We start from the raw sequence: 57,671 nt of genomic DNA, 5'->3' as shown, positions 1-57,671 counted from the left end.
GTCAAATAAAACAAATTGGGGTTATAATTCCTAATATTTTAGGATGAAGGAATAAAAAGATTAACAAAAAAAGAATTTAGAATGAGTTTGGTTCTTTCAAATCAATTAATTTTTGGATAGATTTCCAATTTCAGCTTGTTGTTTTTATGTTTGTATTGATTTAGAATTTAAAAAGCCCCTCAAGCATTTCGATAAACGAATGTAAAGGGGCTATTTATTATTTGGGCTTAAGTGCTCACTGATTACTGAACACTGCAAACTGAAGACTATTCCTCTTCCTTCTGTCCCATCATCATTAAGTATGCTTTCAAGAATTCATCAATCTCACCATTCATGACGCCGTCGACATTACTCGTTTCATAACCGGTGCGAACATCTTTGACTAACTTATAGGGCTGCATCACATAATTCCTGATTTGTGAACCCCATTCTATTTTCATTTTCCCAGCTTCGATATCAGCGCGCTGTGCCTGTTTCTTTTTTAACTCAATTTCATATAATTGAGATCGTAACATTTGCATAGCACGTTGTCTGTTATCTTGTTGCGATCGTGTTTCGGAACATTGTATTTGAATTCCGGTTGGTTTATGAAACAATTGTACTTTAGTTTCCACTTTATTTACATTTTGTCCTCCCGCACCGCTGGATCGCGAAGTTGTAATTTCAATATCAGCAGGATTAATATCAATTTCGATACTATCATCTACAAGCGGATAAACATAAACGGAAGCAAACGAAGTGTGACGCTTGGCATTACTGTCAAAAGGGGATATCCGAACCAATCTGTGTACGCCGTTTTCTCCTTTTAAATAGCCAAAAGAATAATCGCCTTCAAATTCGAGTGTTACGGTTTTAATACCCGCTGATTCTCCTTTTTGGAAATTCAGTTCTTTTATTTTATAACCGTATTTTTCGCCCCACATCATGTACATACGCATCAGCATTTCGGCCCAATCGCAACTTTCAGTTCCACCGGCACCAGCGGTTATTTGTACGACAGCACTCAAAGTATCGCCTTCATCCGAAAGCATATTTTTGAATTCGATAGCTTCAATATGATTTACTGTAGTCGAATATTGCTCGTCTAATTCTTCAGCTGTAAGTTCTCCTTCTTTATAAAAATCATAGGCCAGTTGCAACTCGTCAGTCATTTCGACTGCTTTGTTATAATCTTCAATCCACTTTTTTTTATTTCTAAGATTTTTTACAATGACTTCAGCTTCTTTTGCATTGTTCCAAAAGTCGGGTGCAAAAGTTTTCTCTTCTTCGTTTGAAATTTCAATTAGTTTGGCATCAACGTCAAAGATACCTCCTCAACGCACCAAGGCGCTCTACAATACCCTTTATTTGTTCGGTAGTTGTCATAAATTATATTAATTTAAATTGGTCTGTTTTCAAATATTTATAAAAAATACCGTTATATCATTCATTTAGTTTAGTTTTAACTGAACTAGTTTGAATTAACAAACGGTATTATGTAATTTTGTGGCACAAAAATAGAAAAATTTTACGAAGGGACAATTCGCGAATTGTCCGTACTGAAAATAAAAATATATATGGAAATAAATTTAGTTAGCGATACGATAACCAAACCTTCTCGCGAAATGTTAGTGCATATGTTGAATGCTAAAGTGGGGGATGACGTTTACAAACAAGACCCAACTGTTATTGAACTTGAAGCTAAAGTTGCCGAAATGTTCGGGATGGAAGCAGGGCTTTTTTTTCCATCAGGAACTATGGCAAACCAAACGGCGATAAAATTACATACACAACCAGGCGAACAATTAATTGCCGATAAATATGCGCATGTGTATCATTATGAAGGCGGAGGCGTTTCTTTTAACAGCGGCGTTTCTTGTTGCTTATTAAATGGAAATCGCGGAATGATAACTGCTGAACAAGTGGCTGGAGCAATTAATGATCCTGAGTTTTATCACAGTCCTTTAACGAGTTTGGTTTGTGTAGAAAATACTACTAACAAAGGTGGTGGAGCTTGTTATGAATTGGAAGATTTAAAAAAAATAAAACAGGTTTGCGATGCCAATAATTTGAAATTTCACTTGGACGGAGCCCGAATCTGGAATGCATTGGTAGCCAAAAAGCAAGATCCAAAAGCGTTTGGGAAACTATTCGATACTATTTCTGTTTGTTTGTCTAAAGGATTGGGAGCGCCAATTGGTTCGGTTTTATTAGCTGATAAAGCTACTATTCACCGTGCATTGCGAATCCGAAAAATATTGGGTGGCGGAATGCGTCAGGTAGGATATTTGGCGGCAGCCGGAATTTACGCTTTAGATAATAATATGGAACGTCTTGCCGAGGACCATCGAAGAGCTAAAGAAATTGGCGAAGTATTAAAAAAGGCAAGTTGGGTCGCTTCAGTAGAGCCTGTTGAGACTAATATCTTGATTTTTTCATTAGTTCCAAATTGCATTGAAAAGAATTTAATAGAGCTGTTAAAACAAAAAAATATTTCAATCAGTTCTATGGGACATGGAAAATTGAGGATAGTAACGCACCTTGATTATAGAGAAGTGATGCATACTTATGTTCTAGAAACACTACAAAAATTAGTATAGTAGTTTGAAAGATTTGTTTCAAGTGTAAGGTTTAAAGTTTTTGACAATGCTAAAAACTTTAAACCTTACACTTGAAATTTTTTTATTTAAAAAGATTGTCCATTCCTGGAATCATTGGCATATCCATTTTTGCAACAGCATCAAGTTCCGCTTCATTTACTTTAGTTGCATTTTCAATCGCTTTATTTATAGTTAGAATTAAATAATCTTCTAATTGCTCCTTGTCTTCTAATAAAGAATCGTCAATTGTGATTGATTTTATTTTTCTATTGGCTGTTAAAGTAACTTTCAATAAACCATCAGTACTTTGTTCATCTATAAGGACTGTGTCTAAACGTTTTTTTGTGTCTTCTATTTTTTGTTGGGTTTCTTTAAGTTTTCCCATCATTCCCATTAAATCCATTTTGTGCTATTTTAAATTATTGAATTACGAAATTACTACATTCGATGTAATAAGCAATGTTAAATTAGATGAAAAATCGAATCGTTTTAAAATGTCTTTATGCTATTTTTGTAGCTTCACTTATTAAAATAAACGCGCAAACAATGCCAGAAAATATACAACCACCAGTTGCTAAAATAATTCCGAAAACTTTAGAGAACTTAGGGGATACAAGAATTGATAATTATTTTTGGTTGAACGATAGAGAAAACCCGGAAGTTATTGATTACCTGAATAAAGAGAATGAGTATTATCATAAAATGACTGCTCATGCCAAAGATTTCCAAAAAGAATTATTTGAAGAAATGAAAGGCAGAATCAAGGAAGATGATGAATCGGTTCCTTATTTATACAACGGATATTACTACATCACCCGTTTTGAAACTGGAAAGGATTATCCTATTTATTCCCGAAAAAAGGAAAGCCTTTCGGCAAAAGAAGAAATCATGTTCGATTGTAATGAATTGGCCAAAGGACAATCTTATTTTCAATTAGGTGGTTTGAGTATTAGTCCGGATAATAAATTAGCTGTTTATAGTACGGATACTATTGGAAGAAGAATTTATACTATTCAGGTTAAAAGTTTGGAAACCAATGAAATTTTAGAAGATAAAATAGAAAAGGTTACTGGAACTGCTGTTTGGGCAAATGATAATCATACCATTTTTTATTCTTCGCAGGACGAAGTTACCTTGCGATCCGATAAAATTTTCAAACATAAATTAGGTTCAAAACAAGCGGATGATGTTTTAGTTTATTTTGAAAAAGATGATACTTATAATGTCGAAATTGCAAAATCTAAATCCAGAAAATATCTTGCAATTGAGTCTGGAAGTACACTGACAACAGAATATAGAATTCTAAATGCCGACACTCCAGATGGGAAATTTGAAATTTTTCAAAAAAGAATCAGAGGAGTAGAATATAGTATCAATCACTACAAGGATAGCTTTTATATTTTAACCAATAAGGATAAAGCCGAAAATTTCAAATTGATGAAAACGCTCGAAACCGCAACATCAAAAGAAAATTGGACAGAAGTTATACCGCATAGAGAAGATGTTTTGTTAGAAGACATCGAAATTTTTGCTAATTATTTAGTGGTCGAAGAACGTTCGAATGGTTTGAATAAAATCCGAATCATGCCTTGGAGTGGGGAAGGGGAATACTATTTGCCTTTTGAAAGCGAAACCTATACCGCTTATACCACGACCAATGTAGATTTTGAAACAGAAATTTTGCGTTACGGCTACCAATCCATGACAACTCCCTCTTCGGTTATTGATTTCAATATGACAACCAAAGCAAAGGAAATCAAAAAGGAGCAACAGGTTCTTGGTGGCAAATTTGATAAAAATAATTATAAAGAAGAACGCGTTTGGGCAACTGCCAAAGATGGAGCCAAAATTCCTATTTCTATGGTGTATAGAAAAGAGTTGAAAAAAGACGGGAATAATCCATTGTTGCAATATGCTTATGGTTCTTATGGACATTCTATGGATGTTACTTTTTCATCGACCCGATTAACATTATTAGATAGAGGATTTATATTTGCGATAGCGCATATTCGTGGTGGCGAGGATTTAGGAAGACAATGGTATGAAGACGGAAAATTATTAAAAAAGAAAAATACGTTCACTGATTTTATCGATTGTTCTAAATTTCTGATTGATCAAAAATACACTTCACCAAAACATTTATATGCAGAAGGGGGTTCTGCCGGAGGTTTATTAATGGGAGTTGTGGTGAATTTAGCACCTGAATTGTATCATGGAATAATAGCACAAGTTCCTTTTGTGGATGTAATTACTACGATGCTTGATGATAGTATACCTCTTACAACTGGAGAATATGATGAATGGGGGAATCCAAATAAAAAGAAATATTACCAATACATGTTGTCGTATTCTCCTTACGACAATGTAAAAAAACAAAATTATCCCAATATGTATGTGTCTACGGGTCTTCATGATTCACAGGTACAATATTGGGAACCAGCTAAGTGGGTCGCAAAATTGCGAACAATGAAAATGGATGCGAATGTCTTATTTCTTGATACTAACATGGATGCAGGTCACGGAGGAGCATCTGGGAGGTTTGAAGCTATAAAGGAATTAGCAAAAGAATTTAGTTTTTTATTAGATTTAGAGAAAATTAAAAAGTAATTAGATTTTTTTTGTTAAATTTGCAACGTTCGTGGTTAAATTAAAAATTGCCTGCGACTAACTATTTTTTTATGAAAGAAGAAATAAACGCTTATAATAATGTTTTAGAATTAATAGGTAACACCCCACTTATTAAGCTAAATAAAGTCACCGAAGAGTTAGAAGGTAATTTCTACGCAAAGGTAGAAGCTTTTAATCCAGGACATTCTTCTAAAGATAGAATAGCATTATACATAATCGAAGAAGCTGAAAAAAAAGGATTTTTATCTCCTGGTGATACCATTATTGAAACTACATCCGGGAATACCGGTTTTAGTTTGGCGATGGTAAGTATCATAAAAGGCTATAATTGTATCCTTGCTGTTAGTTCTAAGTCATCCAAAGATAAAATAGATATGTTACGTAGTTTGGGAGCAAAAGTTTATGTTTGTCCCGCACATGTCTCCGCTGATGATGAGCGTTCGTATTATAATGTAGCCAAACGTTTGCACGAAGAAACGAAAGGTTCTGTTTATATCAATCAATATTTCAATCAATTGAATATTGATGCACATTATAAATCTACAGGGCCAGAAATTTGGAAACAAACAAATGGTAAAATCACACACCTTATCGCTTGTAGCGGTACAGGAGGAACTATTTCAGGAACTGCAAAATACTTGAAAGAACAAAATCCTAATATTAGGATTCTCGGAGTAGATGCTTTTGGTTCCGTATTAAAAAAATACCATGAGACCAGGGAATTCGATAACGATGAAATTTATCCTTACAGAATTGAAGGTTTAGGTAAAAACTTAATCCCGTCTGCAACTGATTTTGATCTTATCGATAAGTTCATGAAAGTTACTGATGAAGAAAGTGCGCATTCTGCCAGAGAAATTGTTAAAAAAGAAGGTTTATTTGTAGGATATACTTCCGGAGCAGTAATGCAGGCTATAAAGCAATATGCAGACGAAGGTGAATTTGATAAAAACAGTAATGTAATCGCCATTTTTCCGGATCACGGTTCTCGTTATATGAGTAAAGTATTTAGCGATGACTGGATGAACGAACAAGGTTTCTTTGATAGTATCAACGAAGAAGAAGCTCAGAAAATTGAATTTATAAAATAAGAAGTATTAATTAGTATAAAGTATTAAGATAAAAAACTCCGTCAGTCTAAAAGTTGATGGAGTTTTTCTTTTTAACAGAGTCATTCTGTTTTTTTTTGTCATTCCGACGAAGGAGGAATCTCATCAGGATAGTTCGCTTTGTGTGAGATTCCTCCTTCGTCGGAATGACAAAATACGGGACAAACTCAAAAAAAACTCCAGATTTCTCCGGAGTTTTTCTAGTGTTTTTCTGAATACTGTTCACTGAATACTGTAAACTATTCCTCCATTGTATGATAAACGTTCATTACGTCATCATCTTCTTCAATTTTTTCGATTAGTTTCTCAACATCAGCAGCTTGTGCTTCAGTCAGTTTTTTAGTTATTTGAGGAATTCTTTCAAATCCGGAAGAAAGGATTTCCAATCCTCTATTTTCTAATTCTTTTTGAATCGTTCCAAAACTTCCAAAAGGCGCATAAATTAAAATACCGTCTTCGTCTTCAAAAACTTCTTCCGCGCCGAAATCGATTAATTCTAATTCTAATTCTTCAGGATCAATTCCGTTTGCCGGAATTCTAAAGTTGCACGTATGGTCAAACATAAATTCAACTGAACCTTGCGTTCCCATTGTACCGTTACATTTGTTAAAATAACTTCTGACATTGGCAACAGTTCTGTTATTATTATCAGTTGCTGTTTCAACTAGAATTGCAATTCCATGGGGTGCATATCCTTCAAATAAAACCTCTTTATAGTTGGCGGTGTCTTTATCCGTTGCTTTTTTGATAGCACGTTCTACATTTTCTTTTGGCATATTGACTGCCTTGGAATTCTGAATAACTGCTCTTAATCTGGAGTTGGCATCAGGATTTGGACCACCTTCCTTTACAGCCATTACAATATCTTTACCAATTCTGGTAAATGCTTTGGCCATTGCTGACCAACGTTTCATTTTTCTTCCTTTTCTGAACTCAAACGCTCTTCCCATTGCTAGTTTATTATTTTGAACTGCAAAAATACAGTTATTCCTTATTTTACCAAAATCAAATTAAATTCTTTTATCGAATTAAAAATAAATTGATACTGTTATTTTATTTTAAAGCATTGAAATCCTCAATTATTGTAATGGCCTCATTCAAGTAGTGATTCTTTTTTAATGCATCCAATTGGAATTGATTGTTAATTTTTTCTGAGGGATGAATAGCGAGAAGGAATCGATTTAAATCAGAATTGTAAACATTCAAATCAATACTTCCGGAATCAAAAGAATTAATCTCTTCCCATAAATCACTGACTTTATTTTGTTCCTCAAAAACTGTATCAATTGTCAATGGTATTGCTTTCTTTGGTTGGTTTACCAAATCGTCGATTCTTTTATTAATTGTTTTAATATCATTAAAATAGTCGTCGTTAACAATTCGTAGCCTGCTATTTTCTAATACTTTTTGAATCAAATTATTTTTTGCATAAGGCCTAAATCTAATGAAAGGATTGATGCTGTCATTTTTGAAAGCCGTAGGGAAGTTATTCTCTTTTGGAAATATTGTCTCGTAGATTTCCGGCAGAACTACATTTGGAAAAACGCCCAAACTTTGAAGACTTTTTCCAGTTATTCTGTAAAATTTATTGACAGTTACTTTTACAAAATTCTTATTATCATTTTCTTCTAATGGAACTATGGTTTGCATAGTTGCCTTACCTAAAGTGATGCTGCCAATTAATAACGCCCGATGGTAATCTTGAAGAACCGATGCGAAAAACTCACTCGCTGATGCCGAATTACCATTTATTAGAAGTACAATTGGATCTTTGTAAAGCATTCCTTTATACGGATCATCAATTGTAGTTTGTACTTTTTTATTATCAATTACTACGGATATTGGACCGTCATCAATAAACATTCCGGCTAATTTTATCGCTTCTTCCATGGAACCGCCACCATTATCCACTAAATCAATAACTAATCCTTTGATATTATCTTTTTGTAATTTGATTATTTCTTTGGCAACATCCTGAGCACAGCCTTTGCCATTATTACCTTCAAAATCGGCATAAAAACTGGGGATTTTTATATATCCTATTTTGATGTCTTTCTCTACAATAAAACTGTAAACGGTATTTTCTTCGTCTTTTATGACTTGCTTTTCTACGAGTACTTCAAAGTTTTTTCCGGAATTGCGTTTCAGCGTTAGTACAATGTTTTTATTGGCTTCTGAGAGAATCATATTCGAAATTGCCTCCAGTGAAGCACATGAAACCAGTAAAGTTTCCTTTAGGTTTGAAATCGAAATAATTTGATCTCCTTTTTTTATTTTTCCAGTAAGAAATGCGGGTCCATTAGGGTCTAATTCATCTACAATAATTTCGCTTTTTTTATTTAAACTTACATTTAGTCCTAATGATAAATGTTCTTTGGATAATGAGGCTACAAAACTTGACTTGGAATCATCGCTAAAATAAGAAGTGTGTGGGTCAAAGTAACTACAAAAATGATTGTAAAGACTTTCTTGTAAGCCAGATTCATTTTGCAAAATGCTATTTATTCTGCAAAGTTCATTTTGAATAATTGTATTTTTAGAATGCATTGCCAATGCATTAAAATTGGCTTTAATAGAATCCAGATTTTTGCTTGTCTGGGCTATATCATCCAGAATTCCATATTTAATTTTTTTTCTCCAAACTTTCTCAACTTGGTTGTCTAATAAATAGATTGGGAATGCTTTTTTATAAAACCGAATCGTGTCTTTCAATTCATAGTCAACAGTTCCTTTATCAATCTTTTCCAAAAGGTCCATATTTCTTAAAAGATCTTTTTTGTAAACAGTCGAAATCTCGGTTAGAAAAGCACAGTCTTTATCTTTGATAAGATTGTCAATATTCAAGCGATATTTTTGCGAAAGAATATCGTATTCTGATTTTAGAAAAACAGTTCTCGAAGGATCAAGTTCTTCAATAAAGGAATCAAAAACAAAAACCGATAAACTGTCGTCTACCGGTTTTGGATTAATATGTTCGCGCTGAATTAACGCATTTATTTTAGAAAGTATTTCACAAGTTTTGGCATCATTTTGACCAAATAGTGAAAATGTAGTCAAGAATAATACGAGTGAAATTTTCTTCATTTATTTTTATTTCTTGTAAAAAGGCAATTTTACCACTTTGGCAGGAACATCATTTTTTCTAATTCTAATAAATATGTCGCTGTCCAAAGCACTGTTTTCAACGGTTACATAACCCAAACCAATTCCTTTATTGATTGATGGCGACATTGTTCCTGAAGTAACGATTCCAATTACATTTCCTGAAGTATCAACGATTTCATAATCATGTCTTGGAACGGCACGTTCCTGCATTTCAAAAGCCACTAATTTTTTAGAAACTCCCGCTTCTTTTTGTTTTTTCAGATTTTCTGAATTGGTAAAGTCTTTTGTGAATTTAGTAATCCAACCCAAACCAGCTTCAAGTGGAGAAGTGGTATCGTTGATGTCATTTCCGTATAAACAAAATCCCATTTCCAATCGTAAGGTATCACGAGCAGCAAGACCAATTGGTTTAATTCCAAAAGGAGTACCAGCTTCAAAAACTTTATTCCAAATTTGTTCTACTTCTGAATTTTTACAATAAATTTCAAATCCTCCAGAACCAGTGTAACCTGTTGCCGAAATAATTACGTTGTCAATTCCTGCAAAATCACCAACTTCAAAATGGTAGTAAGGAATTGCCGATAAATCTATTGAAGACAATGATTGCATGGCTTCAACAGCTTTTGGGCCTTGAATTGCCAATAACGAATAATCATCAGATAAATTTCTCATTTCTACACCCAAATCGTTATGTGCAGCAATCCAATCCCAATCTTTATCAATATTCGAAGCATTTACGACTAATAAATACTGCTCCTCTTTCATTTTGTAAACGATCAAATCATCTACAATTCCGCCGTCATTGTTAGGCAAACAAGAATATTGTGCTCTTCCAATAGTCAAAGTAGACGCATCATTAGAAGTTACTTTTTGTATTAAAGCCAACGCATTTGGTCCGGTAAGTAAGAATTCACCCATATGAGAAACATCAAAAACACCTACGGCATTTCGAACCGTTTCATGTTCAGCATTCACACCTTCATATAAAATAGGCATATTGTATCCGGCAAACGGAAGCATTTTTGCTCCCAAACTCTCGTGTATGTGCGTAAGCGCAGTATTTTTCATTGTTATTTTGTATAGAATTTCAAGTGGCTAATTTATTGATTTTATTTCGGGTGACAAAGACGTAAAGAAGCAAAGTTTAAAGTTTCAAACGTTTTCGAAATAACAGGCTGAACAATTTCAAAAAAATAATTTTCAGTATTTAATCCAATGAAGTTATGAAGCTATTTCCTGCTATTCATTACAATCTTTTCCTTTTTAATGTTTAATTTTACAATCAATTTATTTGAAGTCTCTAACTTGCGAGAGCAAAAAAACAAGTATCATGAAAAAAAGTAGATTAGTTATTATAGCACTGTTTTTTGTTGCCATTTTCTATGGTCAAAATCAAACGGTTATTGACAAATGGAAAACCATCGATGATGAAACTGGAAAAGCCAAATCAATAGTGGAAATCTATGAGGAATCTGGGAAAATTTATGGTAAAGTAATTGAGATTCTGGAAGAAGAACATAAAAAAAAAGTTTGTAGCAATTGTTCAGGTGAGGATAGAAACAAACCTATTCTTGGAATGATAGTCATAAAAGGATTAACAAAAGATGGGAACGTATATACTAAAGGCAAAATTTTAGATCCTAAAAACGGGAAACTTTATAAATGTTATATTACATTAGAATCAAAAGACAAACTTAAAGTTCGTGGTTTTATTGGAATTTCATTGTTTGGGCGAACACAATATTGGTACAGAGTAAAAAGTTGATTTTAAATGGAATGAATCTAATGCCTGTCCAATAATAACAAATAGCTAAAAATCTAAAAATGCATTTCGTCGAAGTAATTTTACCTCTTTCTCTTGCCAAAACCTTTACCTATAGCGTTTCTGAAGCTGAATTTCATTATATCAAGAAAGGAATGCGTGTGGCGGTACCTTTTGGTAAAAGTAAAATTTATACGGCGCTAGTTATAGAAATTCATCAAAATAAACCCACTTTATACGAAGCCAAAGAAATTCACCAAATTCTGGATGAAAACCCCATTGTTACTGAAATCCAAATTACACACTGGCAATGGATAGCGTCTTATTATATGTGTGCTATTGGGGATGTGTATCGTAGCGCTATACCAAGCGCACTTTTGCTGGAAAGCGAAACCGTAATTTCTCAAAAACAAGATTTGTTTGTGGATCAAAGTTTCCTTTCGGATGATGAATTTTTGGTTTACGAAGCTTTACAGCAGCAAAGTTCCTTGAAAGTGCAGGATATTATATCAATTTTAAACAAAAAAAATATTTTTCCTGTAATTCAAAAACTGATTGACAAAAATATAGTAGTGCTTCAGGAAGAAATTGCAGAAAGTTATAAACCTAAGTTGGTTCGTTATGTGCGTTTGCATTCTAAATATGATTCGAATGCTGGTTTGGGCGAATTGTTGGAAACCTTGAAAAATGCCAACAAACAAAAGGAAATTGTACTGAGTTATTTTCAATTGAGCGCTACCGAAAAGACCCGAGGCGAAGCCGAACGGAGCGGAGCTAAACCCATAACGGTTAAAAAACTTGTCGAGGCGGCTCATTCATCTTCGGCAATTATAAAGGCATTAATAGAAAAAGAAATATTTGAGGATTATTTTCTTCAGGAAGACAGAGTAAATTTCAATGGAAAAATAAGAGAAGAAGAACTTCAATTAAGTCAGGCACAGCAAACTGCTTTTGAAGAAATTAAAACTAGTTTTACTCAAAAAGAAGTCTGTTTGTTGCATGGAGTAACTTCCAGTGGAAAAACGGAGATTTATATTAAGCTCATCGAAGAATATATTGATTCTGGAAAACAAGTATTGTATTTATTGCCCGAAATTGCTTTGACAACGCAATTAGTAGGAAGATTGAGAACTTATTTTGGAAATAAAGTAGCTGTTTTTCATTCGAAATATAATAATAATGAACGTATCGAGGTTTGGAATCAAGTTTTGGTAAATTCGGAGAAAGCACAAGTAGTACTAGGAGCGAGGTCAGCTTTGTTTTTACCTTTTCATAATCTGGGATTTGTAATTGTAGATGAGGAACACGAACAAACTTTCAAACAAGTAGATCCTGCACCACGTTATCATGCGCGTGATGCTGCGGTAGTTTTGGCTAATTCGCATAAAGCAAAAGTTTTATTAGGTTCGGCAACACCAAGTATAGAAACCTATTTTAATGCAACATCGGAAAAATATGGTTTAGTAGAAATTTCGAAACGATTTGGAAACGTAATGATGCCAAATATTGAATTGGTGGATTTGAAAGATAAATACTTTCGGAAAAGAATGACGGGACATTTCAGTGATGTTTTAATTGAAGAAATCAATACCGCATTATCATTAGGTGAGCAAGTGATTTTGTTTCAAAACAGAAGAGGTTATTCTCCAATAATAGAATGTATTACTTGTGGTCATGTGCCACAATGCCAACAATGCGATGTGAGTTTGACGTATCACAAGCATAAAAACCAGTTGCGTTGTCATTATTGCGGGTATACAACGGCAAAACCTACCCATTGTCATTCGTGTTCTAGTGTTGATTTGACTACAAAAGGCTTTGGAACCGAACAAATAGAACAAGAATTGATTTCTATTTTTCCAAATTCAAAAACAGGAAGAATGGATCAGGATACCACGCGTGGTAAATTTGGTTTTGAGAAAATTATCGATAGTTTTAAGAATAGAGAAATTGATATTTTAGTTGGAACGCAAATGCTAGCTAAAGGATTGGATTTTGATAATGTGACTTTGGTAGGAATCATGAATGCGGATAACATGTTGTATCATCCTGATTTTAGAGCATTCGAGAGAAGTTTTCAAATGATGACTCAAGTAGCAGGTCGAGCAGGACGTTCGGAGAAACAAGGAAAAGTTATTATTCAAACGTATAATCCTAATCATAATACGATACAGCAGGTAACAAATAATGATTATCTGGGAATGTATAAGGAGCAATTGTATGACAGGCAAATTTATAAATATCCGCCTTATTTCAGAATCATAAAACTGACATTAAAACAGCGTGATTTCGATAAACTAAAAGAAGGCACCATGTGGCTGTATCAAGTAATGAGTCAAAATCTTAATATGCCGGTATTAGGTCCTGAGGAACCAGCTATAAATAGAATTAGGAATGAATACATACGAACGATTATAATTAAAATTCCACAAAACACGTCTATAGTAAACACAAAAAAAACTATCCAAAAGATATTGAATAGTTTTGAGGCTGTTGCTCAATACAGAGCTATAAAAGTTACGCTAAACGTCGATTTTTATTAAAAGTAATTTTATGCAAATGATAGGGCTTTAACTAAATCTTCTTTTTTGTTTCTGCTCAAAGGTATTTTTGTAATTCCAATTTCGGCAAACTTACTGTTGAAACGTTCTACTTTGTCGATATTTATGATGTAGGACTTATGAACTCTGATGAATTTTTCTTTAGACAAATCATTTTCAAAAGATTTCATCGTAGAAAGCACTAAGTTACTATCTTCTTCGGTAACAACTCTAACGTAGTCACCAAAAGCTTCAATCCATTTAATTTTAGAAGTGAAAATTTTTAATTTTTTCAGATTACTCTTAATGAAAATATGTTCACCTTCTTCTTCTTTATTTTCTTTTTTAAGAGAATATAAATCGATTGCTCTTCTAACCGATGCATTGAAACGATCTATAGCAATAGGTTTTTGCAGATAGTCGGTAGCATCATAATCAAATGCTTTCATGGCATATTCGGCTTTAGAGGTAATGAAAATAATTTGTGGTTTTATTTTTAAACCATCTAAAAAGTCAAAACCGCTAATTACAGGCATTTCAATATCTAGAAATATTAAATCTACATTATGTACAGACATGCAACTCCTAGCTTCAATTGCATTAGAAAAATCTCCAATTAAATGTAGATTTGGATGATTATTCACTAACTTTGCGATGATCATCCTTTGAATGGAACTATCATCAACTACTACACAATTAAGTTTCATAATTTTCGTATTTTAAGATTTGGAGTAGTAAATTTAATAATCATTTATTGAAAAAACTAATCTTTATCGGTTTTTTTTACCATACAACGAATAAAGTAAAATCATCATTGTTTATTTAAAATAATTGATTACTTTTGCACCCAAATTAACAAATAAATAAAATATTTATGAATCATTATGAAACTGTTTTCATTTTAAATCCCGTTTTATCTGAAGTTCAGGTAAAGGAAACAGTAAGCAAATTTGAAGATTTTCTTACTAGTAGAGGAGCAGAGATGGTATCGAAAGAAGACTGGGGCCTTAAAAAAATGGCTTACGAAATTCAAAACAAAAAAAGTGGTTTTTACCATTTGTTCGAATTCAAAGTAGCAGGAGAAGTTCTAATTGCTTTTGAAACCGAATTTAGACGTGACGAAAGAGTAATGCGTTTCTTAACTGTAAGTTTAGACAAACACGCTATTTCTTGGGCTGAAAGAAGAAGAACTAAATTAAAATCTACAAAAGCTTAATTATCATGGCAACATTACAACAATCGGCTTCAGGAAAAAAAGACGGAGATATCAGATATCTTACGCCTTTGAACATAGAAACAAACAAAACTAAAAAGTACTGTCGTTTCAAAAAATCAGGTATCAAATATATTGATTATAAAGATGCTGATTTCTTATTGAAATTTGTAAACGAACAAGGGAAAATTCTTCCTCGTCGTTTAACAGGAACTTCATTGAAATACCAAAGAAAAGTGTCTGTTGCTGTAAAAAGAGCACGTCACTTAGCATTAATGCCATATGTGGCTGATTTACTAAAATAATAAAGAAGCGAAATTATGGAACTTATACTTAAAAAAGACGTACAAAATTTAGGCTTTAAAGATGATGTTGTATCTGTGAAAAATGGTTACGGTCGTAACTTTTTAATCCCACAAGGACACGCACATTTGGCAACTTCTTCTGCAAAGAAAGTGTTAGCTGAAAACCTAAAACAAAGAGCTCATAAAGAAGAAAAAGTAGTAAACGATGCTAAAGCATTGGCTGAAACTTTAAAAGCTATCGAAATTAAAATTTTCGCAAAAGCAGGTGGTGAAAAATTATTCGGTTCAATCACGAATATTGATATCGCTGAAGCATTAGCAAAAGGCGGTCAAGTAATTGACAGAAAATTTATTACTAGTGGAATCGTTAAACGTACAGGAAAATATGCTGCTAGCGTTAGATTACACAGAGATGTAGTTATTGAATTACCTTATGAAATTGTTGCTGAAAAATAACATTTGGCTAACATTTTGTTAATAAAATAAAAAAATCGCTCTTAGGAGTGATTTTTTTTTGGCTAATTTTGCCCAAAATAACTAACATTCAAATAAATGAAAAAAATTATTATTTTATTGTTTTTTGTATTTGGTCTTCACTCGATGATAGGTCAAACTACAACATCTAGTATTAAGGGAATAGTGAAAAGTTCTAGTAATGAGTTGCTTCCAGGAACAACGATACTTGCTATTCATACTCCTTCAGGAACTAAGTATTCTGCAGTATCGAATGCTGATGGAAGATTCAATATGTTGAATATGAGAATTGGAGGGCCATATAAAATTGTGGTAACTTTTATTGGATTTCAAACTGAAGAATTTAACGATGTTTACCTTGATTTAGGTAAAGTCTTTAGTTTAGATGTTGTTTTGAAAGATGAAAGTCAAAAGCTAGAAGAAGTAAAAGTTGTTGGGGCTAAAAATAAAGTTTTTCAAAGTGGAAGAACTGGCGCTGAGACTACTATAGGTAGAAGAGAATTGGCAGTATTGCCATCAATCTCAAGATCAGCTGAAGATTTTACGCGTTTAGAGCCTTCAGCAAGTGGCGGTTCTTTTGGCGGTAGAAATGACCAGTATAACAGTTATTCCTTGAATGGAGCTGTTTTCAATAATCCTTTCGGATTAGATGCGGCAACTCCTGGTGGGCAAACAGGTTCTCAGCCAATATCACTAGATGCCATCGATCAAATTCAGGTAGCCACGGCTCCTTATGATGTGACTTTGTCTGGTTTTACAGGTGCTTCTGTAAATGCAGTTACAAAATCAGGTACAAATGAATTTCATGGTACTGCTTATGCTTTTTACAGAAACCAAGATTTAACGGGTAGTAAAGTGCATGGAGAGAAGATATTTGTTCCTTCTTTAGAACAAACTCAAGCGGGTTTGAGTATTGGAGGTCCAATTATTAAAAACAAATTATTTTTCTTTGCTAATTATGAAATTGATAAAAGAAGCGATTTAGGTTCAAATGTTGTTGCTAATGATGGAAATGCTACAACTGGCGTAAATGAATCCAGAGTTTTAGCCACTGATTTGATGCATGTGTCTACTGAATTAGGAAAGTTAGGTTACGATACAGGAGCTTACCAAGGATTTACTCATAATTCAGATTCAAATAAAGGAATTATAAAATTTGACTGGAACATTAATGATAATCATAAATTGGCTTTTATTTATAATTTCTTGGATGCATCCAAAGATAAACCTGCACATCCTACAGCAATTCTTCGTAGAGGACCTGATGTGAATACAATGCAATTTGAAAAGTCAGGTTATCAGATCAATAATCAAATTAACTCTTTCTTAGTGGAGTTGAACTCTAAATTTAGCGAGGTAGTTACTAATAAATTGCAAGCAGGTTATACGCATTTTAATGATTTTAGAAAACCTTTTTCTGCACCGGCACCGGTTATTAGTATAACTAAAGACGGTTCTCCTTATATAATTGCAGGGCATGAGCCATTTTCAATCAATAATAAATTAGACCAAAAAGTAATTCAAGTTACAGATAATTTAAATATTGTAAGAGGAAATCATACTTATACAGCAGGTTTCTCATTCGAAAAATTCATTTTCAAAAACTCATTCAATCTTAAGGGATATGGTTTTGATGTTTTTGGAAGTACAGATATGGCTGGTTTTGATGCTAATATTGCAAATGGATATTATGCTTCTGCGATTGCAGCTGCTCAAACAACATTTGATACAAAAAATGCACTTCAGGATGGAACAAATGGAGGTTGGAATTTAGCTGAAACTACTGTAGGTCAATTAGCATTTTATGTTCAGGATGAATGGAATATCAATGATAATTTCAAATTGATATATGGATTAAGAGCTGATAAGCCATTGTATTTTAATACCTCAGATTTAATACAGAAATTTATTGATACTGATAATTCAGAAGGATATGTTCCAACTATCAATTATTATAATCCAAAAGACGGAAGCACAGTAAATTTTGATTCTACAAAACTACCTGGAAATGCATTGTTATGGTCTCCTAGAGTAGGTTTCAATTGGGATGTAAATGGAAATAAAGTAACACAATTGCGTGGTGGAACTGGTATTTTTACTGGAAAACTACCATTTGTATGGATTGGTAACCAAGTAGGTGGTACGGATCCATTTTTCTATGAAGTTGTTAATAATGATTTTAAATTTCCTCAAGTTTGGAGAACTAGTTTAGGTATCGACCATAAATTTGAAAACAATTATATTCTTACAGTTGATATGTCTTATAATAAAGATATAAATGCTGTCCATGTTCAGGATTGGGGATTAAAAACACCTACAAGTCAATTAAATAGTGTAGATAATAGACCAATTTATGGATCTAACGATTATGGTACTTGGAATGAATATGGTTTTCCTGCAAGAGCTCATGCTTATGTATTGACTAATTCAAAAAAAGGAAGTGCATTTAACACTTCTGTTAAAGTGCAAAAAACATTTGACAATGGATTGTTTGCTAGTTTAGCCTATAACTATTTGAAATCTAAAGATGTGAATTCTATAGAAGCTGAAATTACTGGTGATGCCTTTAATTTTAACCCAGCTTTAGGGAATGTAAATAATGACGTGCTTTCTAATTCTAAATATGGAGATACACACCGTTTTATTGGTGTGGGTTCTAAAAAATGGAAATATGGTAATGACAAATGGGCAACCACTATTTCTACATTCTTTGAATACGCTCAAGGAGGTCGTTTCAATTATACTTACGGAGGTGATATTAATAATGATGGTGCGTCTGGGAATGATTTAATTTACATCCCAACTACAGCAGAAATTAGCACTATGATTTTTTCTGGCGTAGGACAAGGCGCGGCATTTGATAATTACATCAAACAAGATGATTATTTGAATGAAAGAAGAGGTCAGTATGCAGAACGTTATGGTGCTTTATCTCCTTGGAGAGGTAAGTGGGATCTTAAATTAATCCAAGATTACAATTTTAAAATTTCTTCAGCTTCAGAAAAGAAAAATACAATTCAATTCAGTGTTGATGTTTTGAATATAGGAAATTTATTGAACTCAGATTGGGGATTAATCCAACAACCAATCAGTGTACAACCAATAGGTGTTAGCGTTAATACTGCAAACATTCCTACTTATACGTTTAATGGAACGCAAACTAAAACCTTCAGTTATGATGCTAGTTTAGCTTCAAGATGGCAAGCGCAATTTGGGATTAGATATATTTTCTAAAAAGATAAAAAATATATTAAATTTGCCCTCTCGTTTGAGAGGGCTTTTTTTGCTTTAAAACGTCAAAGGGCAGTTGAAAAACAAAAGTTAAATACTAAAATAGAATAATGAAATATTCAAGATTAACAAAAGAACAATTTGAAGAATTGAATCAGGAATTCAGTACATTTTTAGCTACACAAGCAATTGATAAAGCGGAGTGGGATAAAATAAAAGCGGAAAAACCTGAAGTAGCAGAACAAGAACTAGATGTTTTTTCTGATTTGATTTGGGAAGGGGTTCTTTCAAAAGCAACTTATTTAGAGCATTTTTCCAAAAATCATATTTTCCTTTTTCATTGTTTTGATACCCATGTTCAATCAATTGTTTTGAAATCATTAGTTCCTGAAACTGATTTCCTGACCAAAGAAGGATTGCAATGGCTTAGTGATAACATGTTTACCGATACAATTGAAATGAAAGTAGGGAAAAAAGAGTTTACCGAAGAGCGTAACACCTCAATTTTCGCATTAGTACAACAAGGTTCTTTTTTAAGTGATGGCCTTTTATACCAACAAATAAATACAATTATAGAGTCATAATTGTATTGCAGTTTCTTTTAATTTGGTTATTTTAGTACACTTTTTCAAAAACTAAAATAGCCAATTTTTATTTTCTATGGACATTCAAAATACGATTCAAACTTTAAGAGAGGAATTAAATCAACACAATTACAATTATTATGTGTTGGATAAACCAATAATTTCTGATTATGAATTTGATTTGAAATTAAAACAACTTCAAGACTTAGAAAATAAATTTCCAGAATACTTTGATGAAAATTCACCTACGCAACGAGTAGGAGGTACGATTACAAAAAACTTCCAAACTGTTCCTCACGTACATCGAATGTATTCTCTTGATAATTCCTATTCCAAAGAAGAATTAATAGATTGGGAAAAGCGTCTTCAAAAAGTTTTAGGAAATGTTCCATTAGAATATACTTGTGAGTTAAAATATGATGGTGCATCAATCAGTATTACCTACGAAAACGGAAAATTAAAACGAGCGATAACTCGTGGCGATGGTTTTCAAGGAGATGATGTGACTAATAATATCAAAACTATAAAATCAATTCCGTTAAAGTTAAAAGGAAATTTTCCCGATAAATTTGATGTGCGTGGTGAAATTATTTTACCTTTTGCCGGTTTCGAAAAAATGAATCAGGATTTAATCGAAATTGGTGAATTACCATATTCAAATCCTAGAAATACAGCTTCTGGAAGTTTGAAATTGCAAGACAGTGCCGAAGTTGCAAAAAGGCCACTAGATTGTTTGTTGTATTTTTTAATTGGAAATAATCTGCCTTTCAAATCTCAATTTGAAGGATTAGAAACGGCTAGACAATGGGGATTTAAAGCGCCTAAAGAAGCAAAACTAGCTCATAATTTGGAAGAAGTTTTTCAATACATCGATTATTGGGACACTCATAGGCATAATCTTCCTTACGAAACGGATGGTGTAGTGGTAAAAGTAAATTCTTTTCACTATCAGGATGAATTGGGTTTTACAGCCAAATCTCCGCGTTGGGCAATTGCCTATAAATTCAAATCAGAACAGGTTTCAACAAAATTAAACTCCATTTCCTATCAGGTGGGAAGAACGGGTGCGATTACTCCGGTGGCAAATTTAGAGCCGGTGCAATTGGCGGGAACCATAGTGAAACGTGCTTCTTTACACAATGCTGATCAAATTGAGAAACTGGATATTCGTGTAGGAGATACCGTTTTTGTAGAAAAAGGAGGGGAGATAATCCCTAAGATTATTGCCGTTGATTTGAGCAAACGTCCAGAAAATACAGAACCAACAAAATACATCACCCATTGTCCGGAATGCAATACTGAGTTAGTGCGAAGTGAAGGCGAAGCAAATCACTATTGTCCGAATTTTTATGGTTGTCCTCCACAGATTATCGGAAGGATTCAGCATTATATTTCTCGAAAAGCGATGGATATTGAAGGTCTTGGTGGAGAAACTGTAGCGTTACTTTTCAATAATGGATTGGTTCATAATTATGCCGATTTATATGAATTGACCGTAGAGCAAATTCTTCCTTTGGAAAGAATGGCTCAAAAATCTGCTGAAAATTTGGTGAAAGGGGTAGAAAATTCAAAAAATATTCCTTTCGAACGCGTTTTGTTCGCCATTGGAATCCGATATGTGGGAGAAACTGTAGCTAAGAAATTAGCGAAGCATTATAAAAACATTGACGCATTGAGTCAGGCGACATTGATGGATTTGATTTTGGTGGATGAAATTGGAGACCGAATTGCACAAAGTGTGATTGACTTTTTCGAAAATCAAGAAAATAGAATGATTATTGAAAGATTAAAAAAACATGGCGTACAATTTGAAATTATTGAAAAAATAAACCCAAATGCCACCGATAAACTTTCTGGAAAAACTTTTGTAGTTTCGGGTGTTTTTGAGAAATTTTCTAGAGACGATTTGAAAAAAGCTATTGAAGACAACGGGGGGAAAGTGGGAAGTTCTATTTCTGCCAAAACAGATTATGTTGTTGCCGGAGATAATATGGGACCAGCCAAACTAGAAAAAGCCAATAAACTAAATATCCCGATAATTTCTGAAGATGATTTTATGAAACTGACAAATGAAAGCTAATACACCTTCTCTTATACTTTATTTTTCCGCCTGCATATTGACTATTTTATTTAATTTGCTAGGGCAGGAATCATTAGTGCTCTATGCAAAGTCTATGGTGGTACCCTCAATTTTTATTTATTATTTTACGACCAATAATTATAAAATTGATTTAGTAAAAGCTGGTATTTTTCTGTTTTCTTTTATAGGGGATGTTTTTATTTTGATGGATTATAATGATTCAGAAACTGGTTCAGTATTGAGTTTTTTGATTGTTTATTTACTATTGGCCATTCCTCTTATTAGTGGCTTAAAAAAAATAAAGTTTGATAAAATAGATATTTTATCATTGCTGATTGTAATAATTGTGATGGTTGTTTTATCGACTACAATTTTGAGTTTGCAATTGGAGAAAATGAAAACAGATTTTTCAATTATTATAATTTATAGTATTGTATTAAGCATGTTGATTTGTATATCTGTTGTAAATTACGTTGCAAAAGGCACTTTTGCTTTTCTAAATTTACTGCTGATGTCCGTTTGTTTATTGCTTTCTGATATTTTTTATGTGCTGAATGGATTTTATTTATCACTTTCCGTTTTTAGTCTGATCGAAATGACCTGTCAGGTGTTTTCTTATTTTTTCATGGTCAATTACTTTATTGCTAACGATAAATGGGTCAATAAATTAAACAATAATTGATGTTCCATGTGAAGCATTCTGTTTATTGTTATCCAAATAAAAATCAATTCTACCTAAATTAATTCCGTAACAACCTACTTGATTCACCAAAACTTCTTTGCCAACAAGATTTTTTATAACGGTAGGTTTATCAAGAAAAGTATGTGTATGACCGCCTATTATTAAGTCAATATCTTGGGTCAGTTCCACTAGTTTTAAATCACAAATCTTATTCGGTTCGTCTTTGTATTTATACCCTAAATGTGACAAGCAAATCACTAAATCACACTGCTGTTCTTTTTTTAAAACCCGAACCATATCTTGCGCCGCCTCAACAGGATTATTGTAAACAGTCTCTTTGTACATCGCTTTATCCACCAATCCATCGAGTTCAATCCCAAGACCAAAAACACCAACTTTAATGCCGTTTTTATTAAATATTTTATACGGTTTTACAAAACCATCCATCACTGTGTTTTTAAAATCATAGTTTGCTGATAAGAATTCAAATTTCGCATGAGGCATTTGCGCATACAAACCTTCAACACCATTATCAAAATCATGATTCCCTATTGTGGAGGCATCATAGTGCATCATGCTCATCAATTTGAATTCTAATGCTCCGCCATAATAATTAATATGACTATCCGTAATGCGGACTAAAATCATTTCGAATACAATTTTCGTCGTTTGTACATTTATAAAGCATAAATATTAGCCCACAGATTGTACAGATTATACCGATTTACACGGATTTTTTTACTCGGTGAATCAAACAGTTATTTAAATCTGTGCAAAATCCGTTCAATCCGTGTTATCTGTGTGCCATATTTTATCCTTTGGAACATATTGCGGACTGTCATAATAATTAAAATACGGCGTTCCCTGAAAAATATCACCGGCATCAAGCAGTAATACATTTAAATTTTCTTTTCTGATTGATTCTATAAGAGCCGCTCTTCGTACAACGCCGCCCATATTAGGATTTCTAGGATGATCAGCTGGAAAAGGATCAATATAACTATGTACATCATTCGTATGTAGAATCGTCAAGTGTTTTACCTCCGGAGATGTAAAGCTGGTTAATGGCAATCCTAAACTCAATAAAGCGGTACTTGCAGCGGTTTTTTCAATAAAATCTCTTCTTTTCATTTTAATTTTTTTTGGAGCTGTTTACTTCGTCAGTTCGCTTCGCTCGTGTCCTGCTGTCCGCTATATCTTTATGTTTTTAAAAGAAAAACATAAAGAATGTCGCTTCCATCAGGGCTAGGGTTGTATATTTATGAAACTATTTTCTAGTTATTTAAAACGGAACACTTATTTTCTATTCAACAGTAATTCTGATATCATTTACAACAGGAATTGTATCGACTTCTTTAAAATAATCAATTAGAATATTTCGTAATTTATAATCTAAAACATATTTCTGAACGCCTTTTTTAAAGAAATTCATATTGTCACCACCATTGGATAAATAATCATTGGTACCCACATAATAAATTTTGTCTTTTTCAATTGGCTTTCCTTGAACTAAGATGTTCTTGGCTGCATTATTTTTGTCAATTGTAAAGGTTATACCGGATAAAGGATGTGGTTTTTTTTCAGCAATAAAATAATCAACTAATTCAAAAACTTGTTCTCCTTGTTAAAGCAATAACAACCATACTGTTTTCAAAAGGCATAATTTCAAAAGCAGTTCTGCTCGTAACATTTCCTTTTGGAAGAATAGAACGGATGCCTCCATGATTCAGTAAACAGATATCGATATTCTTTTTTTCTCTTGCATTAATAATTAAATTGCCTCGCATCAAGGTAACATCGGCAAGTAAATTACCAATAGTAGTCTGCCATTTACCGGAACTTTTATCTAATGTTACCGGACAATACGCCAAAACGCTGTCTAAATCTTTATTAATGTGTTCGCGGTATGGTTTAATAAAATTTTCAATTTGAGGAACTTGGTTTTCTTTTTCAGTAATTGGGATTCTTTTACCTTCTATCTTCGTAACGTAATAATTTTGTTTACTACAGGAAGTGATAAAAATAAATGTTAAGAATATAACAAAAAGTTTTAAAACATCGTTATACTTTTTTAGATTTACCATTTCAAATGCGACTTAATTAATTAATTTTGTAATCAAGTAAAAGTAATATGTTTTTAAATTACATAAAGGATTTTTCTGTAAAAAAAATATTAAAAAACAGCTTGCATAATGTTAAAAGCAGTTCGCTTTCAACTTCGATACAAACTGTTGGGTTACTTATAGACGCCAGTTATTTTTCGAAAAAAGAGACCTTGATTAAGGAGTTAATAGCAAACGGAATTTCAGCAAACAATATTAAAGTTATTGTTTACAAAGACAAATTTAAAAAAAGCGATGCACGTACTCATACTGCTTTTGGAGCAAAACATCTCAATTGGAAAGGGGAGATTACAGATCCACAGGTAAATGATTTTGTTAACGAGAAGTTTGATTTGCTAATTAGTTATTATGATGTTGAAAAAGCAATTTTAATGGTTGTTACCCACAATTCAAAAGCACAATTTAAAGTTGGATTTTCATCAATAGACAAAAGATTAAATCACTTGATGATTAACACCAATACTGAAAATTTTAAAGTTTTCACTCACGAATTATTTAGATATTTAAAAATATTAAACAAATTATAATCCAATATGCAATCATTAATAGGAACAGGTGTTGCCCTTGTAACACCATTTAACGAGGATTTTTCAATTGATACTGAAGCATTAAAAAGAATTGTAAATTTCTCAATTGATAATGGAATTGAATATCTTGTAGTGCTTGGTACAACTGCTGAAAATGCAACATTGTCTCAAGACGAAAAAGAATTAGTTATCAAGACGGTAATAGAAATTAATAATGGAAGATTGCCATTGGTATTAGGCGTTGGCGGTAATAATACAATGAAAGTTGTAGAAGAGCTTAAAACTAGAGATTTATCACAATTTGTGGCTATACTTTCGGTTTCACCTTATTATAATAAACCTACTCAGGAAGGGATTTACCAACACTTTAAAGCTGTTGCTGAAGCCTCTCCGATTCCTGTTATTTTGTATAATGTTCCCGGAAGAACGGCAAGTAATATATTGCCTTCAACTGTTTTGCGTTTAGCAAATGATTTCGAAAATGTGGTTGCTATCAAGGAAGCGGCTGGAGATATTGTTCAAGCGATGCAAATATTGAAAAACAAACCAAAAGATTTTCTTGTGATTTCTGGCGATGATATGATTGCTTTGCCAATGGTTTTGGCAGGTGGATCTGGCGTTATATCCGTAATTGGACAAGGTTTTCCAAAAGAATTTTCTGAAATGATCCGATTGGGTTTAAATAGAAAAGTGGAGGAAGCATTCAAAACGCAATACCTTTTATCGGATGGTATCGATATGATTTTTGAGCAGGGAAATCCTGCAGGAATCAAACAAGTGTTTCTGTCACTGGGAATAGCTGAAAATACAGTTCGTTTACCATTGATAAAAGTAGATGAATCATTGGCTAACAGAATTGGGCAATTTGTTGAAAAAATCAATAAACAAGCGTAAAAAGCAGTGTCTTTTTTTATGCAAAAATATATTTTGCAGTAGCTAAATTAATAACTAAATTTGCCACCGAAACTTCGGTATGATTTTCTGTATATTGAACACAACACAGAAATTGTAAAAAAAAGTAAAAAAATGAAAAAAATAATATCTCTATTGCTTCTCGTTACTCTTTTTTGTTCTTGTAACGAATATCAAAAAGCATTAAAAACCGAAGATATTGCTGTAAAATTTGAAATGGCTACTAAATTGTACGATGCAGGTAAATATTCAAAAGCGATTCGTATTTTTGAACAAATTGCTCCGGCGTACAGAGGGAAACCTCAAGCGGAAAAATTGTTTTACATGTTTGCACAGTCCTATTACAAAACCAAGCAATATTATTTAGCTGGGTATCAATTTGAAAGTTTTGTTTCGGGTTATCCAAAAAGCGAGAAAATTCAAGAAGCAGCTTATTTAGGTGCAAAAAGCTATTCCATGTTATCACCGGTTTACAGCTTAGATCAGGCAGATACAGTGAAAGCGATAGATAAATTACAGACATTTATTGATACTTATCCTAACTCGGAATATTTGACAGAAGCAAATGTAACTGTAAAAGCGCTAAGTGAAAAAATAGAGAAAAAGGTATATGAAAATGCAAAAGGATATAATACTATTTCAGATTTTAAATCAGCGATAGTTGCTTTTGATAATTTTATAGCTGATTATCCTGGAACAACATTCAAGGAAGATGCGTTGTTTTATAAATATGATTCGGCTTATCAACTGGCAATCAATAGTGTTCCTGCAAAAATGCAAGAACGATTAAATGTTGCAGTAGTGGCACATTCAAATTTGATTAAATTTGATGCTAATACCAAATACAAAAAGAAAGCAGACGAAATGTTCGCTAGAATTGAAAAAGATTTACAAAAATTTACTAAATAAATAAAGTCATGGATTTAAAAAAGACGAATGCTCCGGTAAATACAATAACGTACAACAAGAATGTTATTGAGGAACCTACTGGGAACGTGTATGAAGCGATAACCATTATGGCTAAAAGAGCAAACCAAATCAATTCTGAAATCAAAAAAGAATTGACTGAGAAATTGGAAGAATTTGCTACATATAATGACAGTCTTGAAGAAGTTTTTGAAAATAAAGAACAAATTGAGGTTTCAAAATTTTACGAAAAATTGCCTAAGCCTCATGCTTTAGCAGTTCAAGAATGGTTAGATGGTAAAATTTACCACAGAGATTCAAATAAGTAATAGTAGTAATGTCAGTTTTAATCGGTAAGAAAATTTTACTAGGTATTTCTGGTGGAATTGCAGCCTATAAAACAGCTTCATTAGTACGACTTTTCATAAAAGCAGGTGCACATGTCCAAGTGATAATGACACCTGCTTCTAAGGATTTTATAACTCCATTAACGTTATCTACGTTATCTAAAAATCCTGTATATTCCAGCTTTTACAATCAGGACGACAACCTGGGCGAACTGGCGAAGCAAAACGAAAGATGGAATAATCATGTTGAATTAGCACTTTGGGCTGATGTAATGGTTATTGCTCCTGCTACTGCTAATACCTTGTCAAAAATGGCAAATGGTACTTGTGATAATCTTTTGATTGCAGCATATTTATCGGCAAAATGTCCAGTTTATTATGCGCCTGCAATGGATTTGGATATGTACAAACATCCCTCCACCATTGCTAATTTTTTCTCTCTGACTCAATTTGGTGACACCATAATTCCTGCTGAAAGTGGAGAATTGGCAAGTGGACTTTCAGGAGAAGGAAGAATGGCCGAACCCGAACACATTGTTGCCTTTATAGAAGCTGATTTAGAAAGCAGATTGCCATTAAAAGGAAGAAAAATATTAATTACTGCCGGTCCCACATACGAAGCGATAGATCCTGTACGTTTTATAGGAAATCATTCTTCGGGAAAAATGGGTTTTGATATTGCCTCAAGTGCTGCAAATCTGGGTGCTTCAGTACTATTAGTTACTGGTCCTACACATTGTAAAGCAACCCATCCATTGATAAGAGTGATTCCTGTGGTTTCTGCTCAGGAAATGTATGATGCCTGTCATCTTTATTATGCTGATGTAGATGTTGCAATTGCAGCTGCTGCAGTTGCGGATTATAAGCCTAAGAATGTAGCTTCGCAAAAGATAAAAAAGAATGCTGATGATTTCACTATTGAACTGGAGAAAACAAAAGATATTCTGGCTTCTTTAGGTCAAAGTAAAAAAAATCAGTTTTTAATTGGTTTTGCTTTGGAAACAGAAAATGAAATTGAAAATGCTAAGTTGAAAATTCAGAAAAAAAACTTAGATTTGATAGTTCTAAATTCTTTGCAGGATAAAGGAGCTGGTTTTGGAAAGGCAACAAATAAAGTTACTTTTATAGATAAGTTTTTTACTATCGAAGCCATGGAATTGAAATCGAAAGAAGCAGTTGCCGATGATATTCTAAATAAAGTAATTGCGCACTTTTATGAAATGAGCTAGCGGATTGCAATTCAAACGGCAATGATGATGTGTGATTTACAGATGACCCATAAGAAACAATAGAGGCTACAGATGAATAAAATAATTACTTTTCTTTTACTACTGACTTTTGGGCTTACGCAAGCGCAACAGTTAAATTGTACTGTGACAGTAAATGCACAAAAATTAAGTAATGCAAATCAGCAAGTTTTCAAGACCCTGGAAACATCGATAAGTGAATTTGTAAACAAAACGGATTGGACAGGGCAGACTTTCAAGCAAAACGAAAAGATTAATTGCTCGATGTACATTACCGTTTCATCGAATAGCGCAGACCAATTTACAGCCACTATTCAGGTACAATCATCAAGACCAGTTTTTAATTCCTCCTATGCATCTCCTGTATTAAATTATAATGACAAAGACTTTAGTTTTAGATATACTGAGTTTGAAAATTTAATTTTTAATCCAACTACTTTCGATTCTAATTTAGTTTCGGTAATAGCGTTTTACAGTTATGTGATTTTAGGAATGGATTCGGATACTTTTGTTTTGGAATCTGGAAATCCAAATTTTGAAATAGCCCAAAATATTTCCAATGTTGCGCAACAAGGAGGTTCAAAAGGATGGGGGCAAACGGATGGAAATCAAAATCGATATTTTTTGATAAACGATATTTTATCCCCGGCATTTAAACAAGTCAGACAAACCATGTATGACTATCATACCGGATTAGACCTGATGAGTCAGGATTTAAAAGCCTCTAAAGAAAAAATAAAAGGGTCGTTAATTAATCTGGCAAAATTAAATGCTTCAAGACCTAATGCCTTTTTAACGCGTGTTTTTTTTGATGCCAAATCAGATGAAATAGTTTCTATATTTTCTGGCGGACCAAGTATCACTATATCAGATTTAGTCGATAATCTGAATAAAATTTCTCCTTTGAATTCAAGTAAATGGGTGCTGATAAAATATTAATTGGGCTTCAATTTTTAGTTTAATCCTTAGCTCCTCATCACAAAACAATATATAAATGATAACGTCACTTTCGATAAAAAACTATGCTTTAATAGAAAAATTGACTATCGATTTTTCAAAAGGTTTTTCAACAATTACAGGAGAAACAGGTGCTGGTAAATCAATAATTTTAGGAGCATTAGGACTGGTTTTAGGAAAAAGAGCGGACTTAACTTCTTTAAAGAATAAAGAAGAAAAGTGTATTATTGAAGCTCATTTTGAAATTTCAAAGTATAATTTGTTACCATTTTTTGATGCCAATGATTTGGATTATGAAAATGAAACTATAATTAGACGTGAAATCCTCCCTTCAGGGAAATCAAGAGCTTTTATCAATGACAGTCCTGTAAATCTTCAGGAACTTCAGGAATTGAGTCTGTTCTTAATTGATATTCATTCGCAACAGCAAACCCAAGAACTTTCGGATGAAAACGTTCAATTCGATATTATAGATGCCATTGCCAATAATAAAGAGACGATTCTGGATTACCAATCGCTTTTGAAAAGTTATAAATCGGATAAATCCAAATTGAATTCGTTACTGAAAAGACAAAGTGAATCTAAGAAAGAACAGGAATACAATACTTTTTTATTGGATGAATTAGTTGCGGCTCAATTAAAATCAGGTGAGCAAGAAACTCTTGAAGCTGATTTTGAGAAGTTGAACAATGTGGAGATTATTAAAGAATCGATCGATAAAGGGTTGGCTATTGCCAATGAAGAACAGATAGGAGTCTTGAATAATTTGAAAGAAATTAAAATTTCATTACAAAAAATCGCTCCTTTTTCAGCTGAATATCATTCTTTATTGGAAAGAATTACAAGCGTAACGATTGAGTTTGATGATATTTCGGATGAGATGAATCGCTGTTCAGAAAAACTAGTTAATGATCCGGAGCAATTGGATTTAATTAGTCAAAAGTTGCAGGTTATTTTTAATTTGCAAAAGAAGCATCAGGTTACTACGGTGGATGAATTACTTGAAATCCAAGCTAACTTAGAAAATTCAGTTTTAGAATTAGGAAATATAGAAGAAGAAGTCCTAACATTGACGCATTCGATCGAACAAAAAACAATTACGTTAGATGGAATGTCGGCTATAATTCATAATAATAGATTCCAATCTATTCCGGTTTTATCTCAAAAGTTGATTGCGATTTTAGAAACTTTGGGAATGCCTAATGTCCGTTTCAAAATTGACATTAATGCTACCGAAACGTATTTTCAAAATGGGAAAGATGAACTTCAGTTTTTATTTTCTGCCAATAAAGGAACTGATTTTGGCTTATTGAAAAAAGTGGCTTCCGGTGGAGAAATGTCCAGAATTATGCTGGCTGTTAAGGCAATATTAGCACAATATTCAAAATTACCAACACTAATTTTTGATGAAATTGACACCGGTGTTTCCGGAGAGATTGCAATCAGAATGGGAGAAATCATGAAAGAAATGAGTCAGGAGATGCAAATTTTTGCCATCACCCATTTACCTCAAATCGCTGCAAAAGGAAATGCACATTTCAAAGTATTTAAATCAACTGTTGGTGAGGATACGCAATCTGAATTAAAGTTATTAAACGAGGAAGATCGAGTAGTGGAAATTGCACAAATGTTATCAGGAACTATCGTTTCTGAATCAGCCTTAAATCACGCAAAAGCCTTGTTGAACTAATATTTTGCTTTATATTTGCTCCCTTTTAGGAAGTATTTTGCGAAAGCTTAAAAACAATTATACAAAAAATTAAATTAAAGAATAACCAAATATGATTATAGAACCTAGAATGAGAGGATTTATTTGTACGACATCTCACCCAAAAGGATGCGAACAAAATGTTAAAAATCAGATAGAATATATAAAATCAAAAGGAAATATTAATGGGGCTAAAAAAGTCTTAGTAATTGGAGCTTCAACTGGTTTTGGGTTGGCTTCCAGAATTACAAGTGCTTTTGGTTCTGATGCAGCAACGATTGGTGTGTTTTTTGAAAAAGCACCTTCTGAAGGAAAAACGGCTTCACCAGGTTGGTATAATTCTGCAGCTTTCGAAAATGAAGCTCATAAAGCAGGTTTGTATGCTAAAAGTATCAATGGAGATGCATTTTCTAATGAAATAAAAAAACAAACATTAGATCTTATCAAAGCTGATTTAGGCCAAGTGGATTTAGTTATTTATAGTTTAGCTTCTCCTGTTCGTGTTCATCCGGTTACGGGTGTTATGCATCGTTCTGTTTTGAAACCAATTGGAAGTACTTTTACGAACAAAACTGTTGATTTCCATTCTGGTAAAGTTTCCGAAATTTCTATTGAACCATGTAGTGGTGATGATATTGAAAATACAATTGCTGTAATGGGTGGTGAAGATTGGGGTATGTGGATTGACGCTTTAAAAGCAGAAAATTTATTGGCACCTGGAGCTACTACTGTTGCTTATTCTTATATTGGACCATCATTGACTGAGGCAGTTTATAGAAAAGGAACAATAGGTCGTGCCAAAGATCATCTTGAAGCAACTGCATTTGCGATCACTGACGGTTTAGCTGACATTGGTGGAAAAGCATTTGTTTCTGTAAATAAAGCATTGGTAACTCAAGCAAGTTCTGCGATTCCTGTTATTCCATTGTATATTTCTTTATTGTACAGAATAATGAAAGAAGAAGGAATTCATGAAGGTTGTATTGAGCAAATTCAACGTTTATACCAAGAAAGATTATATACCGGAAATGAAGTTCCTGTAGATGAAAAAGGAAGAATTCGTATCGACGATTTAGAAATGCGTCCTGATGTTCAAGAAAAAGTAGCTAAATTGTGGATTGAGGCTGTTACTGAAAACTTATCTGAAATAGGTGATTTAGAAGGATACAGAAAAGATTTTCACAATCTATTTGGCTTTGAAGTAGGTGGAGTAGATTATAAAGAAGATACAAACGAAGTGGTAAACATCGAAAGTATTGGGTAATCCTAATTTACTAAATTAAATATTTAGTTTCCGTAATGCATCTTAATTTCACAATGGTTTTATTCATTTCGAAATTAAGGTGCATTATTTTTTTATAAAAAACAGACTTAAATTAATTGTATTATGTATAACTTACTAAAAGGAAAAAGAGGAATTATTTTTGGAGCATTGGATGAAAATTCTATTGCTTGGAAAACAGCTGAACGTGTTCATGAAGAAGGTGGGACTTTCGTGTTGTCTAATGCTCCGGCTTCAATACGAATGGGAACCATTGATTTGCTTGCGCAAAAAACAGGTTCTCAAATTATACCTGCTGATGCAACTTCCGTAGCTGATTTAGAAAATTTGGTGGATCAAGCTATGGAAATACTTGGAGGTAAAATTGATTTTGTTTTGCACTCTATCGGAATGTCTGTAAATGTTAGAAAAGGAAATCATTATACCAATCAAAATTACGATTATACTGAGAAAGGCTGGAATGTATCGGCGGTTTCCTTTCATAAAGTAATGCAGGTTTTGTACAAAAAAGATGCCATGAACGAGTGGGGAAGTATTGTTGCTTTATCTTATATGGCGGCGCAACGTGTGTTTCCTGATTATAATGATATGGCAGATAATAAAGCATATTTGGAATCTATAGCCCGTAGTTTTGGTTATTTCTTTGGAAGAGATAAAAAAGTAAGAGTTAATACCATTTCGCAATCTCCGACAGTCACAACTGCGGGTCAAGGCGTAAAAGGTTTTGGAGGTTTTATAAATTTTGCCGAAAAAATGTCGCCTTTGGGAAATGCATCTGCCTTAGATTGTGCTAATTATACGATAACACTGTTTTCTGATTTGACCAGAAAAGTAACCTTGCAAAATTTATTACACGATGGTGGATTCTCAAATATGGGAGTAAGTCAGGAGGTAATGGAAATGTTTGAATAAAAAACAAAAGTATTTATATAACCATCAATTAATAGTTGATGGTTTTTTTATGGATAAAGATTATATTTGTTAAAATTCTTGGAGTCTAAAAATACACCTTTTAATACCACATTCAAATTTATGTTATTTTCCCTAATTATTCCAGTTTACAATCGTCCAGAAGAAGTTGACGAGCTTTTAGAAAGTTTGTCACAATCGGATTATAATCAAGAGTTTGAAGTTGTAATAGTTGAAGATGGATCTTCATTACCCTGTGAAGAGGTGGTACATAAATATGATGATAAATTAAAGATATCCTATTATTACAAGGAAAATTCTGGTCCCGGAGATTCCAGGAATTACGGGATGAAAAAAGCAAAAGGAGATTACTTTATTATTTTTGACTCCGATTGTATTATTCCAAAGGAGTATTTAACAGAAGTTGACAAAGCTTTAAAACAAAATTATGTAGATTGTTTTGGTGGTCCTGATAAAGCTTTAGATAGTTTTTCGGATATACAAAAAGCAATCAATTTTGCAATGACTTCTTTTCTTACCACTGGCGGAATTAGAGGCGGTTCAGAAAAAATTGATAAGTTTCAGCCTAGAAGTTTTAATATGGGATTGTCTCGTAAAGCTTTTGAAGCGTCCAAAGGTTTTGGTAATATTCATCCTGGGGAAGATCCAGATTTATCGATTCGTTTATGGAATTTAGGCTTTGAGACTAAACTTTTTCCTAAAGCATTTGTATATCACAAGAGAAGAATTGATTGGGATAAGTTTTCGATTCAGGTGAATAAGTTTGGTAAAGCGAGACCCATTCTTAACAGTTGGTATCCACAATACAATAAACTTACTTTTTTCTTTCCTTCTGTTTTTATAATAGGATTTTTTACATCCTTACTATTATTGGTTTTCAATTTTGATCAGCTGCTTCAGTTGTATTTTGTTTATTTTTTGGTATTATTTTTGGTGTCTACTTATCAGAACAAGAGTGTTAAAATTGGGTATTTATCATTAATAGCCGTTTGGAAACAATTTTATGGTTACGGAATAGGATTTTTAGAATCATTTATAAAAATCATCATTCTGAAGCAAAAACCTCAAGAGGCTTTTCCCGAGTTATTTTTCAAAAATTAGTATGACAAAAATAATTGGTTTAACAGGCGGGATCGGAAGTGGAAAAACAACCATTGCAAATTATTTTCAATCATTTGGTATTCCTGTTTACATCGCAGATGACGAAGCCAGAAAAATTATGCAATCTTCAGAAATTATAGATGCAATTAAAAAGGTATTTGGAAATTCTGTTTTTGAAAATGATGTATTGAGTAGGGAAAAACTGGCTGAGATCGTATTCAATGGCCCTGAAAAATTAGAAGAACTAAATAAAATTATTCACCCTGCCGTAAAAAGACATTTTGATCAATGGCTTTTGCAACATGCAGCAGCACCATATATTATTTATGAAGCTGCCATTTTATTTGAAAGCGGAAATTATAAAAGGTGTGATTTAATTATAACTGTCACAGCACCAGTAGAATCAAGAATTCAAAGGGTTTTAGAAAGAGATAAGACTACACGCGAACTTGTTTTAAAACGAATAAACGCACAATGGACTGATGAACAACGCATCTCAAAAAGCGATTTTGTCATAGAAAATACTTCAATTGAAGCGGCAAAATTAGAAGTTGTTAAAATTCTTAAAATTTTAAAGATTAAACAAAACGAGTCTTAGATGTTAATGTTTGGTTAATGTATTATTTAATATATTGTTAAAATACTAATTTTGTCTCGATGAATAAACTTTTTTTTAGATTGCTCGTATTGTTGATGAGTTTGTCCCTGATAGGAATAATTCTTGTTCAGGTATATTGGTTTAATACCTCATTTAAAAACAATGATGAACAATTCAAATTTCATGTCAAGCAGGTTATTGGCAATGTAGCCGATAAATTGCAACAACAGGAAGCATACAGTTTTTATGATAAATACAATCATTATAAAGACAGTACTGGTAAGATTCCAAAAAAGAATGATTTATTAGAATTTTATTACGTTCAAAAGAATCCCAGAACGAATAAAACCATAATATATTCAAATAGTATCATATCTGAAGATTACAATATATCTTCAACGTTCTTTGATAAAAAATTTGACAATGAAAGGTTTAAGAGTTTTAATTCTAAACGCGTTACCGAAGTTTATAACAATAACAATATAGATAATTCAGGTGTTCAACAAAGTTTAATACCAGATGTTAGGATTGAAAAATCCGGAAATTTAGATGTTTTAGATAATGCGCAATTTGAAATTTTCTTTAAAGATATTGCATCCGCAATGCCTCTTGAAGAAAGAGTTTCAAAAGAATTATTACGTAAATTGATAAAAAAAGAACTAGAGGAATATGGTGTAAATACAAAATTTGAATTTGGCATATACAGCAATAATTTGGCTACTAAAATAAAATCGGATGATTTTAAATATGATAAAGAAGCCACGTATTCGATTCCAATATTTAATGATAATGAAGGAAATAGTAAATACCAATTATTGGTTACTTTTCCTCATAAAAAGAAATTCTTGTTATCTGAACTCGTTAGTATAACCGTACTTTCGATCATATTTACGCTTATTATTATTATTGCTTATTCAAGTGCATTGAACCAATTGATTCGTCAACGTCACATATCAGAAATAAAAACAGATTTCATCAACAATATGACGCATGAGTTTAAAACTCCTATAGCAACTATTAATTTGGCTTTGGACGCAATAAAGAATCCAAAAATAATTGATGATAAGGAAAAGGTTTTTAGATACCTTCAAATGATTAGAGATGAAAATAAACGAATGCACGCGCAAGTTGAAAATGTTTTAAGAATCTCTAAACTGGAGAAAAAAGAATTAGACATTAATAAAGATTCTAATAACATTCACGATGTTATTAATGATGCTATCGAGCATGTGAATTTGATTTTAGAAGACAGAGAAGGAACAATTACAAGTCATTTTGACGCCAATAGAACTACTGTATTAATAAATGATGTGCATTTTACGAATGTGCTTGTTAATATTTTAGAAAATGCAATAAAATATTCCCCAAATGTTCCGGAGATTGATGTTTTTACCGAAAATGTTAAAGACATGGTTATTATTAAAGTAAAGGATAATGGTCTAGGAATGAGTAAAGTGGCTCAAAAAAGAATTTTTGAAAAATTTTATAGAGAACATACAGGAGATATACATAATGTTAAAGGCCACGGACTAGGTTTAGCGTATGTAAAAAGAATAGTTGAAGACCATAACGGTCAAGTTTATGTAGAAAGTGAAAAGGGAAAAGGCAGTACCTTCATAATAAAATTACCATTAATAAATTAGAACATGGAAAATGTAAATAAAAAAATACTTTTAGTTGAAGATGACCTTAATTTTGGTGCAGTACTAAAAGATTATTTAATGCTAAATGATTTTGATGTCACTTTAGCGAAAAATGGGATGGAAGGATTTGAAAAGTTCAAAAAAGATACTTATGATTTATGTATTCTGGATGTAATGATGCCATATAAAGATGGTTATACACTGGCTAAAGAAATCAGAGAAAAGAATAATGAAGTGCCAATTATTTTCTTGACAGCAAAATCGATGAAAGAAGATGTGTTGAAAGGATATAAAGCAGGTGCTGATGATTATCTGAACAAGCCTTTTGATTCAGAAGTATTGTTGATGAAAATCAAAGCCATTATTCAAAGAAAATCTTCTGATATAAAAGCAGAGCAAGTACAATTTGAATTTAATATTGGTAAATTCCATTTGAATTCTAAACTTCGTTTTCTAACATATGATAATGAAGAACCAATAAAATTGTCTCCAAAAGAGAATGAATTATTGAAAATGTTGATTCTTCACGAAAATGATTTAATGCCAAGAGAATTGGCCTTGACAAAAATATGGAGAGATGATAACTACTTTACTTCGAGAAGTATGGATGTGTATATCGCTAAGCTGAGAAAATATTTGAAACTGGATGAAGATGTTGAAATCTTAAACATTCACGGCGAAGGTTTTAGATTAGTTGTAAAAAATAAAGTAGCATAAAAAAGAGCTTCCTTTGGCTACCGTCTGGACACAAATATTCAGACGAAATTTTAGCCACGAATTTCACTAATTTACTCGAATTAATTGAGTAAATTAGTGAAATTCGTGGCTGTCTTTTTTATAATATCATAAAATCGGTGTAAATCTTTTCAATCTGTGTTATCTGTGTCCTTTTTAAACTTGTGTCCAGACGATAGCTTCCTTTGGTCGCTTTTTTTCTTTGGGAAATGTGGGTTTTTATTTCAAAATGCTTTTCACTTCAAATGAAATTCTGAACACCAAATAAAAATATTAACTTAGTGAAGTAATCAGGGTTATTCGTATCGGTTAACATCATCCATAATTTGAAGATAATTATTTATTTCCAATTCAATTGTAAAGCGAAGCTGGTTTTATCCTCTTTTGTAATACTAAATATAGTTTCACTTTCAGAAATATTTTCATGAATGATTACTTTATCTTTTAAAGACAATTCTTTAAGGAAATTCATTTCAAAACTTTTAACTGCTTGATTCAGAATTAATTTTTCGTCAACCAAATCCAAACACCATTCCAGGTATTTTACATTATTGACATGATTTACAATATCTAAATCCGACAAGAACACGTTTTTTTCAAAAACTATCTCTTTTTCATGATTGAAATTAATCTTAGAAAATCCTTCCTGAGTAGCTCTTTTTTCTGGATATAATTCAAAATGTTCAAACGGTAAAGCGAATCCTTCCGGTCTGCGGGTTTTCGTGTTGAAAACGGCCCAAAAAGTCTCAGAACCTACAAATTTTTCTCCATTCACATGCATTTCTAAAGCACGTACCGAACGGGAATTTTCTAGCGAATTGATCCACGTTTTCACGGTTACAATATCTCCCCATTTTGGTAATTTAGTAATTTCAACACGCATTCTGCTCAAAACCCAAGCCTGATTGAATTCCTGCATATCCAAAAAACTAATCCCGCCAATTTCCGAATGTGCCGCTGCTGTTAACTGCAAAATATTACACAAGTCAGTGTATTTTAAAAATCCATTTGGTGCGCATTGAGTAAAATTGATTTCCCAGTCTTTGCTTAAAATGGAAGTGAAATTTGGAGCTATTGGCATATAAATAATTATGAATTACGAATTTGTATTCTTAGATTTAGGATTTATTTTAAAATGAGGATAAAACAATTTAAAGTTTATTATTATAAAAATGAATAGAATTACACCCAAAAAGACAAAGCTTTTAGTATCTAAATTTTTAAAATTTGGTTGTTCAATTTTAATTTGCAAAGCTATTGAATATGGAATTATCAAATATAAAGTAAAAATTAAAAATAAAACTTTACCAATTAGTTTTAGTGCTTTCATACCGATATGTCCTCTATGTGAATTATAATTTTTGGAAAACAGTCTAAAATTGTTTCCTAGTTTTTGTTAGCTTTTATTTTTTTTGATGTAATCTACAATAACTTCATAAGGAGTTTCAAAATCAAACCATTTTGTGTTTTCATTTCTCTTAAACCAAGTCAACTGTCGTTTAGAAAATCTTCGTGTGTTTTTCTTTATTTCTTCAATGGCGAATTCTAATGAAATTTCTCTGTCAAAATAACTAAATAATTCTCTATAACCCACGGTTTGTAAAGCATTCAATTCCTTGTTTGGAAATAATTTTTTCGCTTCAGCCAATAAACCTTCGTTCATCATGATGTCAACACGTTGATTGATACGGTTGTAAATTATCTTTCTGTCAGCTTCGAGACCTATTAAAATAGGAGTGAAGTTTCGAGTGTTTTGTTTCTGGTTTAAAAAAGAAGAATACGGTTTTCCTGAACCCAAACATACTTCCACAAAACGCATCATTCGTTGTGGGTTTTGCAAAGTTTGAGGATTTTCGATTGACAAGCTTTTATAATAATCGGAATCTAGTGTTTCTAGTTTTTGTTGTAAATATCCAATCCCTAATTTTTCATAATTAGCTGTTATTTCTGAGCGGACTGCCGAGTCGATTTCAGGAAATTCATCAAAACCTTTTAAGATAGCATCGACATATAAACCAGAACCACCAACCAGAATCGCATAATCATTGGTCAAAAATAATTCATTGAGTTTGGCAATGGCTTCCTTCTCAAAATCACCAACGGTATAATTCTCGAATATGGATTTATTTTGGATGAAATGATGGGGTGCTGTTTCTAATTCTGCTTTGCTTGGCACAGCAGTTCCAATGGTCATTTCCTTAAAAAATTGTCGGCTGTCACAGGAAATAATGTCACATTTAAAATAATTAGCTAATACAATACTCAAGGAAGTTTTTCCTATAGCCGTAGGTCCGATAATAGTTATTAGGTATTTCATGTTTTTTAGCCCAGGTGGAAACGAAAACCCCGGAGTTATGAAAGTTCTTTTTTCGTGGTGTAAAAGAGCGACCAAAGGAAGCTCCTTTTATGCCTTAGAAAAACAACTTGAATAACGAGGAGTTGCAGTGTACAACTGGAATTAGCTTTAAATTAATAGATTATAAATCTGCACCACAATGATAGCAGTATTTTGCGTTATATTTATGTCCTTCGGTTCCACAACTAGGACATGGGTTGATTTTATCAGCTCTATTTTTTTTACGATTGTTGTTAGCAAATTCAGCGGTGACAATTCCCGTAGGTACTGCAATAATGCCGTAACCCATTATCATTACTGCCGAGGCGATGGCTTGTCCCAGTGGAGTTATGGGTGAAATATCTCCGTATCCTACCGTTGTCAGCGTTACAATTGTCCAGTAAATACTGATAGGAATGCTGGTAAAACCACCCTCTTCTCCTTCAACGATATACATTACGGAGCCTATTATTATGCTGCTGATTAACATGAAATATATGAAAATAAGTATTTTCCCTCGACTGGCAATCAAGGCTTCTTTTAAATGAATGGATTGGCTAGAAAATTTCGGATGTTTTAAAATCTTAAATAACCGCAATAATCTAAGGGCTCGAATGACCGTTAAAACACTTGCTCCTACAAAAAAGAATGATAAATACATTGGTAAAATAGCTATCAAATCAATTATCCCGTAGAAACTGAAAATATATTTTATGGGTTTTTTTATGGAAATAATTCTAAGAATGTATTCTAAAGTAAAGAAAATCGTAATAATCCATTCCAATACAATAAGTTCATTGTGGTACTTTGTATCAAAACCTTTGACCGTTTCGAGCATAACTATGATGACACTCAACACAATAATTCCTAAAAGAATGAGGTCAAATAATCGTCCGGAAGCCGTATTTGTTCCGTAGATTACGACATTGGTTTTTTGTCTAAAACTGTCGAATTTTGATTTTATTCTTTGCATATTTGTTTAGGGACTAATAGAATGCGATTAAAATCTTATAATTTTTAGTGTTTTGCTTTTTCGAACATGGCCTTGAATAATATTACGTATATCGCAATTGTTTTGCATCGGTATTATAATATTTTTAAGGATTTCGATGTTGTTGATTTGATAATTTAAATCATAAAAAGCATATCCTTTATAAATTCCATTTTCTATCAAAACCGCACTGCGTTCGTTGATGGTTCTTCCTCTGTCTATAAGCACCATGTTTTGATTTTCGAAACTGTTTTTGTCTATAAAACCCTGAACTCTTGCGTTGTATTCTTCAGCAGAAATCTCTCCTATACAAGCACCGTCACACTCTTTTATATTGTATTGAAAACAATTTGTTTTTGAAACATACAAACCAGTTAACTTTTGACACAAATTATAATGGGAAGTAATTCTGAACAACGCATTTTTTCCTTCTTGCAGGGAAGTGAATGAGGTGATTTCTTTTTTTCTGCCATCCGCTTTCTGAAGTTTCAAATTAAGATATCCCTTTTCATCTTTTTCGGCATATAAAGCCAATTGGAAAATGCTTTTTCTTTGCGTCCGATTATGGATTGGTTTGTTGACTTTTATTTCTTCACTTTCTTTCAATAAAGCAATTAATTCGCTTCCGGTTTCATCATACGTTACTGTGAAAACTTCGGCTTGAATTTTTTTGCATTTAGCAGAAGTTCCCGTAAAATGTTGGTTGATACGTTTTTTGATGTTTCGGCTTTTGCCAATATAAATTAGATTCCCCTTTTCATTGTGAATGTAGTACGTACCAGTTTTGGCTGGTAAACTTGCGACAATATCTAATAATTTTGGAGCAATTCCTTTTTCGATTTCTAGCTTAATGAAATCTTTTACAATTTCTTTTTCTAAATCTTTCTCCAAAAGCATTTTGAATAATTTTACCGTTGCCATTGCATCGCCACTGGCTCTATGTCTGTCAGCCATTGGTATTCCAAGGGCACGAACCAGTTTTCCTAAACTATAGGATTGTTGTTCCGGGATTAATTTTTTGGATAATTCAACAGTACAAAGTGTTCTGGCTTCAAAATCATATCCTAATCGTCTGAATTCGGTTCTTAAGATTCTGTAATCAAAGGAAGCATTATGAGCGACAATGACACAATCATTAGTCATTTCGATAATGCGTTTCGCAACTTCAAAAAACTTGGGAGCAGAACGCAACATGGCATTATTAATCCCAGTCAGTTTCACTACAAAAGGCTGAATTGGAATTTCAGGATTAACCAAACTGATGAATTGATCTACAACCTCATGACCATCAAATTTATAGATGGCGATTTCGGTGATTCCTTCTTCGTTGAATTGTCCTCCAGTGGTTTCTATGTCGAGTATTGCGTACATTTTCAATATCAAATTCAAAAATCAATATCAATTACAATTTTAAAAAACGAATTACAATTTTATCATTTTAAAAATTGAAAATTGTAATTGCTATTGCCATTGAAAAAATTATTTTTTGTTAATTATCATTTTTGAAGCTATTGCGATAAGTTCTTCAACTTCTGTCAAAAGCCATTTTCTTTCTTCTAAATCTCCTGCTTTAATATAATCAAGAACTTTTAATGAATTTCTGGACTCTTTCAATTCTTTAACAGACAATGAAACTTTGAAAATGAAATCTTTACTAGTTATTGTACCTTGAGCTTCTCCGTAATTAAGAGCCGAACTGCCAGAGGATCAAATCAGTTGATTTTTATAATAATCGAGTTCAAATGTTTTTTCTAATTTTCTGACAAAGAAAATACTTTCACCAGCAAAACGAACCAAACGATCTTCAAAATTGTAAATTTTATCAAAATTAGGTTCGTTAACGTCCATCTTTGTTTCATTTTTTTATTGAAATTGCCATTGAATTTATCTTCCTCCAAAGATACTACTTCCTATTCGAACCATTGTGCTTCCACACTCAATTGCGAGTTGATAGTCGCCAGACATTCCCATTGATAACGTAGAGACGCACTGCAGTGCGTCTTTACTTGATGCATCTTTACGTAATCCATCAAAAATCGATTTCAAATGAGTGAATTCTTTTCTAATTTGGTCTTTATTATCCGTAAAAGTAGCCATTCCCATTAATCCAACGATTCGAATGTTTTTCATTTCCTGAAATTCATTTGAAGAAAGGAGAGAAGTGAGTTCTTCCTCGTCGAGACCAAATTTAGTTTCTTCTTCTGCTATATGTATTTGTAATAAACAATCGATAACTCTATTGTTTTTTTGTGCCTGTTTATTGATTTCTTGTAATAATTTCAAACTATCCACTCCATGAATCAAGCTCACAAATTGTGCCATAAATTTGACTTTATTTGTCTGGACGTGACCGATCATATGCCATTGAATGTCTTTGGGCATTTGTTCCCATTTCTCCGCCATTTCCTGAATTTTGTTTTCTCCAAAAATACGTTGACCGGCTTCATATGCTTCCATTAAATCAGCAACGGGTTTGGTTTTTGAAACCGCAACGAGGGTTACGTGTTCTGGTAAAGTAGATTTTATCGAAAGTAAATTTTTAGCTATTGACATTTTTTTAATCTTTTAATTTATTTTTTAAAATATGAAATCAAAGTTCATAAATTACTAAACCACTTCTGAACTTTGGTTCGATATAAGTACTTTTTGGAGGCATAATTAAATTGGCATCAGCCAAAGCTTTGATTTCTCCAATATTTGAAGGGAATAATATGAAGCCTATTTCAAATTCTCCTTGGTCAATTTTATGTTTTACTTCTAATACGGATTGTTTTCCGGACACGTATTCAATGCGTTCGTCATTGCGTAAATCTTTGATGGCGAGTAGCGGCAAGAGTACTTTTTTATAAAGAATTTGCGTGTCTAAACTATCTAAGGCTGTATTGAAAAAAGCATTTTCTTTACGTAAAATTAAGCTATAAAATTCATTGTCAAGATACATTCCGAACTGATGTTTTTCAGCAGGTTTAAATGGCTGTTGGTGTTTATTTTCAATAATAAAATTCTTATTCAATTCTTTGATGAAATCCTCTTTTGAATAACCATTTAAATCTTTTATTAAACGATTGAATTCGTATATTTTGACGTTATTTTCGGAAATTAAATAACTTAATATATAATCTTTTGCAGCGTTTTCTGGATTTTCATTTTCCTCAGACAATAATTTTAAAGCTTCAGTGCGATGGTGACCATCTGCGATATAAAGACTTTCTGTTTTTGCAAATATATTCTGTAGCCAATCTATTTCTAAAGAATCTTCAATCTTCCACAAGTAATGTATTTCTTTTTCGGTAGTCGAAAATTCAAAATCGGCTAATTTTTGAGTACAATTAAAAATCCAATTTTCTATTGTTTTATTGTCGGGATACGTCATCAAAACTGGTTCTGTATTGAACTCTGAATATTTCATATAGTCTTTAAGCAATTTGACTCTAAAAGCTAAAATGTCTTCGTGTTTTTTTATGATATTGTTGCGATAGTCCTCTACACTTGTCCCAACAATAAGTCCTGTAAAAGAATGGGTTTTGGTTATAATTTTATGAATATAAATAGCAGGTTTTTTATCTTTGACTAAAATAATCTCATTTTTGAATTCCTGATATTTTTGATGTACCTGTCGGTATCTTTTTTCAAAAGAAACGGTTTCCTGATTGGTATAAGCAGGTTTTAGAATATGTAAAAAGGATAATGGATTAAAATCCAATTGCGCAGCCAGTTCAGCCGCTGAATATTCATCGTATGAACGACAAGTTACAAGACATACCTTATCACGAGTGGGACGAACTGCTTTGAAAGGAACTATTTTGGCCATAATTATGTCAAAAGTCAAAAGTCTTAAAGTCGAATGTCTAAAGAAACTCACTTTAAGACTTTCGACTTTTAAACATTTAGACTATATAAATTGTTTAGCAATCTTCTCCGCTTTTTTGCTTTCAGAATAATCGTAGAAACCTTCTCCGGTTTTCACTCCCATTTTTCCGGCACGAACCATGTTTACCAATAGTGGGCAAGGGGCATATTTTGGGTTTTTGAATCCCTCGTACATTACATTTAAAATAGCTAAACAGACATCCAATCCAATAAAATCGGCTAGTTGTAAAGGTCCCATAGGGTGTCCCATTCCTAGTTTCATAACGGTGTCAATTTCATAAACACCAGCTACTTTGTTGTATAGCGTTTCGATAGCTTCATTAATCATTGGCATCAAAATTCTATTGGCAACAAAACCAGGATAGTCGTTTACTTCAACAGGCGTTTTTCCTAGTTTTTCGGATAAATCCATAATGATTTTAGTTACTTCATCACTTGTATTGTAACCACGAATGATTTCTACTAATTTCATAATAGGCACCGGATTCATAAAGTGCATCCCAATAACGCGCTCCGGATGTGCTACAACGGCTCCAATTTGTGTGATGGAAATGGAAGAAGTATTGGTTGCCAAAATCGTATTGTGAGAACAAGCTTCGTTTAATTGCTTGAAAATATTCAGTTTTAATTCAACATTTTCCGTAGCTGCTTCAATCACTAAATCAACGCCTACAACGCCATCTTTGATATCTGTGTAAGTAATTATATTAGTAATTGTTTTTACAACATCTTCTTGTGTGATGGTTCCTTTTGTGAGCATTCGGTCTAAATTGGCAGCAATTGTTGCCATTCCTTTATCCAAAGATTGCTCTGAAACATCAATTAATTTTACGGTAAAACCACTTTGGGCAAAAGTATGGGCAATTCCGTTACCCATTGTTCCTGCTCCGATTACAGCTATTGTTTTCATTTATATTTTGGTTTAAAGTTTAAAGTTCAAGATTTAAAGTTACCTTAGAGAAACTTTAAATCTTGAACTTTAAACTAATTTTATTTATTTTTTAAAACAATCAATAATTTGGTAAGCTACTCTTAGAGCTTCTGTTGCTTGCTCTAATGTTACAACAGGAATAGTGTCATTGTTGATTGCATCAGCAAATGATTCTAATTCGTCAAGAATAGCGTTGTTTTGTTCCACATCAGGATTTGAAAAATAGATTTGTTTTTTTACACCTTCCGCATTTTGTAAAATGATATCAAAATCACCAGGAACTTCCGGAGCATCTTTCATCTTTACCACTTCACATTTCTTTTCAAGGAAATCAACTGATATGTAGGCATCTTTTTGGAAGAAACGGGATTTACGCATGTTCTTCATCGAAATTCTGCTCGCAGTTAAATTAGCAACACAACCATTTTCGAATTCAATTCGGGCATTAGCAATATCCGGAGTTTCACTTATAACCGAAACACCACTGGCACTAATGTTTTTCACTTTGGATTTTACAACGCTCAAAATAGCATCAATATCATGAATCATCAAATCAAGAACTACGGGAACATCCGTACCACGAGGATTGAATTCCGCCAAACGGTGCGATTCAATAAACATCGGATTCTCGATCATGTTTTTGGTTGCAATAAATGCAGGATTGAAGCGCTCTACATGACCTACCTGTCCTTTGACATTGTATTCTTTGGCTAAAGCGATTATTTCTTCAGCTTCTTCAACAGTTGTAGAAATGGGTTTTTCAATAAAAACGTGTTTTCCCGATTTGATGGAAACTTTGGCACATTTGTAATGAGAAAGCGTAGGAGTAACGATGTCTATAACGTCAACAGCGTGAATTAATTTGGCTATAGTATCAAATTGTTTGTAGCCAAATTCAGCAGCTATTTTGGCTCCATTTTCGAAATTTTCATCATAAAAACCAACCAATTCATATTTTTCTGATTGTTGTAATAAACGCAAATGTATTTTTCCTAGATGACCGGCACCTAATACTCCAATTTTCAGCATAATTATGTAATTTGTACAAAAATAGCAATAAATTGATTAATTTTTTATTGATAATGAACAATTATTTAATGTATTTTAAATTCAATTTTCAATATTTGAAATTAGAAATTGTTTTCTATTTTTACCAAAATAAAATATCAAATTTTGAAAGACACAGCCAAACATCAAGGACTTCGGAATCAATTAGTAAGCGTTCTAGAACAAAAAGGCATTACTGATAAAAGTGTTTTGGATGCGATAAAAAAAATCCCAAGACACCTATTTTTAAATTCCAGTTTTGAAGATTATGCCTATCAAGATAAAGCATTTCCCATTGGAGCAGGCCAAACCATTTCTCAACCGTATACAGTAGCTTTTCAATCCCAATTATTAGAAGTGAAAAAAGAACATAAAATTTTGGAAATCGGAACAGGTTCAGGGTATCAAACGGCTGTTTTGTATACCATGGGAGCAAAAGTTTTTAGCGTAGAAAGACAAAACGAATTGTTTAAGAAAACTTCTGTTTTATTTCCAAAATTAGGTATTCGTCCCAAACATCTTTCTTTTGGAGATGGATACAAAGGATTGCCAAGTTACGCGCCTTTTGATAGTATTATTGTAACTGCAGGAGCTCCATTTATTCCTCAGCCTTTGATGGCACAGTTAAAAATAGGAGGAAGGTTGGTTATTCCGTTAGGAGAAGATGTCCAAATTATGACTTTACTAATAAGAAAAAACGAAACACAATTTGAGAAACATGAGTTTGGTGAATTCCGATTCGTCCCATTATTAGAAGATAAAAATTAAAATAGAAACCTGCATTTAGCCTACCGTCTGGACATAAATATTCAAACGAAATTTTAGCCCCGAATTTCACTAATTTACTCGAATTAATTCGTGAAAATTAATGAAATTCATAGCTCTCTTTTTTATAATATCATAAAATCTGTGTAAATCTTTTTAATCTGTATTATCTGTGTCCTATTTTAAATTGTGTCCAGACGGTAGGTATTTAGCGGGTTTTTTATTGACCAATAATACTTAGGTAACGTTCTAGGCTTTCTTTTTCCATTTGAGCAATAAACAGTAAAAAGTCTTCTTTGTTATTTTTGGTTTGAGCTGTTTCTAGTGCTTGGTAGTATTGTATTCTACTGTCATAATCGCCTTTTATATTAGCGATGATGTAGCCATGTTGCAATAAAACCAAATTCATAACCAAGCGTGACGTTCTGCCGTTTCCATCGATAAATGGATGAATGGCGACTAAACGTTCGTGTACTTCGGCAGCCAAAACTATAGGATGAAGACTGTTTTTATTGGTTTCGAACCAAATGAAAAAATCTTCCATTTCTTTGGCAACCAGAAAAGGTTGTGGTGGCATATGGCTACTTCCTTGTATCATCACTTGTACTTTTCTATAGCGACCCGCATCTTCCGGATGAATACCTCTTAAAATAAGATTGTGAATAGAAAGGACTTCACGTTCATTTATGGAAGTGTTTTTTTGCATTAAATCTTTGATATAAGCAATCGCTTCCTGATGATTAATTATTTCAAGATGTTCCCGCATACTTTTGCCCGAAATAGTCAAACCTTCATTGATAACCAAATCAGTTTCCCGAAGCGTCATGGTGTTTCCTTCGATACGGTTACTTTCATAAGTATATTCTAATTCTAATGCCTGAGTAATTCGATAACTATCAAACGCTCTAAAAGAATCCAATTTTGTCTTCAAGGAATCTATTTCGTCTAAAATTTTTTGCAATGTTGTCGATAGCTTTTTCTTAGAAGATTTACTTTGATATCTTATTTCTTCCTCTGCAACCAGTAATGCTTTTAATGCAAATTCATCTTGACCTATTTCATAAAGAATTTTTTCTTTAAGCCAAGCTACCATTATAGTTTCTATATCTATTTCAAGTAAAGCCGCAAGTTTTAAAACTTGATCTCTGGTGGGTTTTCTGTTGCCACTTTCAAATTTACTAATCAATGCTTGATCAATTCCTAAAAGTTGAGCCACTTCTCTAGTTTTGAGTCCTTTATGTTCTCTTGCATTTTTGAGTAGTGTTTTCATTTCATAAAAAATGTTTTAAATTGTCTTGACAAATTTAGTCATTTTGTTTTGATAAAAAAATATAATTTTAGACTTAAAATATAATTTAAAATGATTTTTTTATTCTGTCAAGATCACGTTTGGTGTCTTGTTCTTTAAGGGATTCGCGTTTGTCATAGGTTTTTTTTCCTTTGCAAAGACCAATTTGTAGTTTGGCCATTCCTTTTTCATTGGTAAACAATTTCAAAGGAATAATGGTTAGTCCTTTGGCCTGAACGCTTTTGATCAATCCTTTCAATTCTTTTTTATTCAAAAGTAATTTACGTTCGCTTCTGGCTTTGTGGTTGAATTGATTTCCAAAAGCGTATTCTTCAATGTAAGTATTGATGGCAAAAAGTTCGTTGTTACTAAATTCACAAAAACTCTCTGTAATATTAGCTTTTCCTAATCGAATGGATTTAATTTCAGTTCCTGCCAAAACAATTCCAGCAGTAAATGTCTCGATTATTTCATAGTCGAATTTGGCTCTTTTATTGTAGATATTTATTGTTTTCAGCATAGGAATACAAAGGTAGAAACAAATCTACGAAACACCAATTGTTTTTATATAAATACTTAAATTTGCAAAATGGAAAATTCGAAATCAAAAGACCCTTTACACGGAATAACACTTCAAAAAATTGTTGAACAATTAGTCGAATATTATGGATTTGATACTTTGGGAGAACTCATAAAAGTTAAATGTTTTACGGATAATCCAACCATAAAATCCAGTCTGACTTTTTTACGAAAAACTGATTGGGCTAGAAAACAAGTAGAAGACTTGTACATAAAATCATTGCCTAAATTACTGAAATAGGTTTAATTTAATTTGTAAGAAACCATTACGCCCCCTCTGTATGGGATCCATTCCCCGCTTTTGTTATATTTTTTAGCAGTTTCATAACGTTCGTTAGTACCAATATAATATCCTTTATAGAAACCTTGACTAGAGCCACCACCTAAAAAGCAATCTAACACAAACTTATCATTTATTTTAGCTTGATATCCAATAGTTGCTCCCATAAGATATCCAAATCCCTTTTCATACTTATCTGTATTTAAATAATTCCATTTTTGGAAATTAAATATACTGGCTCCAATATGTGCTCCAACATAAAAGCCATTATATTTTTCACGAAAATGATAGCGATATTCAGGTATAAAAGTGTAAAACTGTCTTGGTTTACCATTTATAGATTTCCAAGGTGAGACTAAAATATCAAATTGAAAAGAAGATTTTTTTCCAATACTGGTTTCAATACCCACATTGGGAATAGTGAAAGGAGTAGTTAATGCATTTACTTTTACATAGGTTTGACTTTGTGAATGAATCGAAAAGAAAAGGATAAAAAATATAAGTATTTGTTTCATAAAAGTAATTTAACCAGCTTCTATTTCATTAAAGAAATTAGTTTTGGCGACAAATATAGAAACATTTGATTTAAGAAATTTCCTGTTTTATTTTTTAAGAAATTTTTGTGATTTTAAAAAATTAGAAAATATTCATTGTTTAAAGATTAGTATTTATTCAAAATGGAATAAATAACAGTATCCAAAAAGCGACCTTCAAAAAATTCATTTTCTTTTAAATGGGCTTCTTTTACAAAACCATTTTTTTCTAAAACTTTCTCAGACCCATGATTCTCAGGGGCAATTATTGCTTCAATAGAATGAAGTTTCATTACTTTAAAACCATAATTAACAGCTTCTTTTACAGCTTCAGAAATGATGCCTTTTCCATTAAATTCAGGAAGTAACATATAACCAATCTCTGCACGAAAATGTTCCGGTTTTATTCGGTAATGACCAATAAGGCCAATGAGTTTTGGATTATCTTTAAGCGTAATTCCCCAATTGATTCCTTCGTTATTTTCGATTTTAGTATCAATCATAGCAATGTGTTCTAAGGCATCTTCAGTAGTTTTTACTAAAGGTCTGGGAATATATTTCATGGTTTCCTGGTTAGAACGTAAAGCGAAAATTTCGTTTACATCATTCTCATCAACACGTCTTAATAATAGACGCTCGGTTTCCAGATTTGGAAAAGGATTAAAATTTATGGTTAACATATTTTATTGATTTTTTTGTACAAATTAAAGGATTTCGATGCTGAATTTCGATTTGAAAGTGTCTTTTTCTTGCAGAATTTGAATGCCTTCTTTTTCAAATAGATTTCCAAAATTTTCGTTAGTATCCGAATAACCGAACCAAGGTTCGATGCAAAGAAAGGGCGCATTCATTTTTGTCCAAATTCCTAAACTTGGAAAATCTTCGAAATGTACTCTTAAAATCGGATTTTCATTTTCCAAAATTGTCAATGAATTGGATTCTAATGTTTTGAAAATTAAGGCGTCATTTTTGAATAATTCGTAAGTCAATGGAATTCGTTTGTTTTGAGCTTCTAATTTTTTTGTTTTATTTGAAATCAAATCATTTTCCAAAAGATAATATTCCAAAGTTTCGTCTTTTTCGAATGCAATGGAATAATTTTCGAATTTCCCCGGCAAAGCAAAAGCGGGATGTGCTCCAATAGAAAAAGGCATCGGTGATTTTCCGTTATTGATAACTTTATATTCAATACCTAAATTATTTTCTTCCAATGTATAAATGATTTGCAATTCAAATGCAAATGGATACATTTTTAGCGTTTCTTCAGAAGATTGTATCGAAAAAGTAGCGCTATTTTCCTTTTTATCAACTAATTCAAACTCCATATCTCTGGCAAAACCATGACGGGATAAATGATATTCGATTCTACCGTAATGAAAGGAATTGTTTTTTAAAGTTCCAACAATTGGAAATAAAATGGGAGAGTGTTTGCCCCAAAAATCAGGATTTCCCTCCCAAATATATTCTTTGTTCAAATTAGTTTTTAAGGAAACTAATTCAGCTCCTAAGTGCTTAATTTCCGCGTTTAGATTCGAGTTTTTAATCGTAGTTGTCAAAATGGTTTTTCAGTTAATTTAAAATTGATTTTAAATGGTAAATATATTTTATAATTTTTAATAATAATTGGGATTACGTCTAATTTTATTTTTTTTTAAATTCAATCAATTCTTTCGAAATAGTTTAAAATTCTCTTTTTTTTCATTTATTTGTGATATAAACAACAAAAAAATGAAAAACATTCGCTTCAGAGTCATTCTACATTTGACTTTATTATTGGGAATTACGTCTATTTGGGCGCAACAAACTCCTTCAAATGCAACGATTAACGAAGTTTCAAAGTATGATTACCATGATGCTTTTGCTCCGTTTTTTTATACCAAAAACGGAACAAGTACCCGTTCAGCAAGTGGTCAGCCGGGAGCTGAATATTGGCAAAACAGAGCCGATTATAAATTATCGGCGAAATTGGATGAAAAAAACAACGAAATTACAGGAACTGGGATCATCACTTATACTAACAATAGTCCTGATAAAATGGCTTTTGTTTGGATGAACTTGGACCAAAATTTATTTAAGTCAGATTCCCGTGGAAATGCAGTTGTTCCTATTACAGGAAGCCGAAATGGGGCGCAAGGTCAAATTTTTGACGGTGGGCATAAAATAAAATCGGTGAAAGTGATTTCAATAAACAAAGGTAAATCAACAGAAACGGAGGCTAAGTACCTTATTAGTGATACTCGTATTCAGGTTTTCCTTCCGAAAGGATTGAATGCCAAAGGTGGAACCGTGAAAATCAAAATAGACTTTTCATTTATTGCTCCTTTTGAAGGTTCGGATCGTATGGGTGTTTTGGAGACTAAAAACGGTAAAATTTTTACTATAGCCCAATGGTATCCTCGCATGTGTGTGTATGATGATGTAAGAGGCTGGAACGTAAATCCATATTTAGGAGCTTCGGAATTTTATTTGGAATATGGCGATTTTGAAGTGAATATTACAGCGCCATCCAATCATATTGTAGTTTGTTCCGGTGAATTGCTAAACCCTACGGCAGTTTATACAACCGAAGAGCAAAAGCGGTTGGTTCAAGCGAAACTAAGTGATAAAACAGTTTTTATTCGTACTGCTGAGGAAGTTGGAAATTTGTCAAAAACAATTTCTAAAACGACTAAAACATGGAATTATAAAATCAAAAATGCTCGTGATGTTTCCTGGTCGTCTTCGGCTGCATTTATTTTGGACGCCGCAAAAATCAATTTGCCAAGTGGAAAAAAATCATTGGCTATCTCCGTTTATCCGGTAGAAAGTGCAGGAAATGATGCTTGGGGACGTTCAACAGAATATACTAAAGCTTCCATAGAAAATTATTCTAAAAGATGGATGGAATATCCTTATCCAGCAGCTACAAATGTGGCAGGTAATGAAGGTGGAATGGAATATCCGGGAATCGTTTTTTGTAGTTGGGAATCGAAAGGGGAAGATTTATGGGGCGTTACGGATCACGAGTTTGGACACATTTGGTTTCCTATGATTGTCGGTTCAAACGAGCGTTTGTTTGCCTGGATGGACGAAGGGTTCAATACTTTTATCAATTCGCTAAGTGCTGTAGATTTTAATAATGGCGAATACAAACCAAAACCTTCGGATTTACATTTATATGCGGATTATTATACCAATCCAAAGAATGAAACAATAATGAGTTCACCCGATAATATGAAAGAAGCCAACATAGGTCTTTTATGTTATTCTAAACCTAGTGCAGGGTTGGTGATTTTGCGTGAACAGATTTTAGGGCCGGAACGTTTTGATTTGGCTTTACGTACTTATGTAGAACGTTGGGCATACAAACATCCGACACCAGATGATTTCTTCAGGACAATTGAAAACGTTGCGGGAGAAGATTTAAGTTGGTTTTGGAGAGGCTGGTTTCAAAACAATTGGCGTTTAGACCAAGGAATCAACTCGATTAAATATATAAAAAATGATCCAAAACAAGGAGTTATAATTTCAATTGATAACTTAGAAAAAATGGCCATGCCGGTTATTTTAGATATAAAAACTAAAAGCGGAATGGTAACCCGAGTTAAATTACCGGTTGAAATTTGGCAAAGAAACATTGACTGGTCATTCAAGCACAATTCTACCGAGGAAATTGAAAGCATTACAATAGATCCAGATCACGTATTTCCTGATAGTAACGAAAACAACAATATTTGGACATCATCGGTAGGTATGATTGATGTTGACATTATCTTAGATGAATATTTAGGAACCTATTCTAATAAAAATGTTCCAATAAAAATTGTGTTTTCAGAAAAGAACAATGTTCTAAATGTTGCAATGACTGATTATCCAAAGTTTACTGTTGAACGTATTGCAAAAGATACTTTCGAGTCTAAACAAGCAGGAATTACATTTCAATTTAATGAAAGTAAAACAGGATTAGACATGATTTTGAGTGATAGGCAGAAAATACCTTTTACTAAAGAGTAATTAACAATTTTAAGATAAAAAAACACCAACATAATGTTGGTGTTTTTTTATGCAACAGCAAAAGCTTGATTTTTTATTCTGGGATTTGTTGGCTCAGACAATGTAACGTTCCAAAACCCCAAATGAAATCGGTAGCGCTAATTCCGATGATTTCTCTATCAGGAAAACATTCTGAAAGTATGTTTAAAGCGATTCTGTCATTACTGTCATTAAAAGTAGGAACCAAAACACAATTGTTCAAAATCAGGAAATTAGCATAACTGGCTGGCAATCTCAATCCATCAAATTCCAAACGTTTAGGCATTGGTAAAACCACAATTACAGGTGATTTACCATTTTCTAATTTGGCATTTTGCAAACGTTTTAAATTGTCCTGCAACGGTTTGTAGTTATTGTCTTTAGGATTTGGTTCTACAATAGTCACAATAGTATCTTCGTTTACAAATCGGCATAAATCATCAATATGTCCGTGAGTATCATCGCCTTCAATTCCGTCGCCTAACCAAATTACATTGGTAATTCCAAGATATTCCTTGAAAATCGCTTCGTAATCTGCTTTAGTGAAATTTGGATTCCGAACCTGAATATCAGGATGTATTAAGCATTCTTCCGAAGTCAACAAAGTACCTCTTCCATTCGTATCAATAGCTCCGCCTTCAACAATAACCGGTTTTCCGTTGTATACAACTTGGGTAACAGGAATATTTAGAAATTCTCCCACTTTAGCAGGAACAAATTTGTCTAATTGAATGTTTTTATACTTTGCCCAACCATTAAAATTAAAGTTTAATGCTTCTCTTTCGTTTCCGTTTTTAACGATTATTGGACCCGAATCACGCATCCAACTTCTATTGGTTTTATGAATGATATAAGAAATATTTGATAGATCAACATGAGCTGTTTCCAACATTTCGGATACTTTTCTTTTCAGGTTTTCATCGGCAACCACTAAAAATACTTGCTCGAAAGTAGCCACTTTTTTTATGAATTCGACAAAAGCCCATTGTACGGCTTCGTATTTTCCTGGCCAATCCTTGCCATTGTGCGGAAAACAAAGCAAAATGCCTTGTTGTTTTTCCCATTCGGCAGGAAATCTTCTATTATTTGTAGTCATAATTAGTCGATTGCTCTTTTTGTTATATCACCAAAAGCATCTATTCTTCTATCTCTGAAGAATGGCCAGTTCTGACGTACATTTTCTTGTAAATCCAAGTCTACTTCAGCAATTAAAATCTCTTCTTTGTCGTGTGAGGCTTGTGCCAAAATTTCGCCTTGTGGTCCCGCAATAAACGAAGAACCCCAAAACTGAATTCCCGCTGTATCAGGTAAGTATTGCTCTAATCCAATTCTGTTTGCTGCTGCAACATAAACGCCATTTGCAACCGCATGTCCTTTCATTACACTCATCCAGGCACCATGTTGATTTTCACCATATTGCTCTTTTTCTTGTGGATGCCAACCAATTGCTGTTGGGTAAAATAAGACTTCAGCACCTTTTAAAGCCGTCAAGCGAGCTGCTTCAGGATACCATTGATCCCAACAAATAAGCGTTCCAATTTTTCCTTTTTGAGTCGGAATAGTTTTGAAACCCAAATCACCAGGCGTGAAATAGAATTTTTCATAAAAATGGGGATCATCCGGAATGTGCATTTTGCGATACAATCCCGCTTCCGATCCATCCGTATCAATAATATAAGCGCTGTTATGGTAAATGCCCGCCATTCTTTTTTCGAAGAAAGGAACAATAATAACGACTCCCAATTCTTTTGCCAAAGCGCTAAAAGCAATAAACGAAGTGCTGTATAATGGTTCTGCCAAAGCAAAATTATCTACATCTTCGCTTTGACAAAAATAATGACTGCTGTATAATTCCGGCAACGAAATGACTTCGGCACCAAGGTTGGCGGCATCACGAACCCAACTCAAGCATTTTTTCAAGTTGTTTTCGGCAATATCGTTAAGATTCAATTGAATGACCGCTATTTTGTATTTCTTGTTTGGCATGACTAAAAAATTAGACTGCAAAAATAGGGATTTTTATAAAGAGTATAAAATAGGGGTAATGTGTTTTTTAGGTTTTAAATAGTTTTTAGGTATATCTTATTGGATTTTTAAGAACTATTTAGAAGTAGTGAGACTTCGGAGAGCGGATAAAACTTAAATTCGGCACTCAGCCAACTGGCAAATTCAAAGGCGATGTCTTTATGTGCAAAGGTACCGCCGTATCTTCCAGTTTTAGACACAATACCTATGGCTTTAGTGGCCTCTATCCATCTTTTTGGAGTAAGTGAAAAACTATTTGAACCCGACATGTTTTTAATTCCATCGAATTCGATGGAATTAAAAAGGGGATTATTAAAACGCTCCCAAAGACCGATGAATTCAATAGTACTTCTATTCCGCAACCAGTTTTGCAAAATATAATCACCCAAGGCTCTGCAAAGTCTCCCGACTTTGCATTTTTTTAAATGTTCTTGAAAAACGTAAGAGTAATAAAAGTCTCCCGACTTTTTCCGAGAAGACCTTTAAGCATCTCGTTGTGTTGGTATATCCGTGTCATGGTTTATTCTGATAGTGAGTTTACTTCGTTCTTTGCAATGACTTTGATTGTAGATTTGTATTACTTGCTCAGCGTGTGTGGCGAAGTCGGGAGACTTCGCAGAGCACAAAGCGACGAACACTTCGGGGAGCGGTGAGCAGGAGAGCGGAACATTTTGTGGTCTGGTCGGCTCGGGTCATATCAGATCCTCAAAAATATACCTTTCATCAAACGGCACTTCAAACTTATCTAAAAACGCCAAATATTCCTCTTTGAAGGCCTGTTTCTTATGATGCTCTTCCTGATTGGCAATATATTTATAAACAGTATCAACTTGGGAATGGCTATAAGAAAAAACACCATAACCTTCCTGCCATTCAAATCTTGATTTTGTCAGTCAGTTGATGGTCATTGATATATTTGGATGATTTTGCCTTAACGGTTTTCATTAATTCTGAAATAGAAACTACTGGTTTCAATCCCAAGAAACAATGCACGTGATCTTCAACACCATTAACAATAATGGTTTTGCATCCGGTTTCATTAATCAAATTACCAATTACGCCCATTAGGATTGATTTCCATTCCTTACTAATTACGGCTTCTCGGTACTTTACTGCAAAAACTGCTTGAATGTAAACTTGATGATAGGTATTTGCCATTTTTTATATTTTAGATGAATCTTTATTCGTTTTTATTTACATCAATGGATTAAATCCGTTGATACAAGATGTGCCGTTCCTACGGAACTTTTTATCCGTTTTGTTTTTAACACCAACGGATTAAAATCCGTTGCTACAATATGTGCCGTTCCTATGGAACTTTTACATACGTCTCAGAGCCATCGGCTCGACCCATTTTGTAAGGCTGGACTTTAGTCCAGTTGACACAACGGAACTCCAGCATCACAAAGAGCCATCGGCTCGGCACATATCACTACTACACCAACTACCCACTAAACTCCTTTTTCAATATTCAATATTCAATATTCAATATACTCTGTCTAAATAAACTCGAATCATAATACTTATATACCATTTTAACTTTAACTTTATTTTTTTGAATTAAGGAGACTTCGGAGAGCTGGAAATTACATTTTATTGGTCCCAAAAGTAGTTAAAACTATGCACTTTAGTGCATTTCGCTTTTAGCTTCTAAAAATGTACATTTGAAATATGGATTTTCAAAGAACAAATGGACATACAGTATCAA

52 protein-coding genes and 4 pseudogenes are annotated in these 57,671 nt (G+C 32.9%); 28 read left to right on the top strand and 28 right to left on the bottom strand.

What is annotated here, in order from left to right:
* Positions 1–266: 266 nt before the first annotated feature.
* Positions 267–1,365 (bottom strand): peptide chain release factor 2 gene (gene prfB / locus ACNO7W_RS14530; protein ID WP_143386554.1). Its coding sequence is split into 2 segments (ribosomal slippage): positions 267–1,301 and positions 1,303–1,365, totalling 1,098 coding nucleotides; the frame shifts between segments, so codons are not numbered across the junction.
* A 191-nt stretch (positions 1,366–1,556) separates the two neighbouring features.
* Here prfB and ACNO7W_RS14525 point away from each other — a divergent pair.
* Complete coding sequence (locus tag ACNO7W_RS14525; RefSeq protein WP_417938665.1) at positions 1,557–2,579, top strand: threonine aldolase family protein; 1,023 nt, start codon at positions 1,557–1,559, stop codon at positions 2,577–2,579.
* Between the two features lie 82 nt (positions 2,580–2,661).
* Here the strand turns inward: ACNO7W_RS14525 and ACNO7W_RS14520 are convergent, their stop codons facing one another.
* Positions 2,662–2,982, bottom strand: a complete 321-nt coding sequence (locus ACNO7W_RS14520) for a YbaB/EbfC family nucleoid-associated protein (protein ID WP_314897555.1) — start codon at positions 2,980–2,982, stop codon at positions 2,662–2,664.
* Between the two features lie 68 nt (positions 2,983–3,050).
* Here ACNO7W_RS14520 and ACNO7W_RS14515 point away from each other — a divergent pair, with 68 nt between their 5' ends.
* Together ACNO7W_RS14515 and ACNO7W_RS14510 are read left to right on the top strand one after the other, a co-directional pair.
* On the top strand, positions 3,051–5,186 hold the full coding sequence (locus ACNO7W_RS14515) for a S9 family peptidase (RefSeq protein WP_417938664.1): 2,136 nt from the start codon (positions 3,051–3,053) through the stop codon (positions 5,184–5,186).
* Between the two features lie 71 nt (positions 5,187–5,257).
* Positions 5,258–6,298, top strand: a complete 1,041-nt coding sequence (locus ACNO7W_RS14510; RefSeq protein ID WP_417938663.1) for a PLP-dependent cysteine synthase family protein — start codon at positions 5,258–5,260, stop codon at positions 6,296–6,298.
* A 257-nt stretch (positions 6,299–6,555) separates the two neighbouring features.
* Here ACNO7W_RS14510 and ACNO7W_RS14505 read toward each other — a convergent pair whose 3' ends face one another.
* The 3 genes from ACNO7W_RS14505 to gcvT all read right to left on the bottom strand — a co-directional run bounded on the left by ACNO7W_RS14505 (position 6,556) and on the right by gcvT (position 10,489).
* Entirely contained in the window at positions 6,556–7,266 is a 711-nt protein-coding gene (locus tag ACNO7W_RS14505; RefSeq protein ID WP_143386549.1) for a YebC/PmpR family DNA-binding transcriptional regulator, read from the bottom strand.
* Positions 7,267–7,369: 103 nt separating this feature from the next.
* Positions 7,370–9,400 (bottom strand): S41 family peptidase, encoded by a 2,031-nt coding sequence (locus ACNO7W_RS14500; RefSeq protein WP_417938662.1) that lies wholly within the window; start codon positions 9,398–9,400, stop codon positions 7,370–7,372.
* 6 nt (positions 9,401–9,406) lie between these two features.
* Positions 9,407–10,489 (bottom strand): glycine cleavage system aminomethyltransferase GcvT, encoded by a 1,083-nt coding sequence (gene gcvT, locus ACNO7W_RS14495; protein ID WP_417938661.1) that lies wholly within the window; start codon positions 10,487–10,489, stop codon positions 9,407–9,409.
* A 262-nt stretch (positions 10,490–10,751) separates the two neighbouring features.
* Here gcvT and ACNO7W_RS14490 point away from each other — a divergent pair, with 262 nt between their 5' ends.
* Together ACNO7W_RS14490 and priA are read left to right on the top strand one after the other, a co-directional pair.
* Positions 10,752–11,186 (top strand): DUF2147 domain-containing protein, encoded by a 435-nt coding sequence (locus ACNO7W_RS14490; RefSeq protein WP_143386546.1) that lies wholly within the window; start codon positions 10,752–10,754, stop codon positions 11,184–11,186.
* A 59-nt stretch (positions 11,187–11,245) separates the two neighbouring features.
* Positions 11,246–13,726, top strand: a complete 2,481-nt coding sequence (priA, locus tag ACNO7W_RS14485; protein WP_417938660.1) for a replication restart helicase PriA — start codon at positions 11,246–11,248, stop codon at positions 13,724–13,726.
* Positions 13,727–13,734: 8 nt separating this feature from the next.
* Here priA and ACNO7W_RS14480 read toward each other — a convergent pair whose 3' ends face one another.
* Complete coding sequence (locus tag ACNO7W_RS14480; protein ID WP_039110583.1) at positions 13,735–14,430, bottom strand: LytR/AlgR family response regulator transcription factor; 696 nt, start codon at positions 14,428–14,430, stop codon at positions 13,735–13,737.
* Positions 14,431–14,597: 167 nt separating this feature from the next.
* On the opposite strand from ACNO7W_RS14480, the gene rpsF reads away from it, so the two are divergent.
* From rpsF to ACNO7W_RS14445, 7 genes are all read left to right on the top strand, one after another.
* Positions 14,598–14,939 (top strand): 30S ribosomal protein S6, encoded by a 342-nt coding sequence (gene rpsF / locus ACNO7W_RS14475; RefSeq protein ID WP_035671622.1) that lies wholly within the window; start codon positions 14,598–14,600, stop codon positions 14,937–14,939.
* 5 nt (positions 14,940–14,944) lie between these two features.
* The gene (gene rpsR, locus ACNO7W_RS14470; RefSeq protein ID WP_007138295.1) at positions 14,945–15,241 is read left to right on the top strand and encodes a 30S ribosomal protein S18; all 297 of its coding nucleotides are present in this window, start codon (positions 14,945–14,947) and stop codon (positions 15,239–15,241) included.
* A gap of 15 nt (positions 15,242–15,256) precedes the next feature.
* Complete coding sequence (rplI, locus tag ACNO7W_RS14465) at positions 15,257–15,697, top strand: 50S ribosomal protein L9 (protein ID WP_143386543.1); 441 nt, start codon at positions 15,257–15,259, stop codon at positions 15,695–15,697.
* A gap of 96 nt (positions 15,698–15,793) precedes the next feature.
* Positions 15,794–18,949, top strand: a complete 3,156-nt coding sequence (locus tag ACNO7W_RS14460; protein WP_417938659.1) for a TonB-dependent receptor — start codon at positions 15,794–15,796, stop codon at positions 18,947–18,949.
* Positions 18,950–19,056: 107 nt separating this feature from the next.
* Positions 19,057–19,530, top strand: coding sequence for a DUF6495 family protein (locus ACNO7W_RS14455; protein WP_143386541.1), 474 nt, complete (start codon positions 19,057–19,059; stop codon positions 19,528–19,530).
* A 76-nt stretch (positions 19,531–19,606) separates the two neighbouring features.
* The gene (gene ligA, locus ACNO7W_RS14450; RefSeq protein WP_417938658.1) at positions 19,607–21,610 is read left to right on the top strand and encodes an NAD-dependent DNA ligase LigA; all 2,004 of its coding nucleotides are present in this window, start codon (positions 19,607–19,609) and stop codon (positions 21,608–21,610) included.
* 94 nt (positions 21,611–21,704) lie between these two features.
* On the top strand, positions 21,705–22,292 hold the full coding sequence (locus ACNO7W_RS14445) for a lysoplasmalogenase family protein (protein WP_417938657.1): 588 nt from the start codon (positions 21,705–21,707) through the stop codon (positions 22,290–22,292).
* Here the strand turns inward: ACNO7W_RS14445 and ACNO7W_RS14440 are convergent.
* From ACNO7W_RS14440 to ACNO7W_RS14430, 3 genes and pseudogenes are all read right to left on the bottom strand, one after another.
* Positions 22,278–22,913 (bottom strand): annotated as a pseudogene (locus ACNO7W_RS14440) (bifunctional metallophosphatase/5'-nucleotidase); the annotation flags it as partial. The gene ACNO7W_RS14445 and the pseudogene ACNO7W_RS14440 sit on opposite strands and share 15 nt — an antisense overlap.
* A gap of 162 nt (positions 22,914–23,075) precedes the next feature.
* Complete coding sequence (locus ACNO7W_RS14435) at positions 23,076–23,423, bottom strand: metallophosphoesterase (protein ID WP_417938656.1); 348 nt, start codon at positions 23,421–23,423, stop codon at positions 23,076–23,078.
* A 172-nt stretch (positions 23,424–23,595) separates the two neighbouring features.
* Positions 23,596–24,376: pseudogene (locus tag ACNO7W_RS14430) on the bottom strand (5'-nucleotidase C-terminal domain-containing protein).
* A gap of 101 nt (positions 24,377–24,477) precedes the next feature.
* On the opposite strand from ACNO7W_RS14430, the gene ACNO7W_RS14425 reads away from it, so the two are divergent.
* The 13 genes from ACNO7W_RS14425 (at position 24,478) to ACNO7W_RS14365 (ending at position 37,290) form a co-directional block, all read left to right on the top strand.
* Entirely contained in the window at positions 24,478–24,942 is a 465-nt protein-coding gene (locus ACNO7W_RS14425) for a DUF6913 domain-containing protein (RefSeq protein WP_417938655.1), read from the top strand.
* A 6-nt stretch (positions 24,943–24,948) separates the two neighbouring features.
* Entirely contained in the window at positions 24,949–25,836 is an 888-nt protein-coding gene (gene dapA, locus ACNO7W_RS14420; RefSeq protein ID WP_143386537.1) for a 4-hydroxy-tetrahydrodipicolinate synthase, read from the top strand.
* Between the two features lie 132 nt (positions 25,837–25,968).
* Positions 25,969–26,763, top strand: coding sequence for an outer membrane protein assembly factor BamD (locus tag ACNO7W_RS14415; protein WP_417938654.1), 795 nt, complete (start codon positions 25,969–25,971; stop codon positions 26,761–26,763).
* An 8-nt stretch (positions 26,764–26,771) separates the two neighbouring features.
* Positions 26,772–27,089 carry a DNA-directed RNA polymerase subunit omega gene (locus ACNO7W_RS14410; RefSeq protein ID WP_035671643.1) on the top strand — a complete coding sequence of 106 codons (318 nt, stop codon included), beginning with the start codon at positions 26,772–26,774 and terminating at the stop codon, positions 27,087–27,089.
* A gap of 8 nt (positions 27,090–27,097) precedes the next feature.
* Positions 27,098–28,336 carry a bifunctional phosphopantothenoylcysteine decarboxylase/phosphopantothenate--cysteine ligase CoaBC gene (gene coaBC, locus ACNO7W_RS14405; RefSeq protein WP_417938653.1) on the top strand — a complete coding sequence of 413 codons (1,239 nt, stop codon included), beginning with the start codon at positions 27,098–27,100 and terminating at the stop codon, positions 28,334–28,336.
* Positions 28,337–28,408: 72 nt separating this feature from the next.
* A complete protein-coding gene (locus ACNO7W_RS14400) occupies positions 28,409–29,293 on the top strand; it encodes a DUF4835 family protein (protein ID WP_314897574.1) in 885 nt (294 codons plus the stop codon).
* A 55-nt stretch (positions 29,294–29,348) separates the two neighbouring features.
* Positions 29,349–31,001: a DNA repair protein RecN gene (recN, locus tag ACNO7W_RS14395; protein WP_417938652.1), complete on the top strand. Its 1,653-nt coding sequence runs from the start codon at positions 29,349–29,351 to the stop codon at positions 30,999–31,001.
* A gap of 91 nt (positions 31,002–31,092) precedes the next feature.
* Positions 31,093–32,283: an enoyl-ACP reductase FabV gene (fabV, locus tag ACNO7W_RS14390; RefSeq protein ID WP_417938651.1), complete on the top strand. Its 1,191-nt coding sequence runs from the start codon at positions 31,093–31,095 to the stop codon at positions 32,281–32,283.
* Between the two features lie 120 nt (positions 32,284–32,403).
* The gene (locus ACNO7W_RS14385) at positions 32,404–33,213 is read left to right on the top strand and encodes an enoyl-ACP reductase FabI (RefSeq protein ID WP_417938676.1); all 810 of its coding nucleotides are present in this window, start codon (positions 32,404–32,406) and stop codon (positions 33,211–33,213) included.
* A 120-nt stretch (positions 33,214–33,333) separates the two neighbouring features.
* A complete protein-coding gene (locus ACNO7W_RS14380) occupies positions 33,334–34,332 on the top strand; it encodes a glycosyltransferase (protein ID WP_417938650.1) in 999 nt (332 codons plus the stop codon).
* Between the two features lies 1 nt (position 34,333).
* Positions 34,334–34,930, top strand: coding sequence for a dephospho-CoA kinase (gene coaE, locus ACNO7W_RS14375; RefSeq protein ID WP_417938649.1), 597 nt, complete (start codon positions 34,334–34,336; stop codon positions 34,928–34,930).
* A gap of 59 nt (positions 34,931–34,989) precedes the next feature.
* Entirely contained in the window at positions 34,990–36,573 is a 1,584-nt protein-coding gene (locus ACNO7W_RS14370; RefSeq protein WP_417938648.1) for a sensor histidine kinase, read from the top strand.
* Positions 36,574–36,576: 3 nt separating this feature from the next.
* Positions 36,577–37,290, top strand: coding sequence for a response regulator transcription factor (locus ACNO7W_RS14365; RefSeq protein WP_143386527.1), 714 nt, complete (start codon positions 36,577–36,579; stop codon positions 37,288–37,290).
* Between the two features lie 358 nt (positions 37,291–37,648).
* Here the strand turns inward: ACNO7W_RS14365 and ACNO7W_RS14360 are convergent, their stop codons facing one another.
* From ACNO7W_RS14360 to ACNO7W_RS14315, 10 genes and pseudogenes are all read right to left on the bottom strand, one after another.
* Complete coding sequence (locus tag ACNO7W_RS14360) at positions 37,649–38,389, bottom strand: acyl-[acyl-carrier-protein] thioesterase (RefSeq protein WP_417938647.1); 741 nt, start codon at positions 38,387–38,389, stop codon at positions 37,649–37,651.
* A 315-nt stretch (positions 38,390–38,704) separates the two neighbouring features.
* Entirely contained in the window at positions 38,705–39,625 is a 921-nt protein-coding gene (miaA, locus tag ACNO7W_RS14355) for a tRNA (adenosine(37)-N6)-dimethylallyltransferase MiaA (RefSeq protein ID WP_417938646.1), read from the bottom strand.
* 160 nt (positions 39,626–39,785) lie between these two features.
* A complete protein-coding gene (locus ACNO7W_RS14350) occupies positions 39,786–40,616 on the bottom strand; it encodes an ion transporter (protein WP_417938645.1) in 831 nt (276 codons plus the stop codon).
* Between the two features lie 27 nt (positions 40,617–40,643).
* Complete coding sequence (locus ACNO7W_RS14345; protein ID WP_417938644.1) at positions 40,644–42,005, bottom strand: exonuclease domain-containing protein; 1,362 nt, start codon at positions 42,003–42,005, stop codon at positions 40,644–40,646.
* A 108-nt stretch (positions 42,006–42,113) separates the two neighbouring features.
* Positions 42,114–42,329: pseudogene (locus ACNO7W_RS14340) on the bottom strand (four helix bundle protein); the annotation flags it as partial.
* Between the two features lie 12 nt (positions 42,330–42,341).
* Positions 42,342–42,482, bottom strand: coding sequence for a hypothetical protein (locus ACNO7W_RS14335; protein WP_417938643.1), 141 nt, complete (start codon positions 42,480–42,482; stop codon positions 42,342–42,344).
* Positions 42,483–42,518: 36 nt separating this feature from the next.
* A complete protein-coding gene (locus tag ACNO7W_RS14330; protein WP_417938642.1) occupies positions 42,519–43,187 on the bottom strand; it encodes a YggS family pyridoxal phosphate-dependent enzyme in 669 nt (222 codons plus the stop codon).
* 37 nt (positions 43,188–43,224) lie between these two features.
* Positions 43,225–44,445 carry a DUF1015 domain-containing protein gene (locus ACNO7W_RS14325; protein ID WP_417938675.1) on the bottom strand — a complete coding sequence of 407 codons (1,221 nt, stop codon included), beginning with the start codon at positions 44,443–44,445 and terminating at the stop codon, positions 43,225–43,227.
* Positions 44,446–44,526: 81 nt separating this feature from the next.
* Positions 44,527–45,414, bottom strand: a complete 888-nt coding sequence (locus ACNO7W_RS14320) for a 3-hydroxyacyl-CoA dehydrogenase family protein (RefSeq protein WP_417938641.1) — start codon at positions 45,412–45,414, stop codon at positions 44,527–44,529.
* An 84-nt stretch (positions 45,415–45,498) separates the two neighbouring features.
* Positions 45,499–46,464: a Gfo/Idh/MocA family protein gene (locus ACNO7W_RS14315; protein WP_143386518.1), complete on the bottom strand. Its 966-nt coding sequence runs from the start codon at positions 46,462–46,464 to the stop codon at positions 45,499–45,501.
* A 144-nt stretch (positions 46,465–46,608) separates the two neighbouring features.
* On the opposite strand from ACNO7W_RS14315, the gene ACNO7W_RS14310 reads away from it, so the two are divergent.
* Complete coding sequence (locus ACNO7W_RS14310; protein ID WP_143386517.1) at positions 46,609–47,250, top strand: protein-L-isoaspartate(D-aspartate) O-methyltransferase; 642 nt, start codon at positions 46,609–46,611, stop codon at positions 47,248–47,250.
* Positions 47,251–47,467: 217 nt separating this feature from the next.
* On the opposite strand, the gene ACNO7W_RS14305 is transcribed toward ACNO7W_RS14310, so the two are convergent.
* Both ACNO7W_RS14305 and smpB read right to left on the bottom strand, forming a co-directional pair.
* Positions 47,468–48,517 (bottom strand): Fic family protein, encoded by a 1,050-nt coding sequence (locus ACNO7W_RS14305; RefSeq protein WP_417938640.1) that lies wholly within the window; start codon positions 48,515–48,517, stop codon positions 47,468–47,470.
* A gap of 85 nt (positions 48,518–48,602) precedes the next feature.
* Positions 48,603–49,055: an SsrA-binding protein SmpB gene (gene smpB, locus ACNO7W_RS14300; protein WP_143386515.1), complete on the bottom strand. Its 453-nt coding sequence runs from the start codon at positions 49,053–49,055 to the stop codon at positions 48,603–48,605.
* Between the two features lie 69 nt (positions 49,056–49,124).
* Here smpB and ACNO7W_RS14295 point away from each other — a divergent pair, with 69 nt between their 5' ends.
* Positions 49,125–49,355 (top strand): VF530 family DNA-binding protein, encoded by a 231-nt coding sequence (locus ACNO7W_RS14295; RefSeq protein WP_143386514.1) that lies wholly within the window; start codon positions 49,125–49,127, stop codon positions 49,353–49,355.
* Positions 49,356–49,357: 2 nt separating this feature from the next.
* Here the strand turns inward: ACNO7W_RS14295 and ACNO7W_RS14290 are convergent, their stop codons facing one another.
* The 3 genes from ACNO7W_RS14290 to ACNO7W_RS14280 all read right to left on the bottom strand — a co-directional run bounded on the left by ACNO7W_RS14290 (position 49,358) and on the right by ACNO7W_RS14280 (position 51,483).
* A complete protein-coding gene (locus ACNO7W_RS14290) occupies positions 49,358–49,909 on the bottom strand; it encodes a DUF3575 domain-containing protein (RefSeq protein ID WP_417938639.1) in 552 nt (183 codons plus the stop codon).
* A gap of 146 nt (positions 49,910–50,055) precedes the next feature.
* Entirely contained in the window at positions 50,056–50,607 is a 552-nt protein-coding gene (locus tag ACNO7W_RS14285) for a GNAT family N-acetyltransferase (protein ID WP_143386512.1), read from the bottom strand.
* A 24-nt stretch (positions 50,608–50,631) separates the two neighbouring features.
* Positions 50,632–51,483, bottom strand: coding sequence for an aldose 1-epimerase family protein (locus ACNO7W_RS14280; RefSeq protein ID WP_143386511.1), 852 nt, complete (start codon positions 51,481–51,483; stop codon positions 50,632–50,634).
* 172 nt (positions 51,484–51,655) lie between these two features.
* On the opposite strand from ACNO7W_RS14280, the gene ACNO7W_RS14275 reads away from it, so the two are divergent.
* Positions 51,656–53,920: a M1 family metallopeptidase gene (locus tag ACNO7W_RS14275; RefSeq protein WP_417938638.1), complete on the top strand. Its 2,265-nt coding sequence runs from the start codon at positions 51,656–51,658 to the stop codon at positions 53,918–53,920.
* A 73-nt stretch (positions 53,921–53,993) separates the two neighbouring features.
* On the opposite strand, the gene ACNO7W_RS14270 is transcribed toward ACNO7W_RS14275, so the two are convergent.
* The 4 genes and pseudogenes from ACNO7W_RS14270 to tnpA all read right to left on the bottom strand — a co-directional run bounded on the left by ACNO7W_RS14270 (position 53,994) and on the right by tnpA (position 57,121).
* On the bottom strand, positions 53,994–55,034 hold the full coding sequence (locus ACNO7W_RS14270) for an agmatine deiminase family protein (protein ID WP_417938637.1): 1,041 nt from the start codon (positions 55,032–55,034) through the stop codon (positions 53,994–53,996).
* A 2-nt stretch (positions 55,035–55,036) separates the two neighbouring features.
* Positions 55,037–55,924 (bottom strand): carbon-nitrogen hydrolase, encoded by an 888-nt coding sequence (locus ACNO7W_RS14265; RefSeq protein ID WP_314897596.1) that lies wholly within the window; start codon positions 55,922–55,924, stop codon positions 55,037–55,039.
* A 107-nt stretch (positions 55,925–56,031) separates the two neighbouring features.
* Positions 56,032–56,355, bottom strand: a pseudogene (locus ACNO7W_RS14260) (KilA-N domain-containing protein); the annotation flags it as partial.
* 481 nt (positions 56,356–56,836) lie between these two features.
* On the bottom strand, positions 56,837–57,121 hold the full coding sequence (tnpA, locus tag ACNO7W_RS14255; protein ID WP_417938636.1) for an IS200/IS605 family transposase: 285 nt from the start codon (positions 57,119–57,121) through the stop codon (positions 56,837–56,839).
* Between the last annotated feature and the right edge of the window lie 550 nt (positions 57,122–57,671).

The organism is Flavobacterium sp. ZB4R12, from assembly GCF_048276375.1.
Taxonomy (GTDB): domain Bacteria; phylum Bacteroidota; class Bacteroidia; order Flavobacteriales; family Flavobacteriaceae; genus Flavobacterium; species Flavobacterium gawalongense.
The sequence above is the reverse complement of the archived record's forward strand: the minus strand, read 5'-3'. Positions and strand labels throughout refer to the sequence as shown.

Coding starts and splice junctions, on each gene's coding strand:
- ACNO7W_RS14525 (WP_417938665.1), top strand. CDS start 1,557: ATGGAAATAAATTTAGTTAGCGATACGATAACCAAACCTTCTCGCGAA.
- ACNO7W_RS14520 (WP_314897555.1), bottom strand. CDS start 2,982: ATGGATTTAATGGGAATGATGGGAAAACTTAAAGAAACCCAACAAAAA.
- ACNO7W_RS14515 (WP_417938664.1), top strand. CDS start 3,051: ATGAAAAATCGAATCGTTTTAAAATGTCTTTATGCTATTTTTGTAGCT.
- ACNO7W_RS14510 (WP_417938663.1), top strand. CDS start 5,258: ATGAAAGAAGAAATAAACGCTTATAATAATGTTTTAGAATTAATAGGT.
- ACNO7W_RS14505 (WP_143386549.1), bottom strand. CDS start 7,266: ATGGGAAGAGCGTTTGAGTTCAGAAAAGGAAGAAAAATGAAACGTTGG.
- ACNO7W_RS14500 (WP_417938662.1), bottom strand. CDS start 9,400: ATGAAGAAAATTTCACTCGTATTATTCTTGACTACATTTTCACTATTT.
- gcvT (WP_417938661.1), bottom strand. CDS start 10,489: ATGAAAAATACTGCGCTTACGCACATACACGAGAGTTTGGGAGCAAAA.
- ACNO7W_RS14490 (WP_143386546.1), top strand. CDS start 10,752: ATGAAAAAAAGTAGATTAGTTATTATAGCACTGTTTTTTGTTGCCATT.
- priA (WP_417938660.1), top strand. CDS start 11,246: ATGCATTTCGTCGAAGTAATTTTACCTCTTTCTCTTGCCAAAACCTTT.
- ACNO7W_RS14480 (WP_039110583.1), bottom strand. CDS start 14,430: ATGAAACTTAATTGTGTAGTAGTTGATGATAGTTCCATTCAAAGGATG.
- rpsF (WP_035671622.1), top strand. CDS start 14,598: ATGAATCATTATGAAACTGTTTTCATTTTAAATCCCGTTTTATCTGAA.
- rpsR (WP_007138295.1), top strand. CDS start 14,945: ATGGCAACATTACAACAATCGGCTTCAGGAAAAAAAGACGGAGATATC.
- rplI (WP_143386543.1), top strand. CDS start 15,257: ATGGAACTTATACTTAAAAAAGACGTACAAAATTTAGGCTTTAAAGAT.
- ACNO7W_RS14460 (WP_417938659.1), top strand. CDS start 15,794: ATGAAAAAAATTATTATTTTATTGTTTTTTGTATTTGGTCTTCACTCG.
- ACNO7W_RS14455 (WP_143386541.1), top strand. CDS start 19,057: ATGAAATATTCAAGATTAACAAAAGAACAATTTGAAGAATTGAATCAG.
- ligA (WP_417938658.1), top strand. CDS start 19,607: ATGGACATTCAAAATACGATTCAAACTTTAAGAGAGGAATTAAATCAA.
- ACNO7W_RS14445 (WP_417938657.1), top strand. CDS start 21,705: ATGGTGGTACCCTCAATTTTTATTTATTATTTTACGACCAATAATTAT.
- ACNO7W_RS14435 (WP_417938656.1), bottom strand. CDS start 23,423: ATGAAAAGAAGAGATTTTATTGAAAAAACCGCTGCAAGTACCGCTTTA.
- dapA (WP_143386537.1), top strand. CDS start 24,949: ATGCAATCATTAATAGGAACAGGTGTTGCCCTTGTAACACCATTTAAC.
- ACNO7W_RS14415 (WP_417938654.1), top strand. CDS start 25,969: ATGAAAAAAATAATATCTCTATTGCTTCTCGTTACTCTTTTTTGTTCT.
- ACNO7W_RS14410 (WP_035671643.1), top strand. CDS start 26,772: ATGGATTTAAAAAAGACGAATGCTCCGGTAAATACAATAACGTACAAC.
- coaBC (WP_417938653.1), top strand. CDS start 27,098: ATGTCAGTTTTAATCGGTAAGAAAATTTTACTAGGTATTTCTGGTGGA.
- ACNO7W_RS14400 (WP_314897574.1), top strand. CDS start 28,409: ATGAATAAAATAATTACTTTTCTTTTACTACTGACTTTTGGGCTTACG.
- recN (WP_417938652.1), top strand. CDS start 29,349: ATGATAACGTCACTTTCGATAAAAAACTATGCTTTAATAGAAAAATTG.
- fabV (WP_417938651.1), top strand. CDS start 31,093: ATGATTATAGAACCTAGAATGAGAGGATTTATTTGTACGACATCTCAC.
- ACNO7W_RS14380 (WP_417938650.1), top strand. CDS start 33,334: ATGTTATTTTCCCTAATTATTCCAGTTTACAATCGTCCAGAAGAAGTT.
- coaE (WP_417938649.1), top strand. CDS start 34,334: ATGACAAAAATAATTGGTTTAACAGGCGGGATCGGAAGTGGAAAAACA.
- ACNO7W_RS14370 (WP_417938648.1), top strand. CDS start 34,990: ATGAATAAACTTTTTTTTAGATTGCTCGTATTGTTGATGAGTTTGTCC.
- ACNO7W_RS14365 (WP_143386527.1), top strand. CDS start 36,577: ATGGAAAATGTAAATAAAAAAATACTTTTAGTTGAAGATGACCTTAAT.
- ACNO7W_RS14360 (WP_417938647.1), bottom strand. CDS start 38,389: ATGCCAATAGCTCCAAATTTCACTTCCATTTTAAGCAAAGACTGGGAA.
- miaA (WP_417938646.1), bottom strand. CDS start 39,625: ATGAAATACCTAATAACTATTATCGGACCTACGGCTATAGGAAAAACT.
- ACNO7W_RS14350 (WP_417938645.1), bottom strand. CDS start 40,616: ATGCAAAGAATAAAATCAAAATTCGACAGTTTTAGACAAAAAACCAAT.
- ACNO7W_RS14345 (WP_417938644.1), bottom strand. CDS start 42,005: ATGTACGCAATACTCGACATAGAAACCACTGGAGGACAATTCAACGAA.
- ACNO7W_RS14335 (WP_417938643.1), bottom strand. CDS start 42,482: ATGGACGTTAACGAACCTAATTTTGATAAAATTTACAATTTTGAAGAT.
- ACNO7W_RS14330 (WP_417938642.1), bottom strand. CDS start 43,187: ATGTCAATAGCTAAAAATTTACTTTCGATAAAATCTACTTTACCAGAA.
- ACNO7W_RS14325 (WP_417938675.1), bottom strand. CDS start 44,445: ATGGCCAAAATAGTTCCTTTCAAAGCAGTTCGTCCCACTCGTGATAAG.
- ACNO7W_RS14320 (WP_417938641.1), bottom strand. CDS start 45,414: ATGAAAACAATAGCTGTAATCGGAGCAGGAACAATGGGTAACGGAATT.
- ACNO7W_RS14315 (WP_143386518.1), bottom strand. CDS start 46,464: ATGCTGAAAATTGGAGTATTAGGTGCCGGTCATCTAGGAAAAATACAT.
- ACNO7W_RS14305 (WP_417938640.1), bottom strand. CDS start 48,517: ATGAAAACACTACTCAAAAATGCAAGAGAACATAAAGGACTCAAAACT.
- smpB (WP_143386515.1), bottom strand. CDS start 49,055: ATGCTGAAAACAATAAATATCTACAATAAAAGAGCCAAATTCGACTAT.
- ACNO7W_RS14295 (WP_143386514.1), top strand. CDS start 49,125: ATGGAAAATTCGAAATCAAAAGACCCTTTACACGGAATAACACTTCAA.
- ACNO7W_RS14290 (WP_417938639.1), bottom strand. CDS start 49,909: ATGAAACAAATACTTATATTTTTTATCCTTTTCTTTTCGATTCATTCA.
- ACNO7W_RS14285 (WP_143386512.1), bottom strand. CDS start 50,607: ATGTTAACCATAAATTTTAATCCTTTTCCAAATCTGGAAACCGAGCGT.
- ACNO7W_RS14275 (WP_417938638.1), top strand. CDS start 51,656: ATGAAAAACATTCGCTTCAGAGTCATTCTACATTTGACTTTATTATTG.
- ACNO7W_RS14270 (WP_417938637.1), bottom strand. CDS start 55,034: ATGACTACAAATAATAGAAGATTTCCTGCCGAATGGGAAAAACAACAA.
- ACNO7W_RS14265 (WP_314897596.1), bottom strand. CDS start 55,924: ATGCCAAACAAGAAATACAAAATAGCGGTCATTCAATTGAATCTTAAC.
- tnpA (WP_417938636.1), bottom strand. CDS start 57,121: ATGGCAAATACCTATCATCAAGTTTACATTCAAGCAGTTTTTGCAGTA.